This is a genomic window from Flavobacterium quisquiliarum, assembly GCF_019308285.1.
In the GTDB taxonomy this organism is placed as follows: domain Bacteria; phylum Bacteroidota; class Bacteroidia; order Flavobacteriales; family Flavobacteriaceae; genus Flavobacterium; species Flavobacterium quisquiliarum.
The window spans coordinates 57,672-115,342 of the sequence record NZ_WWEM01000019.1 but is presented as its reverse complement, the minus strand read 5'-3'; the positions used below and the strand labels follow the sequence as shown (position 1 = coordinate 115,342).

The window sequence follows — 57,671 nt, the reverse complement described above, 5'->3', positions numbered from 1 at the left end:
TTTATTATAGGATAAATAAATCTCAGTCAAAAGGTATAAATAATGAATTTTCACTAAGCTTTTTACATAATTTTACTTAATTTTGTATTCAATAAATTCTATTTTACATGATATCATCACTTTAGACTTTCTAAGGCGAAAAAATATCTCACAAAAAAAACTTACACAACTTATGAGTACAACTCAAACAAGCAAAATTGAAATCATAAAAGCTACTTCTACAAAGATCAATGAAGTAGATTTTGACAACTTAAGTTTTGGTGCTGTATTTACAGACCATTTATTCGAATGCGATTTTAAAAACGGACAATGGCAAAATCCTGTCATTAAACCTTACGCTCCTATTTTGATGGATCCATCTTCAAAAGTCTTCCATTATGGACAAGCTATTTTTGAAGGAATGAAAGCTTATAAAGATGACAATAATGATGTTTGGTTGTTTAGACCAGATGAAAACTACAAACGTTTTAACAGCTCTGCAGTAAGAATGGCTATGCCAGAAGTACCTGAAGCTATTTTTATGGATGGTTTAAACGAATTATTGAAATTGGATAAAGAATGGATTCAAAGAGGAAACGGTGCAAGTATGTACATCCGTCCTTTTATGATTGCTACAGGGCCTGGAGTTATCGCAAATCCATCTGACGAATATAAATTCATGATCTTACTTTCTCCCGCAAAAGCATATTACGGAGGTGAAGTAAAAGTAATTATTGCTGAACATTACAGTAGAGCTGCAAATGGAGGAATTGGTGCTGCAAAAGCAGCAGGAAACTATGCAGCACAGTTTTACCCAACTAACTTGGCAAACAAAGACGGTTTCCAACAAGTTATCTGGACTGATGATGCTACACACACAAAATTGGAAGAAGCGGGAACAATGAACGTTTTCTTCAGAATTAACGATACTTTATTAACAGCTCCAACAAGCGAAAGAATTTTAGATGGTGTTACCCGAAAAAGTTTGATTGCTATGGCTGAAAAAGAAGGATTAAATGTTGAAGTTCGTCCAGTAATCGTTTCAGAATTAGTTGAAGCAGCTAAAAACGGATCTTTAAAAGAAATCTTTGGTGCAGGAACTGCCGCAGTTATCAGTGTAATCAAAGGATTTTCTTATCAAGATGAATACTATGAAATGGCTCCAATCGAGAATTCATACGCTTCATTCTTAAAAGAAAAATTAACAAGTCTTCAAAACAAACTTTCTGAAGATACTTACGGATGGACAGTTAAGGTGCAATAATCCAAAACCATATAAAAAGAGAAACCCGATAAATTTGTTTTTATCGGGTTTTTTATTTTTAGAATAATTTTGAAAAATCTGGTTTAAAATAATTCGGACCTTTCATTACTTTACCATCTTCTCTGTAAATCGGTTGGCCGTCTTCGCCTAATTTACTCATATTACTGCGTTGAATTTCATCAAAAACAGCTTCGATTTTATCTTGTAATCCGTGCTCAATAATGGTACCGCATAAAATATACATCATATCACCAAGAGCATCTGCAATTTCAACTAAATCATTATTTTGAACCGCCTCATAGTATTCTTCGTTTTCTTCTTTCATTAAGTTATAACGAAGTAATTTCTTCTCAGCTCCTAAATCGGCAGTTGGAGTTGTACTGTGTCCAATTTTAAAAGCAGTGTGAAATTCTGTTACGGCGTCGAGTTGTTTTTTCATATAGTAGTTTTCTTTTTTTTTTGCTAATTTAATTCACTTAAACATAATACTAAAATAAAATTACATTAAATGAAACGGTTATTAGCTTCAAATCATATTCAATTCTCTAAATTTGCCAAAAATAATTTTTAAAGCTATGTTTAGTCAAGGACAAATACTATTTGGAGTGTGTTTTTTTATTGCGTTTGTAATCATAATGATATTTGCTTATCGAAGAGATCTGGCACTGCATAAGATCTTTTACAAAGGAAATTACAAAGTATTGCTTGTTTTTTTGCTTTTCATTGCCATTTTATTTTTAATCAAAATCTTTTTTAAGAGATAATTATTTTTTGAGCGCAAAAGAGTCTTTTCTGAATTAAAAATTCATTCAAACAAAATAAAACCTAATAATTTTTGGTTATTAGTAAGACTCATGATAAATTTATAACTTTACGAAATCAAACAACCTACCAATGAAGATTCTTAAGTATTTATTTCTTTTCGCGTTATTAAGCCTTGTTGCCCTTACTGTTTTTGTTGCTACTCAAAAAGGAATCTTTGATGTAGAAAGAAGTAAAGTAATTAACTCGCCTCGTGCAACGGTTTACAGTTATCTTAATGACTTTAGAAATTATGAAGATTTTGAATCTTGGTCAGTTGAAGATCCATCTATAAAAATGACTTTCCCTAACAAAACAAGTGGAAATGGCGCTTCTTTTTATTGGGATGGAGCTGATGGAAAAGGAAATGCAATCACTCTTAAAACAAAAGAAGGCGAAAGCATTGAACAAAAAATGCAATATGATGGCACTGAAGCCGATGTTTCTTGGACTTTAAAAGACACTTTAAACGGAAAAACTAAAGTGACCTGGAAAGCAAAAGGAACTATGAGTTTTCTATTTAAAATTTACACTGCTTTACACGGAGGTTCTAATAAAGTTATTGGAACTATTTACGAAAAAAGCTTAGCCAATATTGACAAAAACCTTGACTACGAAACCAAAACTTATGCTATCAAAGTCGATGGTTTAGTAAAAAAAACAGAGACACCTTACATTCGCCAGACTTTTACAAGTGAAATTGAAAAAGTCAGCAAAAATGCTCGAATTGTAATTCCGAAACTTATCCATTTCAGTGAAACAAATGGGTTATCTACAAGTGGAAAACCTTTTATTATTTACCACACTTACGACACTAAAACTGGTTTAGCCAAAATATCAATTTGCCTTCCAATCAATAAAGAAATTTCAATTAGTTCCGGAAGTGACATTTTATCTGGAAAACTAAATGGATTTGATGCTGTAAAAACAACACTAACTGGAGATTATTCTCACAGAAATGAAGCTATTGCCAAAACAACAGCTTTTATAAACAACGGAAAAATCACTCCACAATTAAGCTGGTCACATCTTGAAATCTTAACTTTAAGTAAATTGGATGTAAAAGGTTCTTCTAAATTGGTAACTGAAATTTACTTCCCGATTATTCCTAAAGCAGAACCTGTAGTTAGTAGCCCTGTATACTCTCCAGAAACACAAACTGAACAATCAGAACAAACGCAAACTGAGCCTGTACAGCCTAAACCAGTGCAACCTAAACCCGTACAAAAAAAGCCAGCAACTCAGACGCCAGCTACGACAACTCCAGCACAGGAAGAAGAATCTGAATTCTAAATTTTAGGATTGATTAAACCTTTTGTTTTAAATTCAGTCCAACCTATATTAAAGTTTACAAAACAAAAAGTTTGATAGACGAGAAGGAATTTATAAAACAGTTATTAAACCCTGAAACGCAGAATACCGCGTTTCAAAAACTCTTGTCTGATTATCAGAGACCTTTGTATTCTCATATTCGAAATATTGTTTTGAATCATGACGATGCAGACGATGTTTTACAGAATACTTTTGTAAAAGTCTTTCAATATCTTAAAAACTTTAAAGGTGAAAGTAAACTTTTCTCCTGGATGTATCGTATTGCCACAAACGAAGCTTTGACTTTTTTATCTCAAAAGGCAAAATTAAGCGGGATTTCATCAGAAGATTTGCAGAACAAAACCATCGACAATCTAAAAGCAGATCTTTATTTTGATGGAGATGAAATTCAAATCAAACTTCAAAAAGCAATTGTAACACTTCCGGAAAAACAGCAATTAGTTTTCAAAATGAAATATTTTGAAGAATTAAAATATGAAGAAATTGCAGAAATCTTAGGAACTTCTGTTGGAGCACTTAAGGCATCTTATCATCACGCAGTTAAAAAAATCGAATTATATGTTACATCAAATTAAACCTTTTGTAACTAAAACTATCTTATAGGTATTATGAAAACATTTAAATTAGAAAACGAACCCAAAATAAAATCTGGATTTAAAACTCCAGAACATTATTTTGATAATTTTCCAGAAAAAGTTTTACAGCAATTAAACGAAAAAGAGGTTAAAGTGATTCCGTTTTACAAACGTAAAAAAGTACTTTCTTTAACCGCAGCTGCAGTTATTGGTTTAGCATTAATGATTCCGATTGTAAATAATTACAAAGCAACATCAAATGATCTTGACGAAGCAGCTTTAGAAACTTATTTATCCTATCAGTCTAATTTGACCCAATATGACCTAATTCAGAAATTAGATAACAGCGATATTGAAAAATTAAATAATGATATTACTCTTGAAGATGAAACTATAGAAGATATTTTATCTACAAGTCCAAATATAGAACACTTAATTTCAGAACAGAACTAAACTTAGACTTAACTCCAACTTTACTTTACAATGAAAATAAAAAATATTTTACCGCTCCTGATCTTTCTGACTAGTTTTTCCTTTTTTGCTCAAAATGGAAAAATCGATGAAAAACGCGAAAAAATCAAAGCTTTTAAAGTTTCATTTTTAACAACGGAATTAGAATTAACTTCAACAGAAGCCGAAAAATTCTGGCCGATATACAATGCTTATGATGACAAACAATTTGATCTGAAGCATTTAAAAATGAAAACCTACATTCGGAAATTAAACGATGACAACATCAATAATCTATCTGAAAAAGACGCTGTAACGTTATTATCTCAAATTGAAAGCACAGATAAAGAATTGTATGTACTTCGTGAAAAATACATGGCGAGTTTGAAGAAAATACTTTCGGCAAAAAAAATATTAAAGCTTAAAAAATCTGAAGACGATTTCAATCGAAAATTACTGCAGCAATATCGAGATAAAGCCGGCAAAGATTAAATTTCAATAAAGAAACAACAGCGATAAGAACCCTATATAATAATACTTACTTTATTATTTAGGGTTCTTATTTTTTTTTATTTAAAGTTCAGTCGAACTACTTTGTTATGCCCCGCTGCAATTGCAGTGTTTCTATTTATAAAACGAATTGTAAAAAGTTTTGTATCAGTAGATAACTGCATCCAGTTTTCCCCACCATTTTGAGAATATTGTATTCCTTCAGAACCCACACAAATAATTTCTCGTCCATTTCCTCCAGGAACATATTGTACACAAGACGCATAGCCAAATCCCATATTCTGGCCAATCAATTCCCAAGTTTTACCGCCATCTTTAGTAAAGGCTTTATTGTCACTTCTGTTGTTTGGAAGATCATAATCTCCTCCTGCAATAAAACCTTGTTTGGAATCGTAAAAATCTGCCGTAAAAATACCGGTCATTTCTTTTCCCTGCACAATTGGCGTTTCTACCACTTTCCATGTTTTTGCTTTATCAGAAGAATAAAAAACACGTGCTTTTTTTCCACCAGAAACCAGCCAAGTATCATTTCCTTTTATAACAATATTAGTATTGCTTGCTGCAAAAGCTCCTTCACCAACAGAATTTGTAGGTAATTTATCTGACAATAGTTTTGTCCAAGTTTCTCCTCCGTCACGAGTTACAATAACAGAGAAAGTGTCTTCTGTTGGATCGCCAATTGCAATTCCTTCTTTATCATTCCAAAACTGCATACTATCATAAAAAACTTTTGGATTAACTTCTTTATATACTAATTTAACTTTATTGTCTTTTTTGGAAACAGCATAAAGTAAAGCGGGATTGGCTACACTAAGCAGAAAAATATCTTTAGAAGTCTGTGCGATACTTCTAAATTCCAAATTTAAAGTATCACGATAAATATGCTCTTCAAATTTTTCATTTTTAGTTAAATCATAATAACCGAAACGTGAATTATCAGCTCCATACCAAATTTTATTTTTATCAACCAAAATGGCTCTAATGCTAATTCTATCTTTAAATAAAGTATCTACTGTCATTGATGTAAAACCACTATTATAGGCAACTTTAGTTTTAGAATTAAATGTTCCAAAAGACATCAATAAAATAAAAATACTGCAAAATAAAACTAGTTTTTTCATAAGGAATTTAAATTTGGTTAACGCTAAAATACGATTATTTATAACATCTCAAATAGGTTTAGCTCATTTTCAAGAAATAATAAGTCCATACTTTTATGCAACCGATTACATTCAGAAAAGAACAAACAAAACGTAATCAACTAATATACTGTTCATTACACTCACCACATTTAGCAAATAAATTTATGGCACAGTAATTGGATATCTCCAAGTACAAACAATTTAATATGATTTAGTCATGAAAACGAAATTACTTTTAATAGCGATCACAGCGATAGTTTTTGGTTCTTGTGCGGCACAGAGTCAAACTACAGTTTACGCAAAAAATTCAGATATAAGCGATAATTTAGATTTAAGAGCCGTTGCTTCCATGTTTGGAGAATCTGCAAACCTTCAAGATTTTGAAAGAAGATTAAACGATCCAAAATATCAAATTTCAAACCTTGATCTTAATGGTGATGATGAAGTAGATTACCTTCGTGTAATCGAAAGTGTAGAAGATAGAACTCACGTGGTAATCATTCAAGCCGTTTTAGACCGTGATGTTTACCAAGACGTTGCAACTATTGATGTTGAGAGAGATAATTACAACAAAGTAAGTGTACAGATTGTAGGTAACTCTTATTTATATGGATCAAATTATATTTATGAGCCTGTTTATAGTGTTGCCCCTGTAATTTATACTTCTTTCTGGGTTACTAATTACAGACCTTACTATTCAACATGGTATTGGGGGTATTATCCAACATATTACACAGCTTGGAGACCTTACCCAGTTTACAGATACAGAAACAATGTAAATGTTTGTATCAATGTTCATAACAGCTACAACTATGTAAATGTGAGAAGAAGTTATAGAGCTCCTGTGATTTACGAAACAAGACGTACTTACGGATATGAAAGAATGAGACCAAACTACAGCTTTGCTGAAAGACATTCTAATGTAAGTAACAGATATGATTTAGATCAAAGACGTGTATCAAGTAGAGAAGCAAACAGAAACAGCTATAACACTAATAGAGGAAACACAGCAAGACCTATATCTTCTGACAACAGAACTTCAAATAGAAATTATGCTGAAAACAGAAACACAACAGGCAGAACTTCTGTAGACAGAAACAACGGAACATACAACTCTACCAACAGAACTGCGAATAGAAACACAGAAGGAACTGTAAATAGGGACTACTCCAACAGAGGAAACAATGCAGCAAGAGTTGAAAATACTCCAAGAACAGAATCGAGAAATAACAATTCAGGAATGACTTCTAGAGGGAATTCAGAAAACAGAGGAAATGTTAATCGTGAAATGTCAACTCAGAGATCAGAAAATTCTAGAAACTATTCTCAAAACAGAGTTAGCAACACACCATCTGCCCCAGTTCAAAGAGCTGAAGCACCAAGAAGCAATTCTGAAAACAGATCTAATTCTAACAGAGAATATTCGGCTAGACCCGCACAAAGCCAACAGCGTTCAGAATCTCCAAGAGTAAGCCAAGAATCTCGTGGAGGAGGACAATCTCAAAGAGAAAGTGGCTCAAACTCTAGAGGTGGTGGCGGAAGAAGAGGTTAAGAATCTTTCAATTTACATATAGATTTAAAAGCACAATTTTACGATTGTGCTTTTTTTTATCTTTTTAATTATAATAGCGGCTAATTTGTTTTAAAACAGTAAATTTGCAACCGTCTTTTATAAAAATATACATGAGCGCATCGCATAAAAACTTACATAGTAAGTTGTCTATTGGGGGTTTATTGATTACTTTAGGGATTATTTATGGAGATATTGGAACCTCTCCATTATACGTAATGAAGGCTATTTTGGGCAATCACACCATAAATGCTGATATTGTTTTAGGAGGTATTTCTTGTGTTTTTTGGACGCTGACATTACAAACTACAATTAAATATGTACTTATTACTTTAAGTGCAGACAATCATGGTGAAGGTGGAATTTTTGCACTTTACGCCTTAGTCAAGAAAACAAAAATTCAATGGCTAATCGTGCCCGCCATAATTGGAGGAAGTGCCCTGCTTGCAGACGGAATCATAACACCACCCATTTCGATTTCATCAGCAGTAGAAGGAATTAGAGCTTTCTATCCTACAATGGAGACGCAAACTATTGTATATATTGTAATTTCGATCTTGTTTGTTCTTTTCACTATTCAGCAATTCGGAACTAAACTAGTTGGTAAATTCTTTGCTCCAATGATGTTAATCTGGTTTGCTATGCTTGGAACTTTAGGAACTATTCAGGTTATTAATTACCCAGAAGTTATTAAAGCCATAAATCCTTATTACGCATACCATTTATTAACGGTACATCCTGATGGTTTCTTTGTTCTTGGATTTGTATTTTTATGTACAACAGGAGCTGAGGCTTTATATTCAGATATGGGACACTGTGGTAGAAAAAACATTAGAATAAGCTGGATGTTTGTAAAAACAACTTTGGTTTTAAACTACTTTGGACAAGCCGCTTATTTAATCCACCACGAAGGAAACACCTTACAGCAATTAGGAGGAGAAAATGGAAATCCGTTTTACTTAATTATGCCACATTGGTTTTTACCCTTTGGAATTGTAGTGGCAACTTTAGCTGCCGTGATTGCATCTCAAGCATTGATTAGCGGTTCATTTACCTTGATCAATGAAGCAATGCGTCTGAATTTCTGGCCAAAAGTAAAAATCAAATATCCAACAGAAGTAAAAGGTCAGCTATATATCCCATCAATTAACTGGTTATTGTTTTTTGGTTGTGTTGGAATTGTTTTACACTTCGAAAAATCAGGAAATATGGAACATGCTTATGGTCTTGCCATTATTCTCTGCATGATCATGACGACTATTTTGTTGAATTATTATCTAATCATGAAACGTGTAAAGCTATACTTCATGGTTCCGTTGATTACCATTTATTTGTTAATCGAATTCAGTTTCCTTTTTGCTAATATCACCAAGTTTGCCGAAGGAGGTTATGTAACATTAATCATTGCAAGCATGTTGATTTCTGTAATGACCATTTGGTATTTAGCGAAGAAAATCAATAAAAACTATACAAAAGTTGTTAAAGTTGACGATTACAAACAAGTCTTAGTAGAATTGAGCCAAGATTTATCTATTCCAAAATATGCAACGCATTTAGTTTATATGACTAATGCTAATCGTGTTGATGAATTGGAGGAAAAAATCATTTATTCTATTCTTCAAAAGCGTCCAAAAAGAGCAGATATCTATTGGTTTGTTCACGTTAACATTTTGACTGAACCTTATAAAACACAGTATAAAGTAACAGAAATCGCTAAAGATGACATTTACAGAATTGACTTTAATTTAGGTTTTAGAGAGCCAACCAAAATCAATTTAATGTTTAGAGAAGTTATCAAAGACATGGTAAAACGTGGCGAAGTTGATATTACCAGCCGTTACGAATCTTTAAACAAAAACAATATTATTGGAGACTTCAAATTTGTATTATCTGAAAAATTCTTATCGAACGACAATGATTTAAGATGGCATGAAAACATTATCATGAATTCTTATTTCTTTATCAAAAAACTGAGCTTATCTGAAGAAAGAGCTTTTGGATTAGACAGCAGTTCTGTCAAAATAGAGAAGTTCCCAATGGTGCTTCATGCTCCAGAGAATATTGGATTAACGCGTATTATTAAATAAAAAACGCTTTTCTATAATTCAAAAAAACACTCTTAACTTAGAGTGTTTTTTCTTTTAATGAGAATCAGAAACAAGATTCAGTATTAAAAATTTAACTTTCAATCAATTAATACTACCTTTGCACTTCAAATAAATAAAATGAGATTACACAGAAATTTAGTTTATACGACAATCGATTCTTTGAATGCTATTTTCAATGAAGGAGAATATGCAGACAAAGTTGTAGCTAGAGCATTAAAAAAAGACAAACGTTGGGGAAGTTCTGACCGTAAATTTGTTGCTGAAACCATATACGAGATTGTTCGATGGAAACGACTATACGCTGAAATTGCAGAAGTTAAGGAGCCTTATGACAGAGATAATTTATGGAGAATGTTTGCCGTTTGGGCTGTTCTTCGCGGTTATCCAATTCCAGATTGGAGACAATTGGAAGGAACTCCTGAAAGAAAAATAAAAGGCCGTTTTGACGAATTGTCTAAAAACAGAGCACTTAAAGAATCTATTCCAGACTGGATGGATGAATTGGGCGTAAAAGAACTAGGCGAAAAAGTCTGGGCAAAAGAAATTGCGGCACAGAATCAGCCTGCAAAAGTGATTCTTAGAACGAATACTTTAAAAGGAACTAAAGAAAGCCTTAGAAACACTTTGATGGATTTAAATATTGAAACAGAATATTTAAAAGACCAGCCAGAAGCTCTTGTCTTAAAAGAAAGAGCAAACGTATTTTTAACTGACGCTTTCAAACAAGGCCTTTTTGAAGTACAGGATGCCAACTCACAATTAGTTGCAGGATTTCTAGACGTAAAACCAGGAATGCGAGTAGTAGATACTTGTGCTGGTGCTGGAGGAAAAACATTGCACATGGCTTCTTTAATGGAAAACAAAGGACAGCTGATTGCAATGGATTTGTATGAAAGTAAATTAAAGCAATTAAAACTAAGAGCTAAAAGAAACGGCGCTTTCAATATTGAATACCGCATTATCGACAGCACTAAAGTGATAAAAAAATTACACGAAAAAGCAGATCGTGTTTTAATCGACGCGCCTTGTAGCGGATTAGGAGTTTTAAAAAGAAATCCGGATTCTAAATGGAAATTACAGCCTGAATTTATCGATAATATCCGTAAAGTTCAGAGCGAAGTTTTAGAAAGCTATTCTAAAATTGTAAAACCAGGCGGAAAATTAGTTTATGCAACTTGTTCTGTTTTACCTTCAGAAAATCAGGAGCAAGTGGAGAAATTCTTAAAAACAGAAATCGGACAACAATTTACTTTTATTGAAGATCGTAAAATGTTAGCTTCAGAATCTGGTTTTGACGGATTCTATATGGCATTGATGGAACGCAAAAAATAAATTCCAATACTCAAATTCCAAATTCTAATTTATTTTGGAATAACTCAATACTAAAAATCCAAATTCCAATTTTAAGCTTGGAATTTGGATTTTTTTATTTTTGGAATTTTACTCTTGCAGAGTTGGTTTACGAAGCAACTTTCCATTTTCGTTTTCCTTGAATTTGGAAACAAAAACTATTTCTTTTGGTTTTTCATATTTTCCTAAGACATCAAAAAAATCGGGAGCAAATTCTTGTTTTTCTCCTTCAACAACCAAAACTAATTTTTCTCCTAAAGTAGTATCCGGAAGCCCCGTCACAAAGAATCTATTATTGATTTTACCAATCAACTTAGCTTCAATCTGTTCCGGAATCAGCTTAACTCCTCCACTATTGATTACATTATCAATTCTTCCCAAAAAGATAAATTGCTGTTCATTTAATAATTCTACCAAATCATTAGTCACAATTGGTTCATCTGAAATTGTTGAAACATGAATAACTAAACATTGACGATCGTCCTGAGAAATTTTAACATTCGGCAAAATAGAAAAAACAGAATCACCTAAGCGTTTAGCTGCAATATGCGTAATTGTTTCGGTCATTCCATAAGTTTCGTAGATTTCAGTTGTTTTTAATGGTAAAAGTTTTTCTTCTAGAGAAGAATCTAGTTTTGCTCCACCAATAATCAATTTACGAACATTTGAAAGTTCCTCAATTGAATTTTGAACCTGAAGCGGTACCATCGCAACAAAATCATAAATTGTAGAGTTTAATGCTAATGGATGCAGACTTGGCGAAACAATATCTAATTCCAATCCTAAAATTAGACTTCGTACCAGCATCATTTTTCCTGCAATAAATTGCGTTGGAAGACATAATAAAGCTTTATCTCCTGGTTTTAAATCGAAAAAATCTCCTGTTGCCAAAGCAGACTGTATCATAGCCTGTTTTTCTAAACGAACCAATTTCGGAAGTCCCGTAGTTCCCGAAGTGGTCATTTCTATATAATCTTTTTTATCAAACCAATCCAAAAAGAACTCCCCTATTGACTGTTCGTAGGTATCTCCTTCTTTTATATAGCCGTATGCTATTTGACACAAATCTTTTGCGTTTAAATGATAGCCGTTTAACTTAAAATAATTATGAACTTTATGTTGCGTTAAATTTTGCATATTTTATTGTTTTACTTCGACATCTTGAATATCTCCTGTTAATCTTTCTTTCCAATTCGTCCAACCGTATTTTTTACTAAAGATAAAAAGTAAAATAGGATAAATCACTACAACTGGCAGAATAACATCTATTCCCGCTGAAGGTTCTGAAAGATCTTTAAATATAGAATGTGTTTGAAAGACAGACCAGTCCGAAGTTACCAATAATGCTCCTATGAGATTATTAGCAGCATGAAATCCGAGTGCCAGCTCCATTCCTTCATCCATTAAGGTAATCACTCCTAAGAACAAACCTGTTCCTATATAATAAATCATTATGATATTTCCCATTTTAACCACCTCCGGATTTGCCCAGTGCATCGAACCAAAAATAACCGAAGTCATTAAAAGCGGAAACCATCTGTTGCGAGCTAAATTTGCAAATCCCTGCATCAAATAACCTCTAAAAACATATTCTTCAGTACTTGTCTGAATTGGAATTAAAATAGTTCCTAAAACAACCAAAATCAAGAAAGGAACTAAATCAAAATTCAGCACAAAATTTTCAGGAGATTTAAGATATACAAACAAAAAACTCAACAACGAAAAGATTGTCCATATAAAGAAAGAAAAACTAATTCTTTTCCAGTCTACTTTTGATCTTGATGTTGTAACCGACAATAAAGTTTGATGATGAATATATTTTACTACAAAATAAATTCCAGCAAAGGCAAAAATAAAGGAAATCATTACTAGAAAAAGTGTTGTATTAGATTCAAACATTTTCATCACCCCCTCATTAGTAGTTGGAAATGTTTTTTTTTCAACGGCTGTTTTATAAAACACGGCAGCAGTAATCGGAATTTGCCCAACAAAAGAAGCCGCAATAATAAAAACAGAACCTAAAAGATATTTCCAAAACTTATTTTCAGGTTTAATTCCTTGCTCTAAAAACATAAATCTTAAATTTTAAAAAATGAGAATTCAAATTCGATAAGTTAATCTTACATTTGATATTGCTAAAATACCTCTTTTTTATTTTACGAATATTTGAACGATTAAATATAACAAAATGATACAAATTTATCACAATCCGAGATGCGGAAAATCAAGAACCTGCCTTGCTTTTATTGAACAAACCAACCAAGAATTTGAAATCATTCCTTATTTAACCCAAACACCTTCTTTTAACGAATTAAAAGTACTATTAAAACAGCTTAATATTGAACCTATTCAATTGGTTAGAACCAAAGAAAAAATCTGGATTGAAAACTTTAAAGGTAAAACTCTAAGCGATGATCAAATTATAATTACAATGACTGAAAACCCAATTTTAATCGAGCGTCCTATTGTTGTAAAAGATGGAAAAGCCATAATTGGCCGAGATCCAGATCTAGTTGCTTCTTTTTTAGATTGATTCTAAAATAGATTCTTAACATTTTTTTGTGAGTTCCTTCTTTAAACCAAAAACTACATTTGCCGTCTAAAGAAAAAAGAAACCAGAAAAAATGAAGAAAATCAAATTTGCTGTATTGCTTGTATTCTTGTTTACAAGTTTTTACAATTACTCACAACAAGGCCCCGGAGGCAAACCTAAGGTAAAAGTCACCGGAAAAGTTTTTGAAAAGGTAAGCAAACAACCATTAGAATATGCTACTATTTCGATTATGGCACCCAATGATACAAAAGTTATTGCGGGCGGAATCACAAATCCCAAAGGAGAATTTGAGGTTGCTGTTGCACCAGGAACTTACGATATTAAAGTGGAGTTTATTTCATTCAAATCGACTGAAATCAAACAAAAGAACATTAAAGAAGACACCAATCTAGGCGCAGTAAATTTATCGGAAGATGCCGCACAATTAAATGAAGTTGTGGTTCGTGCTGAAAAGTCGACTGTAGAAATTAAATTAGACAAAAAAGTTTACAACGTTGGGCAGGATATGATTGTCAAAGGCGGAAGCGTAAGCGATGTTTTAGACAATGTACCATCTGTTTCTGTTGATACAGAAGGAAATGTAAGCTTAAGAGGAAGTGATAACATTCGTATTTTAATCGACGGAAGACCTTCACAGGCCATAAACATGGCTGAAGCTCTAAGACAACTTCCTGCTGATGCTATTGATAAAGTTGAAGTTATTACAAATCCATCTGCTCGCTACGATGCTGAAGGTGGATCAGGAATTATCAATATTATTCTTAAGAAAGGTAAAAACCAAGGTTTTAACGGAACTTTAATTGCTTCAACAGGTTTACCAGAAACTTATGGCCTAAGTGCCAATGTGAACTATAAAACAGAAAAATTAAATTACTTCACAACAGCTGGATACAATTACAGAACAAATGAAGGAGCTGGAAAAACAAATTCTGAATATTTTGATAATAATCAGGTAACAAAAAGTTTCTTAGATGAAACTCGTGACACTAAACGTGTTAGAAACGGATTTAATGGAAGAGCTGGAGTTGAATGGACACTTACTCCAACAACTTTTTGGACAAACGCCATTAATTATCAAAAAAACACTGGCGACGACCGAGATTTAATTAACTATTATAATTATGATGCTGCTCATAATTTTACAGGAACAACGTATCGTTTAAACAACGCAGATACAGGAAGTGAAAATATTGAATTTACATCAAACCTGATTAAAAATTTCAACGATAAAGGGCATAAACTTACTGCTGATTTTTCTATTTCCAGAAATACAGATGACAGCAATAGTACTATTACAGATTCACCAAACTTTGATACTACATTAAACAATCAAATCCAAAAACAAATTTTACTTCAGGCAGATTATGTATTACCCTTAGGCAAAGGAAGTCAGTTTGAAGCAGGGTACAAAGGTAGTTTCGGAGATTTGAACAACATTTATGATGTTACAAATAGCGGTGTTCCAAATCCTAATTTATCCAATACTTTAGAGTACAAAGAAAACATTAATGCCCTTTACACGCAGTATGGTTTTAAAGTAAATAAATTCTCTTATTTATTTGGTTTAAGATGGGAAGACACGAATATCGAAGTTAATTTATTAGACAACAGCAATTTCAATACTAAAAAATACAACAACTTATTTCCAAGCGCTTTTATTAGTTACGAAATTTCAGATCAGAGCAACTTCTCTGCAAGTTACAGTAAACGTTTGTCAAGACCAAGAGGACGTTTTATGAATCCTGCTGTTAACTATGCAAGCAACATTAATATCTTTCAGGGAAATCCAGATTTAGATCCTTCTTTGACAGACAAATACGACATTGGTTACATCAAAAGATGGGACAAAGTAACTTTTAACACTTCTGCATATTTTGAAAACACAAAAGATGTTTTCAGCTTTGTAAGATCTCCTACTGGTGACGTTGTAACTCCAGATGGTGAAGTAGTAACTCCTGCACCAGGTGAGACCGTTGAAGGAACTCCTGTAATCAAAAGTTCTCCTATCAACCTAGGAAGAGAACAAAAATTTGGCTTTGAATTTACTTTCAATTACACACCATACAAATGGTGGAAATTAAACAGTAACTTCAACTTTTTTAATGTAAAAACTACTGGAGAAAACAGCTACACAGACACACAAGGAAAGGTGATTGTTCAAGATTTAGACAATCAGGCTAATTCTTGGTTTGCAAGAATAAACTCTAAAGTTACTTTGCCTTATAAAATTGATTGGCAATTGACAGCAATGTACAACGGAGAGCAAAAAACAGCTCAGGGAAAAAACTTAGGTCAATTTGGAATGAATACCGCATTAAGTAAAGATGTAATGAAAGACAAAGCAACTATTGCCTTCAACATTAGCGACGTATTTAATTCCAGAAAAATGAGATCTTACACGTATTTAGATAATGTAAGCTCATATAGTGAATTCCAATTCCGTAAACGTCAGTTCAATTTATCATTCACATACCGTTTCAACAAACCTAAAGGAGAAAGAGACAAGAACGCACAGCCAAGAAATGATGGTGGCGGAGATGGCGGTGGAGATTTCCCTGGATAACAATAGTTAAACTCCAATATTAAAAATTCCAAATTCCAATCTGGATAAAAAATAAAAAAAATCCAAATTCCAACTTTACAATTGGAGTTTGGATTTTTTCTTTTAAACCTTCTTAATCAGCTTTAGAACTTTGACAAAGTTCTAAACGCAAAGTATTGGTATTTGGAATTTCAAATATTGGAATTTCTCTTTTTTGGAACAAAAAAAAGAACCCAAAAGGGTTCTTTTTTTATGACATCAATCTAAAATTAAATAGATTGTTCTTCTTGTCTTCTTTTAGCTCTCTTTTCTTTGAAAAGTTCCCAGCTAGCACCCGTAACCCAGTAAGATACGAAACCAACTAAGAAAAACATTAACCAAAACCCTATAGTTAGAATGGTTAAGAAAAGTAAAAAGCCTAAATACTGTGAAAATTCAAACATGTTTTCCGGAATTTTTGAATGTTACGACAAATGTAGCGTATATATTTTTTCTCAGCAATAAAATCTAAATCAATTTTCGTTAAATAACATTTATACGTATATTTATACTCATTTTAAATAAGCTCTTTTATGAGTTGCGAAACCTTTGAAATCAAGAGTTATTTAAAATCATAAAAATTTTCAGGAGCTGATTCCTGCTGTCCGCTGTATTCCCGATAAACAAAAACTACGGCTAAAAAGCCTTGTTTTTCTAAATCGGGAGATGTCGCTTCCATCAGGGCTAGAGTACTCACTTTCAAATGAAGTTTTACATTAATATAGAATACATTTTACAAACAACATATTTACAACAAAATGAAATACAGAATAGAAAAAGACACCATGGGCGAAGTTCAAGTCCCTGCCGATAAATATTGGGGTGCACAGACAGAACGTTCTAGAAACAATTTTAAAATCGGACCATCGGCTTCGATGCCAAAAGAAATTATAGAAGGTTTTGCTTATCTGAAAAAAGCAGCTGCTTATGCCAATTATGATTTAGGTGTTCTGCCAATCGAAAAAAGAGATGCCATTGGAGCAGTTTGCGACGAAATTCTGGAAGGAAAACTAGACGATCAGTTTCCATTAGTTATTTGGCAGACTGGTTCTGGAACCCAAAGCAACATGAATGTGAATGAAGTAATTGCTAACCGCGCACAAGTTTTAAAAGGTTTTGAAATTGGAGAAGATGAACAATTCATCAAAGCCAATGATGATGTAAACAAATCACAATCATCCAACGATACTTTCCCAACTGGAATGCATATTGCTGCTTATAAAATGGTGGTTGAAACTACCATTCCAGGTGTAGAAAAACTACACGCTACTTTAGCAAAAAAAGCTTTAGAATATAAGGATGTTGTAAAAATAGGTCGTACACATTTAATGGATGCAACGCCGCTAACACTTGGGCAAGAAATTTCAGGTTACGCAGCACAGTTAGCTTTCGGATTAAAAGCATTAAAAAACACTTTAGCCCATTTAGCTGAAATTGCTTTAGGTGGAACTGCAGTTGGAACAGGATTAAACACACCAAAAGGTTACGATGTAAAAGTAGCTCAATATATTGCAGAATTCACTAAACACCCTTTTATAACTGCCGAAAATAAATTTGAAGCTTTAGCCGCTCACGATGCAATTGTGGAAACTCATGGTGCTTTAAAACAATTAGCCGTTTCTCTAAACAAAATTGCAAATGATGTTAGAATGCTTGCTTCAGGACCTCGTTCTGGAATTGGAGAAATTCATATTCCCGAAAACGAACCCGGTTCTTCTATCATGCCAGGAAAAGTAAATCCGACGCAATGTGAAGCTTTAACGATGGTTTGCGCACAAGTAATTGGAAACGATATGGCAATTGCTGTTGGTGGGATGCAGGGACATTATGAACTAAATGTTTTTAAACCTGTAATGGCGGCTAACTTTTTACAATCGGCACAATTATTAGGTGATGCTTGTGTTTCTTTTGACGAGCACTGTGCCCAAGGAATCGAACCAAATCATAAACGAATCAAAGAATTGGTTGATAATTCGCTAATGCTGGTTACAGCTTTAAACACTAAAATCGGGTATTACAAAGCGGCAGAAATTGCACAAACTGCACATAAAAACGGAACTACTCTAAAAGAAGAGGCCGTTCGTTTAGGTTACGTAACTCCAGAAGATTTTGATGCCTGGGTGAAACCAGAGGATATGGTTTAGTTTTTTGTTTCAAGTTTCAAGTTTCAAGTTGAAATACTGAACGTATAAAAATGAACTGATTAATTAAAAAAGGGAAAAACTTTGAAAAGTTTTTCCCTTTTTTAATAACTTCAGACCTGAAACTTGAAACAAAAAATCTATTTCCCATCCACATAATCCTGCAAATAGCTGAATCGTTCTGTTAGTTTTCCATTTTCTGTTATTTTGGCGCGTTTTAGAATTCCATCTTTATCTCCATTGAAGAAAGCTGGAATTACATATTCCATAAATTGTTCTCCGAAACCTTCGCTGGCATCTTTTGGGATTTCGCAAGGCAGATTATCTACCGCCATTACAGCAACGGCTGCAGGATGAAAAAAGTCTACTTCCCTATCTTCTAACGGAAAATATCCATACAAAGGTTCCGCAATTGTTGAAGAACGTACAGTTGACGCAATCGGGCCATTTACATCGCACGAAATATCAGCTACAACTTTTAATTTGCAGTCACTGGCATTCAACATTTCTTTCGTCAGAATCATTGGTGCATTGCTGGCATAAAAATGTCCGGCAAAATAAATATCAGAAACTTTAGTGAATCGCTCAAAATCAGATTCGTAATATTCTGGATTTTGTACAAAATCATTAAAATCTAAAACCTTTCCATCTTTTCTTCTGTTGTATTCTAAAACATCAAGTTGTACATAAACTGCCTGCGCATAGGTTTTAGTTAAATAATTATCTACTGTAATTTCTTTTACTTTAATGGCATCTAAAATTTCTTTTGCGCCGCTCCCCACCTTTCCAGTTCCCGTGATCACAAATTTCAAAGCCGGCATCGTAATGCGTTTTAAATGCTTTATCAGATCCTCTTTTCCTGAAAGTGTTTCTGCTTTTGGCAGTTTAAACAATTCAAATTTAATTCCGAAAGCACGAATTCCGTTATAAACACCAACCATTCCGGCATATCTTCCAAAACCAATTAATCTGCGATCATGCTCATCCACAATAGTTTCATGATCGTACAAATCGATTTTTTTCTCTAAAATCGCTTGAAGCAGTTTTCTATTGTGAGGCTGTTTTTTAATAGTATGAGAAAAAAAGAAATACGCTTTGTTTGGAATCAGATTCTCTACAGGAACTTCTTTTACACCAAATAAAACATCGCAATCAGAGACATCATCAGTAACCGTAATTCCCATATTTTTATAATCATCATCAGAAAAAATTCTAATATCAGAACTTTCTACTTTTACAGCTGCTTCATGATAAAGCTGCTTTAATTTTGTTAATTCATTTGGAGAAAATACTACTCTTCTATCCGGCGGATTTTTTCTTTCTTTTATGATTCCAAATTTCATTTAAAACTGATTTTAGGTATTTAATAATATAACTTTTTACAACGTATTTGTTTCAAATATAACAAATTTAGTTAAAATTTTGTTTTTAAAATTCTGTTTAAAATGTTTTAAAACCGTTAAAAGCTGAAAAACAAACAACTGTATTTTATGATTCTTAAAAAAAAGTTAAAAAACACAAATTAAAGCCTCAGAATTGAGAAAACAACAAAATTGAATTCGATATATTTGTTTTTAAAGAACGATGCAAATGATTTTCCTTAAAAAAACAAAGATACCACAAATACTTTTCTCCGTACTAGTTTTAAGTTCATGTGGTCAAAACAAAAAAACAACAACAGATACTACTCAGACAGTCGAAGATACCTTACCCAAAATGAAGCCGTTAGGCGCAGAACCAAAAGTTTCTCAAGCCTATAAAAACTCGGTTATTGGAAGAATAAATCACTTTTACAATAAAAACTGGCCTAATAACAACATGAACGGGAGCTTCTTAGTTGCCAAAAATGGTCAGATACTTTTTGAACGCTATAATGGTTTTGCTAATAAAAATGAAGGTACTAAAATAACACCCGAAACACCTGTACAGATTGCTTCAGTAAGTAAAGTCCTGACAGCAACGGCTATTTTAAAACTGGTTAATGCAGGTAAAATTGAGTTAGATCAAAAAGTCAATACTATTTTAAAAACATTCCCATACGAAGAATGTACAATTAGAATGCTTTTAAGCCATCGTACTGGAATGCGTAATTATGCTTATTTTACAGATAGAGATAAATCTATTTGGGATCGCCATAACCAATTGACGAATAAAGATATTTTGAATATTTTGGCGACAAAAGATATTGGACTGGAATCTAGAACTGGGACACGTTTCAGCTATTGCAATACCAACTATGCGATGCTGGCTCTTATTATCGAAAAAATCACTGGTTTAAGTTATAAAGAAGCCATGTCTGAAATGATTTTCAAACCTTTGGGAATGAAAAATACTTATGTTTTTGACGATGATAAAGACCGAAAAAAAATTGTTCCTTCTTATAAAGGTAATGGTGTAGAAATTGGTTTTGATTATCTAGACAATGTTTATGGTGATAAAAATGTTTTTTCTACCGCAAGAGATCTTTTAAAATTTGACCGTGCAAGACAATCGCCAGATTTCTTAAAACCAGAATTGTTGAAACAAGTTTATACGGGTTACAGCAACGAAAGAAAAGGAACCAAAAATTACGGTCTTGGAATCCGAATGATCAATTGGGAAACAGGGCAGAATTTCTATTTTCATAACGGCTGGTGGCACGGAAATACTTCATCTTATATCACTTTAATGAATGAAGGCGTTACGATAATTGCACTTTCGAACAAGATGACTAGAAACACTTACGCGGTTCGTAAACTGGCTCCAATCTTTGGAGATTATCCTTTTAATTTTAAAGACGAGGAATAACAAAATTTTTCTGAAAATTTTAGCAGAAAGTAATTTCAAATACTCTAAATTTGCAGACTTATTTTTTGGGGTCGACTGGTTTTGACAGCAAGTCGAATTGAACAGTAAGCACGTCGAGCATTGAGACCTTGCTCGTAAATATAAGATCTCAAACTTTTACACGGCGAAAATAATTACGCTTTAGCTGCATAATCCGAATCATAGTAAGATTGCGCCACGTCTCTACAAGGTAGAGAAGCTGGATTCTCCTGGAAAGCCTTGGTTTGTGGCGTTCCGTTCAGGGGAACCGTAAAAATAAACCTAGATATCCATGAGCTTCGGGTGGATTTTGAAATTTAAGAAGATAAGTGTTGGGTGGTTGTTTCTGGCCTAGCTCAACATCGAAAATTCAATCAGGAAATAAGCGTGTAGAAAGCTCTTTAGTTGCTTGTTTGGACCCGGGTTCGATTCCCGGCGACTCCACAAAAAAGCCTGTAAACTCTTTGTTTACAGGCTTTTTTTATTAAACAACCTTATAATATAAGAAACTCGCAAATGTTTTATTTTTGTAATTTATAAAAGCGAAACAAATGAAGATTCACATTTTTGGTGCTTCAGGAAGCGGAGTAACAACAACTGGGAAAGAAATAGCTCAAAAACTAAATCTGGATTATTTTGACAGTGATGATTATTTTTGGAAAAATACTGAAGTTCCTTTCACTCAAAGAAATAGCCCAGAAGAAAGGAACTCTAAAATAAAAAGTGATCTTAATAGTTCTAAAAACTGGGTATTAGGAGGTTCTATTTTTCAATGGGGAGAAGCTATTTTTCCTTCATTTGATCTCGTAATTTTTTTATGGATTCCTGCCGATATTAGAATTGAAAGACTAAAAGCAAGAGAGCTTGAACGTTATGGAGACATAATCTTTACTGATCCACAACGGATAAAGCAATTTGAAGATTTTTTAATATGGTCCGCTGATTATGATCTAAATACAGGAATTGCAAACAGAACTCGTCAATCTCATGAAGAGTGGCTGCTCTCTTTAGATTTTCCAATCCTAAGAATAATAGGTGATACTACAATTGAAGAACGCATAGAAATTATTCTTCAAAAAATCAGTTCTCTTAACTTATATATAGATAATTAAACAAACGTTGATTGTGACTTTTTCAATATATAAGTTAAGAGAACAATAATACAGAAACTCATCGCTCGATTGTAAACAAGTCAAGTTTATAAAAAAAGCCTGTAGAGATAGAATTACAGGCTTTTTTAATACAAAACATATCACGGGAGATAATATTTCATTTTGTCATATTTTTTTACATGGAACCAGCTTTTATAAAAGTCTGCCATCCACGCATGGTTTCGATAAAACGCTCGCTTAATCCTCCTTGTCTCAGATAATCTGCCATTACAGGCAATTGCGGACTTTCATACATTGGATTTGCTCTTACCTGAAGCGGGAAATCTCTTTGAAGAATTGCTGCACGAGCAATTAGTACAAAATCACAGCCTTCATCCAGAAGTTGTCCCGCACGCTGCGCACTCATTATTTTTCCTGCAGCGCCCAAGCGCACACCTTTGCGCGGAAGTTCGGTAAAAACGCTGAGCATGGTTTTTCCTTTAAAAGTTCCATCGCGGACTATTTGAGCCGAATCCCATAAAGCAAGATCTAAATAATCAATTAATTCACGATCGAATATATCGGCGGTAACTTCTCTCAATTCTTCCAAAAGCAGTCCGTAACGCTCAATCGATAATCTCCATCCGATCTGGAAATTAGGACCACAGGCTTTACGAATTCCTTCAATAACTTCAAGAGTAAAACGGGCTCGATTTTCTAAATTTCCACCATATTTATCGGTACGATCGTTTAAATTTGGTGACATAAATTCAGAAAGAATCCATCCGAAAGCTCCGTGAACAGAAATTCCGTCAAAACCTGCCTGCTGAGCCCTTTTGGCAGCTGTAATAAAACTGTCTCGGATTCGTTCTACTTCTTCTGTTGTGATTGCTTTTATTCCTTCTAATGTTTTACCTGATGCTGGAGCTGGTATTCCTCCAATCGATGGTTTAGCGCGATGTCCTGCATGATGAAGCTGCACTGCCGACAATCCTCCGCCTTCACGAATAGCTGATGCTATTTTTGCCAATCCCGGCAAATGATCATCACTATGAATACCTAACTGCCTTTCAAATGCTATACCTCCTGCTTCTACAGTCGACGCACTGGTTTGAATTAATCCGTATCCGCCTTGAGCTAGCTGTTCCATCCAATATTGATCGTATTCAGAAGCCGTGCCGTCAAAATCACTTTGCTGGCTGGTTAAAGGTGCCAGCATAAAACGATTTCTCATTGCTGGACCATGCAGCAATGTAAGGGGTTTAAATAAATCAGAAACAGACATATTGTTTATTTTTTAAAGTTGTACTTATTTGAATTATTATTTGAATGCAAAATTGCCCCTATAATCATTCTTGAAAAATGGATGATTTTTACTTTATAATGGACGTTTTAAACTCAATGTCTTCAGTTTTTTTGATGAGAAAAAATTCTCCATCATAAAGTAAATTTCCTCCATTCTTTAGCAGGCATTGTTGTTAGATCTTTGCCTTGTTAATAAAATTTATTAAAAATGAAAAAAACAGCAATTATTATTCTTTCTGATCCAAAAGCAGGTTCAGAAGAAGCTTTAGGACGTGTATTCAATGCTTTAGCATCAGCTTATGAATTCAAACACGAAGGTGAAGACGTAAAAATTATTTTTCAGGGCGCTGGTATCAGATGGCCGGAACATCTTGAAAAACCAGAACATCCGGTTAATGCTCTTTATAAAGAAGTAAAAGATCATGTTCACGGCCTTTCTAAAGGATGTGTTGCCGTATTTGGTACTGAAGTATCTGGATATGAATTATTAAATGACAACGAAGTACCTGGGACTCCTGGTCTTCCAAGTTTTGTTAATCTTAAAAAAGAAGGTTACGATATTTTAATTTTTTAAACCAACCTTCTAGCTGCTCTCTTTTCCATTAGAGAGCAGTTTTTAACAATTCTAAGTATTTGATGGAATAAGAAGAGTAACAAAAGCCGTTACTTTTTTGAGTAATTTAGCATAGCTGGATAATTCCATGAATTAATATTTAAGTAATAAATTATGCAGGAAGATTTTGAATATTATATGAATCAATGTCTGAATCTGGCCAAAAGTGCTTTAAAAGCCGGTAATCCGCCAGTTGGTGCCTTGATTGTACTAGATGGAAAAATAATTGGCACAGGCATCGAATCTGGAAGATCAACAGGCGATATTACCAATCATGCAGAAATATTATCTATTAAAAATGCCATAAAAAATGGATATGCCGATAAATTGCATCTAGCATCTATGTACACCACTCACGAACCTTGCATTATGTGTTCGTATATGATTCGACATCATAAAATACATAAAATTATTTATGGTACGTCTGTTCCCTATATCGGTGGTTGTACATCAAAGTTCAATATTTTAGAAACAGAAGATGTGCCGAAATGGGGAAATAAACCCAAAGTAACTGGTGATGTATGCGTAGATAAATGTGACGAACTCAATGCACAGTTTTTAGATTTTTTAAACAAAAGATAAGTTTTCTATGTTATCTCAATCCGTATATACACTTGTTAACCAGCTAAACGGCAACTTATCATTCAAAGTTTTTGAGTTTGATAACGGCAGTTATTTTGATCACATTCAGCGAAATAATTTTTTTACTATAATAATCATCACTGCTGGAGAAGGATTAGCCAAAGTTGACCTCTCAGAATATTCGTTTAAAGAAAATACCTTATTTGCTTTTTATCCTTATCAGCCTTTTATGCTGGCTTCAGAAGGATTTCTCACAGGTATCGCTATTCAGTTTCATCATGATTTCTTTTGCATATACCGGCATCATAAAGAAATTGCGGCTAATGGAATTTTATTTAATAATGTCTATCAACAGCCTTTTATTCTTTTAGATCAAAATAGCAAACAGACATTGTTGAATATTGTCAGAGAGATTGTGAATGAATTGAAAATGGAAGCTTTACGAAAAGACGAAGTTTTGGTCTCTTACCTGAAAATATTTCTAGTTTTTGCAACCCGAATAAAGCTGGAACAACAGTCTATCAAAGAAATAAATGGCAATGACAAGCAGCTTTTTATCATTCAGAATTTAAGAAATGCCATTGAAGATAATTTCAAGACAAAACATTCTGCCAGCGAATATGCCGATATGCTGCATGTAACACCAGTTGTACTGGCAAGAGCTGTAAAGAATCATTTCAATATGACACTTTCCGATTTGATAACCGAAAGGATTATTGTTGAAGCAAAAAGAGAATTATATCTCACCGATAAAACCGTGAAAGAAATTGCCTATGAACTCGGTTATGATGATGAATATTATTTCAGCAGAGTTTTTAAAGGCAAGACAGATATATCACCTCAGTCTTACAGAGATACAATTGGTTTTAATAAAGGCGCATCTTAAAGTAAATGTGGCTATCAATTCATAATTATTATAACTGAGGTCATTTCAACTTCCTGAACCATCTTAATTAATCCATTAGAAATAATTTCGAATCAGTAATTCGAATACAACTTACCGTAATCTGCAAACCTCTTCTCATTTCCTTTCTTTCGAAATTTGTATGCAACAAAAATTAGAAAAGATGAAACAGATTAAATTAGGCAATCAGGGATTAATTATTCCTCCAATAGGTTTAGGATGTATGGGAATGACGGGTTTTGAAGAAGGAAATATGTATGGTCCAGCAGATGAAAAAGAAGCAATCCACACCATTCACCGTTCGCTTGAACTCGGTGGTAATTTTCTGGATACTGCAGATTTATACGGCCCTCTAAAAAACGAACAGCTTATAGCAAAAGCTATCGGGAAAGAACGCGATAAATATATTCTGGCTACAAAATTTGGCTGGGAAATCGACGACAGTGGAAAAGTAACTTGGGCTATAAACGGAAGTAAAAAATATATTAAAAAAGCGGTAGATCGTTCGCTAAAAAACCTGAATACCGATTACATTGATCTTTACTATATGCACCGTCTGGACAAAAATACCCCTATCGAAGAAACGGTTGATGCTATGAGCGATCTTGTGAAAGAAGGCAAAGTGAAATATATCGGACTTTCGGAAGTATCTTCTGAAACTATTAAAAAAGCGCACCTCGTTCATCCAATCACAGCTGTTCAAAGCGAATATTCCCTATTTGAAAGGACTGTTGAAGAAAGAGGCGTACTGAAAACATTGGAAGAACTAGGAATTGGTTTCGTGGCCTATTCTCCGCTAGGACGTGGTTTTTTATCAGGGCAAATCCGCTCTATTGATGATCTTCCAGAAAATGATTTCCGCAGAGCCATTCCACGTTTTCAGGAAAATTATTTCCATAAAAATATTGATCTAGTAAAAGCAATTGAAATAATGGCTGAAGAAAAAAATGTAACTTCTTCCCAACTTGCTTTGGCATGGATTATCAGCAAAGGAATTGTACCTATTCCAGGAACTAAACGCAGAAAATATCTGGAACAGAACATCGCCTCCGTAAACATAGAATTGAGCCAAAATGAACTTTTAAAACTGGAAAGTATTGTACCTTTAGGCACAGATACCGGAGCTCCATATGATGAATTCAGTATGGGGTTATTAGACTAACGAAAAAATACGCTGTTATGAACACGATTGCATCTGTATCTGCTTTTCACCGCTTACTTTCGCTTCCAGAGCCTAAACATCCAATGGTGAGTGTAATTAATTTATCTGAAAGTATTTTTCTGGAAGATGAAATTTGGAAAGGTTTTGTCAATAAATTTTATTGTGTCGCTTTAAAAAGAGAGGCGAAAGGGAAAATTAGGTATGGTCAGGGACATTATGATTATGACAAAGGCGTACTCAGTTTTACTGCACCCAATCAGGTACAGTATCTGGATTTTCATACTATGGAATGCGGAGCAGGTTATTTGTTGATATTTCATGAAGATTTTCTTTTAAAACATCCGTTGGCAGAGAGAATCTTTGATTTTGGTTTTTTCTCTTATGCCGTAAATGAAGCCTTGCATTTATCTGAACAGGAAGAAAAATATCTCATCGAAATTATGGATAGAATTGATAAAGAATGTCAGCATATTGACCGTCATACTCAGGAAATCATCCTATCACAGATTGATTTACTTCTAAATTATTCAAGCAGATTCTACGAAAGACAATTTCTAACGCGAAAAAACAACAGTCATACACTGCTTACAAAATTTGAAAGATTTATCAATGATTATTACAATAACGAAACGGTAGAAAAAAGTCTGTTAAGCGTCAGTTTAATTGCCGAAGCCCTGAATCTTTCTCCCAATTATCTCAGCGATTTCCTTAAAATTCATACTGGCCGAAATACTAAAGAGCATATTTACGAAAAGCTAACTAACAAGGCCAAAGAGAAATTATCAGCAACTACTTTGTCCGTAAGTGAAATTGCTTATGATCTAGGTTTTGAACATCCGCAATCCTTCAGCACGTTTTTTAAAAAAAGAACGCACATGGCTCCTCTTGAATTTCGTGAAAAAATTAAAAATAATTAGATTTCAAATAACAGAACACTTCGCTATAAGTGAGTGTTCTGTTACTTTTATTTATAAATAATTCAGTTGAAAATTGATATCAAACTAATTTTTATATAATTTTGTATCAATTATTACAAAAATAAAACAAATGAGAGGAAGACCTACCATTTATGAAGATTCTAATATCATAAAAAAAGCGCAGGAAGTTTTTTGGCAGAAAGGGTATAGTGCAACCTCATTAAGTGATTTACAAAAGGCAACCGGTGCGGGCGCCGGAAGCTTTTATAATACTTTTAAAGGAGGAAAAAAAGAAGTCTTTCAGAAAGCTGTTCAGGAACGTCGGCTGGCTTTCACTTCATTTCAAAATGAATTAAGCAATAGCGAATCTCCATTAGAATTAATAAAAGATTTTTTCAGAAGTATTGCAAAAGCGGATCAAAACGAACATTTAAAAGGATGTATAATTGCCAATACTGTTGTCGAAATGACTTTTATCGATGAAGATCTCGAATCCAGCGCTGTTCAGATTTTAAAAGAGGTTGAACAAATGTTTACCGAAGTGATAAAATCGGAACAACTAAAAGGAACTATAAAAACAAAAACTGCTCCCGAAATTCTGGGAAAATACCTCATCACATTTTGGTGCGGACTCAATACACTCCGAAGAATGTATCCCGACGAAAATGTCCTAAAAGATCAAATCGAAATGCAATTAGCTGTTATCAGCTAATTTTTTTGATTATTTATGTATCAATCATTACAAAAATAAATATAACAAAGATGAATTTAAAATTAGAAGGAAAAAGAGCTTTTATCAGCGGTTCAACACAAGGAATTGGGTACGCGATTGCACAGCAATTAGTAGCTGAAAAAGCTGAAGTAATTATCAATGGCAGAAATGAAGAAAAAACAAAACTAGCAGTTCAAAAATTACAATCTGAATTTCCTGATGCAAAAATCTCAGGCATTAAAGCTGATTTTGGAAAGAAAGATGAAGTAACCAATTTATTAAACCAATTAAATGATATTGATATCTTAATTAATAACGTTGGAATTTTCGATTTAAAAAATTTTGAAGACATCGAAGAGGAAGATTGGTACAAAATATTTGAAATTAACGTATTGAGCAGTATTCGTCTTTCAAAAAAACTTTTACCACAAATGCTTGAGAAAAAAACAGGAAGAATTATTTTTATCAGCAGTGAATCCGGAGTCAACATCCCGGGAAATATGATTCATTACGGAATGACAAAAGCAGCAATGACAGCAGTGAGCAATGGTTTATCTAAACTCACAATTGGAACTGAGGTTACCGTAAATACAATTCTAGGCGGACCAACTTATTCTGATGGCGTAGCGTCAACCATAGAACAAATTGCATCTATGCAAAACATTGAAACCGAACAAATGAAGAACATCATCATGCAGCAGACCAATCCGCATTCTTTATTACAGCGTTTTATAAATCCAAATGAGATTGCTTCGCTCGCAGTTTATCTTTCAAGTCCTTTAGCTGTGGCAACTAATGGTTCATCATTAAGAGCTGATGGAGGTGTTTTAAAAACGATTTAATACCAATTAAAAAGCCAGAAAAATACTTTCTGGCTTTTTAAATTCTTGTAGAAGAATTTATCATTTATTTTTTCTCATCAACAAAAACATACAACTTCTGCACTTTCCCGTTTTCAATTACAAACAAATCCATTCCGGAAACCACAGCTGGTTTTGCTTTTGAGCCAAACTGCCAATACAAACGCACTATATTATGATTTGTTTCTACTGATTTATCAGTAAATCTGAAATCCGGATTTTTTTGCTGAAGCTCTACAATAAATTTGCTAATTTCCTTCTGCCCTATTGCTATGAAATGACGGTCTACCATCTCAATATCTGAAGCATAAAATTGATTCAATAAAGAAGTTCTTTTAGTTTCATCTTTTTCATTCCAGATTTTAAGATGATTTTTGATTATTTCAGTATTTTTTTCAGAATCAAAATCAGCAACAGTTGCTTTGTTAGCGATAGTATTTTTAGGTGACCATAAAATTGTTTTAGGATTAGATTTTTCATATCCTTTTCCATCTGGATACGAAACCAGTTCCATTTTAGATCCCCAAGGCGTTTCAAAATATACCCATGATTCACCTGCAGTGTCTCCTGACGGTGTCAAAAATGGTTCTCCTAATACTTTTACGCCTTTACTTTTTAGATATTTTACTGATTCATTTATATCCGATGTATAAAAAGCAATATGTGAAGCTCCTATATCATCAGAATTAGGGTGAACTTTACTGCCTTTGTTATCGGCGTAACTAAATACTTCAATGCTTGCACCAGTTCCGGCATTTATCATTTTTATGGTTACCGCTCCTGTATTCGGATTGATATGATTTGCTTCTTTCCAATTGGTGTCCAATGGTATTGGACCAAGTTGTGTTACGGGTGTAAAACCCAAAACGTCACTAAAAAATGGTATTGCCTGATTTAAATCCGGAACATTAATTCCAACATGATCGATTCCTAAAATTCCTGCATTATTTTGAGCGGTTGCTTTATCTGAAGCTGAAAAGAAAAAAAAGAGATTCAATAAAGCAATCGCGGAAGTTTGTACTTTTTGATGTGATTTATAATGTGTTTTCATGATTTACTATTTTATGTGTTTTTTAATGAATAAAAAATTAATTACTGTAAGCTGCTAACCATTTTGCTTTAATAGCCGCACGTGCTTCTATAAATTCTTTATCGGTTCCTTGTGCAATGGCATCAAGCGGAAAACGAAGTGGTCTCTCTCCTTTTTTCATATTAACCAATTCCAGAATTCCATCGGCAATAGTCTGCGGATTCATGTCAAACTGCGCCATTTTTCCAAATAAAGCCGTACCTAAAGCATTAAATTTATCTGTTGCCACAGTGCCATATTGATCAATAATTTCTTGTTTATCAGCATTGATTCCTGCTTTTGAACCGTTGTTCATCTCTGTTGGATAAACACCTGGCTGAATGCTCACATTTTCAATTCCGTAATCTGCTAACTCATCTTGTAATCCTTCAGTAAAACTTTCTACTACTAATTTTGACGAGATATAAGGAATCATAAAAGGAAGTGTATGTCCGCTTGCTCCAGTAGTGATGTTTATAATAAGTCCGTTTTTTTCTTTTCTCATAGAAGGAAGAACTGCTTGATAAGTGCGAAGAACACTGTAAACATTTACTTCAAACATTTTACGCACCTGATCGATTGAATAGCCTTCAAGTAAACCAAAACCGCTTACTGCCGCATTATTAATAAGTACATCTATTTTTCCGTATTTGATCAATATTCTTTCAAAGGCTTCTTTTACAGAAACATCATCTGTAATATCGATATCTACTACTTCAATATTTGGAAGCTTTGAAAGTTCGTTTGCTGCTGCTGCATTTTTACCTGTTGTATTGCGCATTCCTGCGATTACTGAATGTCCTGCATTTGCCAATGTTATAACTGTAAGTTTTCCGAATCCTGAACTTGTACCTGTAATGAAAATTGTTTTTGACATGATTTCTAATTTTTAAATGTTATAAAATTTGTTTCTTTTGAACATTACAAAGTTGCGTTGAATACAAAACCTGCACATTGATTAGAAATAAGTAAAAACTTGATCTAGATCAAGTGTTTTGGAATAAGGCATAAAAAAGGAGCTTAAAAGCTCCCTGATTATTTTTTTGCGGTTTGTTTCCGTATACGACTTAAAGTTTCTGGTGTCATTCCGAGATACGATGCAATCATCGTTTGCGGTATTCGCGAAGCAAATCCTGGGTATTTTGTTATAAAGTTTAAATACTTTTCTTCTGCAGTAAAACTCAGCGAAGCTTGGATTCGGTTTTGAGCTGCTATAAAACTTTTTTGCAGTATGCCATTTACCATATTATTAAAAGCTGGAATTTCATGACAAAGCATTTCAAAATTCTCGTGCGTAAACAATACCAGTTCACTGTCTTCGATAGCATCGATATTAAAACGCGACGGCTGCTGCAATAACAGACTCTCTCTGTCTCCTGTCCACCAATTCTCGATACTGAAACTATTTACATGTTCGCTTCCTTTTTCATCTACAGAATAAGTTCGCAGACAGCCTTTTGTGATAAAAGCATCGTATTTCCAAATATCACCTTCCTGTAGCAGATATTGTCTTTTACGAAGTTTTTTAATAATAGCAAAGGATTGAATATAATCAGATTCTGACTGGGTCAGTGTTACTTTATCATCTAGATATTTTTGGAATATTTCATACATAGACTGTAAAATTATATAAAAGTTCCAACAATAAAGAATTAAAGAAGGAAAAGCATTTGAAAACAATTTCCAAAAATCTCAATTCTCATTAAATGAAAATTTCACAACGCAGTGCGAAAATTGTATAAAATAATTCGCCTTTTAAAAGTCTAATTTTAGAATAAGCTAAAAAACTAGACATTATTAATTTTAAATTGATTGACATGAGATATGAAAACTACTTACCCGAAGAATTTGCAAACGAAATGAATTCGTACGAAGAACAATTACTACTAAATTATGATGATTATTTAGAAGGTGATTATACCAATAGATTATCTGCTTCTAATCATTACAATCTGGAACTTGGGGAATTGGAAGATAACCTTGAATATGATTTTGAATCTGAGTACGATAAAAATGACTGGGAAGAAGAAGATTCCAATGAAAATCTTGCTGGTGAATATGACAAAAACGAAGAAAGACCTGGTACTTTTGAAATTATAGGATAAAATACTTTTATGAAAAACATACTGCTTCTTTTAATCTCCATTTCTATTTTGTCCTGCCAGCAAAGGAAAGACAGTACCAAAACTGTTGAATCCGCAGCACCCGTTGTTGTCAGAAAAGAAAATAAAAATGAGAACAAACAAATAGGTGATACTGTTTTCATGAATTTTGAAAACAAAGAAAACCTGTTTATCGCAGAAAGTGCTTTAGATTCTATAAACTCAAAAGTGTATATCAAATTTAAAGCTGAAGGTTCAGGCGAATTAAAAGCAGAAATTGTTCCGGCAACAGGCAAAGGAAATATCCGTTTCAATCAAATCATTTTACCTGATAAAACTTCAGATGGCCCGTTTGGAATGGACTTAAAAATACCGCTAAAACAAAAAGGAAGTTATATATTGGTAATTGGACATTCCTTAATGGCCGAAAATCCCTATTATGGTAAATTTAAAATACAGCTAGGAGTAAAAAAAGATTAATTTTTTTTTACTGATTTCCCTCGCAGATAAAAATATGATCTGGGTCACTTTCTTTCACATTAATTAAAGTCTCTCTTAAATCCGTTCCCAGATTAGAGGTAATTACCCGCAGCAATTGTTTTAAACCATTAAAACTATTTGGCTTAACCAAATAACAAATAGATCCCAATTGGGAAGCCATTTCTATATCATTTTTATGAGAAGAAGTCGAAATCATAATTACGGGAATGTCTTTATAAACAGGTTCATTTTTAACCAATTTAAGACAATCCCAGCCATTCATAACCGGCATGTTAAGATCTAGAAAAATAAGTTGTGGTTTTTCGGTAATTTCATTAAGTATCTTCCACGCTTCATTTCCATTTTCTGCACAGTGGCAGGTAATATTTTCATTTATTTCTTCTAGTGCCTCACAAAACATTTCGGTGTCATCCGTATCGTCGTCAGCCAGTAAAATTATTTTTTTGCTCATACTTAAATTCCATTATCTTGTTGCTTTAAAGGAAGCTTTATTGTAAACACCGCTCCTGCATAAGGTCTCCCAACCGCTGTAATACTTCCTCCGTGCCGCTCCACTATTTTTTTACAAAGTGACAATCCTAAACCTGTTCCTTCGTAAACATCTTTAGAGTTAAGCCTTGTAAAAGTTTCAAAAATTTGTGCAGACTGCTCATTTTCAAAACCAATTCCATTATCCTCAACCGTCATTAGGGCAATCACTTTTTGATTCTCCATTATTATTTTTGAGGATATTATAATCTTAGGCGGTACTCCATTTTTAGCAAATTTAATAGAATTATTAATCAAATTATAAAAAAGCTGGTACAGCAATACCAAAGCTCCTTCCAGTTTTGGCAAGTCATTATAATGAATCTCTCCTTTTGTATTCTGTAAAGAGACTTCTAAATCACTCTCTATATTTTTTAAAACATCATTAAGATCCACCAATGTAGCCTTTTGTAAATTGGCATTAATCTTAGAATACATTAAAACCCCATCGATCATGTTAAACATACGATCTGCTGCAACATGAATTCTTCCAATAAATCTCGCTGCAGGTTCATCTAGCTTACCTTCAAGATGTTCTTCGAGTCTACTTGTAAACGTTTTTATCTTTCGTACCGGTTCTTTTAAATCATGAGAAGCTACATGGGCAAACTGTTGCAAATCTTCATTAGATCGCTGTAATTCTTTGGTTCTATCGGCAACGAGACTTTCTAATTTTTCGGTAATTGTTTTTTGTTCGTGTATGTCTGTACAAGTTCCAAACCATCTGACAATAACTCCCGTTTTATCTCGTATTGGAACTGCTTTACTTAAAAACCAGCGATATAAGCCTGTATTTTTATTTTCTAATCGAAATTCTAACTGATAACTGCTGCCACCTTGTACGCTTATATACCACGCTTCGAGTACTGGTAATACATCATCGCGATGCAACATTGGAACCCAGCTTTCATCTCCAAATTTTTCTTCATCCAATCCAGTATATTCATACCAGCGCTTATTGTAATAATCAACATATCCGTCTGGTTTTGCAGTCCAAATTACTTGTGGCACCAAATCTGCCAGCTGGCGGAATTTCTCTTCGCTGTCTTTAATAATTTGCTGTACCTCTTTTTGAGAAGAAATATCGCCCGCAGCACCAAACCACTCAATAATATTATTTTGATCGTCTAATATTGGTATTGCTCTCGAAAATGTCCAGCCCAAAGTTCCATCTGGTTTTAAAGCCCGATGTTCCATCTCAAATATTTTTTTATTTGCAATGGCATCAGCAATAAGACTTAACGCTTTTTTCTGATCTTCTACATAGATAAATTTATCAATCCAGTTCAATACAACATCGCCTTCATCAGAGAGTAAATCAATTCCTTCTAGATTGCGCATTACCGTCCAATCAGCATTCATTCGAAAAACAAAATCCGAGGAAGCATTTACCAAAACACGGAAACGGTTTTCACTTTCTTCCATTTTTTTACGCGCCACAACCTGCTCGGTAACATCAACGGCCACTTGAATCATTCCTGTTATTTTTCCATCTTCGATCAATGGACGATAAGCCAGATTATAATAATAGTCGCGCATTACTCCTGTTCTGTTATGCTGTACCAGAACTTCACTTTGATCAAAAGGAGTTCCTTCATTATACACATTTTGAACCTGAGTCCAAACATACTGTCCTTTCAATTCAGGCAAAACATCGATCAAGGGCATTCCGATAATTTCTTCTCCACGCCCAATCATGGCGAGCATGTGTTTATTGATTTGTTTTATAACCAAATCATCGCCCATTAAAATTAAGGTTGGCGAAGGAGTTTGATCGATCATTGATTTTAAAGTCGCTTCGCTTTCTTCTACTTTTTTGCTTGCCAAAAGCTGTTTTTCTTCTGCCTGTTTTATTTCTGTAATATCACGAGTAGTTCCGGCAATTGCTTCTACTTCACCTTCTTCGTTAAAAACAGGGGCAAAAATATAATCGTAAACTCTCTTTCCTAGTTCAGCATGTGGAAAAGACACCGTTCCTCTGATTATTTTTTTAGAAGCGACTACTTCATCGATTTCTCTTTCATGCATTGCTGCATGCCATTCTTCATATCCGTTATCTCTCAAACCTTTTCCAATAGCATCTTCAGCAGATTTCCCCCACATGGAGAGTAAAGCCTTGTTTGCATAAGTAAATTTATAAGAAAGGTCAAAAACATATACCAAATCTGGAGTTGTATTGGCAATGGAATGATAAAATCGAGTTTGTTTTTCAGCGGTTTCCAAAGCACTTTTCAGCGCTATCTCTGTCTTTTTTCTTTTGGTTAAATTTTCTGTAGTAACAATCAATAATTCTCCTTGTTTTACAAGTGTAAATCTGTACCAATATTTTAAACCGTTGATGGTGTATCTGCATTCAAAATCTGATGCGATACCGGTTGAGGCTGTATGAATAAATTTTTCCAGAATTCCATTTTCTTTTATCCCTGGGAAAACTTCACTATAAAGTCTGCCTTTATAATTTAAATCGTTTACCTGCTTTGATGCTGCAGCATTTAAAAACAATATTGAAAAATCTGTAATCTTTAGGTCATCATATACAGATTGAATTACGGCAATGCCATTGGCTGTTGAGTCAAAAATAGTCTGAAATAAATTTTGATTCTCTGTTAACTCCATTGTTCCGCTTACTGTATAAAAAAAGTACCGTTAGTTTTTAAATTGCCCGGTCAAACACCACTAAATTTGATTTTGAATTGTCTTTTCAGCTAATGAAAAAGAGATGCTCACTGCCTTTTGTAAAAGCTAATATAATTAATTTTATTACATGTAATAAATTATTTGCAAACGTATTCAATGCCACTTTTGGATTCTATTTCTAAGTAAGAATTAATGAAGATTAAATCTGTCATTTTTTAGGAAGTAAATCATCTAAATCTGACAAAGTATAAAATTTAAGATCATTAAGCTTCATATAACGGCAAACGAATTCTAAAGTTTCAATTTTTGTTTGATAATTTTCAGTTACTTCTTTAACTGGTTTATGACTGCATAGAATTAAAATTTTGTTGTGTTTTTTAGCATAATCCAGTAATTCTAAAAGATACGGAATACTAAAATGAATATGACTGTTATCAATATCAAAAGCAAAGACAATTTTTGAATTATTAAAATAACTGTCTTGCTTTTCTGGAAGTTCGCCTCCAAAAGCTCTTCCTCTAATAATTTTAAAATCTGGAGACAGCGCTTTATCCAGTTCATCAGATCTTTCTCCGTAAGGATAAGCAAAAGAAGTTACATTGAAACCTTTCTTTTTCATTGAAACAATCATAGGATCTATTTCTTGTTGCATGTAGGCATCTATTCCGTTTTGCTGCACAAATTTTACGGCATTGTAATGATGATAACCATGGCCCGCAATTTCGTGCCCGTACTTTTGCATTTCAAGAAGCTTTTTAATTTCAGGAGCTCCAATAGAATCGATTCTGCAGACATTAAAAGTGGCTCTCCAATTATACTTTTTCAAAACATTATCGGCTTCGGCCCATTCATCGACATAAGCATCATCAAAAGATAAAATCACACCTGCTTTATATGGTTTTGGTTCCGGTTTTTGCTTTTTGGTATCACAGGAAAAAAAAGTCAAAAACATTAAAAACAACATTGCTCTCATAAAAAATATCTTCATAAAGTGCTTGAATTAAAATGAAACTTCGATTGTGCTTTTATAGAATAGTATTTCTCAAATATAAAACTTTTTGAACTCTTTTACTTACTCTTTTTCAATTATCAAAAACAAATATTACTGCTATTTTTATACTCCAAAATTCTATACTTTTAATTACTTTTATAGTATTATAATTCTTTACTCATCCAATGATTATCAAGAAAAAAACGAATTGGTTCAAAATGCTTTTTGAGTGGAACGGTTCCGTTTTACCACAATTACTTCCAAGACTTCTTTTATTGCTGCTGTTTTCTCTTACAGTAGTTTATTTTAAATCTTTTTTATTAGAGCATAATCTGCATATCAATCCGGCCGCTTTTACTTTATTTGGAATAACACTTGCCATATTTCTTGGTTTTAGAAACAATGTAAGTTATGATCGCTTTTGGGAAGGAAGAAAACTCTGGGGCGCACTTCTCAATGATACCCGTTCCCTTGCTAGACAAAGCATTTCTCTTATTAATGACAAAGAACACGAAACGAAACGTGATGAATTTATCAACCTTCTAATCGCTTTTGTTTACAGCCTAAAACATCAATTGAGACATACCGATTCTGAGGAAGATTTAAAACGTCTTTTGAGAAACGAATTTGCCGAAAGTTTAAAAGAAGTCCGTTATAAACCTATCATCATTTTAAGAGAACTCGGAAATTGGATTAAAAAAGCAAAAGCAGACGGTAAAATTGACAGTGTTACCCAATTGGCTTTTGAAGAAAATCTGAACAAACTTTCGGATATTGTAGGCGGATGCGAGCGAATTGCCAGCACCCCTATTCCTTATACTTATAGTGTATTATTGCACCGCACCGTTTACATTTATTGTTTTATGCTTCCATTTGGATTTGTTGAAACATTAGGCTGGATTACACCATTTATAATTGTATTTATAGCCTACACTTTTGTTGCGCTCGAAGCCATTGCAGATGAATTAGAAGATCCCTTTGGCATGCAACCCAATGACCTTGCTTTAGATACGATGTCTGAAATGATCGAAAATACACTACTAGAATTAAATGGTAAAAAAATTAATCCGGTAAAAACAAATAGTGATTATTATATTACCTAAAATTGCACTATATATATTGAGCAACACTATTCATCCATGAATAAAGTACTATTAGTTGAAGATGATCCGAGAGTGGCTTCTTTTATTTTAAGAGGTTTGGAAGAACATCTTTATCAGGTTAAAACCGTTTCTAAAGGATACGACGCAATTGCTGCGGTTACAGAAAATGATTTTGATATCATTATTCTCGATATCATGCTTCCTGATATTACAGGTTTTGAGGTTTGTGAGATTTTACGAAAAAGAAAAATAATTGTCCCAATCCTTATTCTTAGTGCTCTAGATACGCCTCAAGAAAAAATTAAAGGATTACAGGCTGGAGCCGATGATTATTTGGCTAAACCTTTTTTATTTGAAGAGCTTTTGGCTCGAATCAACGCACAGCTGCGCCGAGCCGAATTTAGTGCGGGAATTTTAGATTTTCAATCTTATGCGGGAATTGAAATCAATATGAAAGAGCAGAGTGCTTCAAGAGATGGGAAAGAATTGAATCTTTCGTCAAGAGAGCTGAAACTTTTAATTTTCTTTATGAAAAACAGAGAAAAAGCACTTTCGAGAATTGCAATTGCTGAGGCGGTCTGGAATCTGGACTTAGACATGAATACCAATACTGTTGATGTCTATATAAACTACTTAAGAAATAAAGTAGACAAGAACTTTTCAGAACCACTGATTCATACTGTAAAAGGAACTGGGTATATGCTAAAAAAGAAGTCCCATGAATCTCAAAAATAAGTTAGCATTAAATTCTACAATATTGTTTGCTTTTATTGTCGGACTTCTTCTGATTGGATCATTTTTGCTTTTTAAAAGCCATCGTAAAGATCTTTATTATGAAAGATTAGAAGACAGCGCCTTAATAACTGCCTTTTTCTATTTTGAAAAAGATGAGATTACTAAAATGGATAGCGTTAGTTATGAAGAAATAGAAACTCAGTATAATAGAATAACGAATCAATCTATCAGAATCTACAACGCAAAAAGCAAAAAAGTATATTTGCATGATGATGTGCCAGTTAAATTAAGTGACCATGAATTAAAAGCTATTTCAAAAGATCGAATATTACATTTCACTATAGATAACCGTCAATTTACAGGGCTTTATTACAAAGACAACCAAGGTGATTTCATTATTGTTGTCTCTGGAATTGATGATGTAGGAAATCAGCAGCTCGAAATGCTGGCAATTGTATTTATAATCTTTTATTTGGTTGGAATTGCGCTTAATTATCTTTTGGGAAGATTTTTGTCCAGGCAGACTTTTAGGCCTTTTGAAGATGTCATTTCAAAAGTAAACACGATTACAACAGAAAACCTGCATTCGAGATTAGAGATGCCAGCTGTTAGTGGAAAAGATGAAATAAAAGAATTGATCACTACTTTTAATTATCTTTTGGAAAGATTAGAAAGTGGTGTGAGCATACAGAAAAATTTCCTTAAAAATGCCTCTCACGAACTCAAAACACCGCTTACTATTATTATAGGTGATATTGAAGTTGCTTTACAGCATAGCAGAACGAACGAACAATATGAGGAAGTACTAAAATCTCTTAGAAAAGATACACTTCATTTAAAATATACTTTAGACGGATTATTGATTCTTTCAGGACTGGAACTTTCAGAACCGCATCAAATGGAAAATATTCGCATTGATGAAATTTTATGGAGTATACTGGAAAAGAAAGCTATAGAATATCCGACAGTTAAAATAGCACTTAATCTGGATGCAATTATAAATAATGAAGATTTATTAACTGTGCATGCCAACAGACACATGATTTTTATTGCACTTTATAATATTATAGACAATGCTATTAAGTTTTCATTTCCCTTACCAGTAAACGTAATTGCATTAGAAGACAATGGAAAACTTCTTTTAAAAATTATAGATCAGGGTTCTGGAATTGACAAGAAAGATATCGAATCTATTTTTGATTTATTTTTTAGAAGTGACCGCACAAGACATATTCAAGGTCAAGGATTAGGGCTTTTTATTACGATGCAGATTTTGAAGCGTCATGACATTACTTTAACCGTAGATTCTGAACTGGAAAAAGGCACTGTTTTTTCTCTACTGTTTCCCTAAATTTCTACATAAATTTTATTGCTTTTTATTCTTCTAAAATTCTATTTTTTAAGTTTGGTAACATTTGCATAATACTCTAATCTATCTCTAATCTACTTTAAATCTAAGTCTAATCCCTTATTTAACGGGCTTTAACACAAACCTGTTGATTTTAAAGGGATATACGTATTTTTCATCCAATAACATCTTGGTTATCTTAATTTAACAAAGAATTGTTTTTTGATTTTTCGTTAACATTAGCCTTAAATCGAATCGAATTAAAGAGATTTTATTTGTCGTGAAATAAAAACTAATAAACAACATGACAAAACTAAGACTCTTTTTTACGGCTTTAATGCTCCTAACTATAGGAAACATTTTTGCCCAAATTACAACCTCTTCTTTATCCGCCAGAGTAAATGATGGTACAAGCCCTCTTACAGGTGCTGAAGTAACATTGACACATTTACCTACAAATGCCGTTTACAAAGCTACAACAGACAAACAAGGACGCTTTAGCTTCGAAAACTTAAATGCAGGCGGGCCTTACGAATTAGAAATTAAAAGTTCTGGAACCAAAGATTATTCTAATGCTCAAATTCATTTAGCTTTAGGAGACAATGATTTACCAACTATTGTAGTTGGAAAAGCTGACAATAATGTTTTGGAAGAAGTAGTTATAACAGGTTCTAAGCCTTCTTCTAAAAATAACGGTACTAATATTAGTGAAAAACAAGTTAACGGACTTCCTTTAATCAACAGAGGAATTCAAGATGTTACCAAACTTGTTCCACAAAGTTCTAATAACTCTTTTGCAGGAACTAATTTTAGATACAATAACGTAACGATTGACGGTTCTATTAATAATGATGCTATTGGTTTCAGCCCATCTTTGGGTGGTCAGTCTGGAACTTCTGGAATGCCAGGAAGCAGTACTCGTTCTAACTCTATCAGTTTAGATGCTATTCAAGATATTCAAGTTTACATTGCCCCTTACGATATTAAATTAGGAAACTTTTTAGGAGGAAGTGTTAATGCTGTAACAAGAAGCGGTACAAACACTGTAACAGGATCTATTTACAGCTACGGAAGAAGTGCAGCAATTACTGGCCCTAACAATGCTGGTGACGGATCAAAAATGCCAAGTGCTTTTGGCGATTACCAAGTTGGTTTTAGAGTAGGACTTCCAATTGTAAAAGACAAATTATTCTTTTTTACCAATATGGAATATGCAGAAAGAACAGATCCAATTTTTTATAATGCAGGACAAACTAATTCAGATGGAAAATTAACTTCATTATTGGATAATGCTACTGCTGAACAGATCTCAAACTTTGTTAAAACAAACTACGGTTTCGATCCAGGAACTTATGGTGCTTACAATAACTTTTCTAAAAGCCAGAAATTCTTCAATAAATTAGATTGGAAAATTAATGACAAACACTCTATTTCATTACGAAACAATACTGTTATTTCTCAAGCAACAAACTTAGAGCGCGACGCGGCAAACTTTAGATTCTCAGGAATGGATTTTACTCAAAAAAACCAAGCGATCAGTACGGTTTTAGAATTAAAAAGCCATTTCAACAGCCAGTGGTCTAACTCATTCATAGCAAGTTATTCTGCAATTAAAGATTATCGTGATCCGAAATCAAGCAATATTATGTTTCCACAAACAGAAATTGGTTATAATGGAGGAACTATTTTCTTAGGGAACGATCGTGAAGCTACTGTTTTCAATATGAAACAAAACACAACTGAAATTACAGATAACCTTACTTACAAAACAGGAAATCATACTTTATTATTTGGTACTCACAACGAATTCTACGATATCAACTACGGATTTGTAAATGCGCTTAACGGAAGAATTTCATATAAATCTCTTGCTGATTTCTATAATAAATTACCAACTCGTGTACGTGGAACTTATCCATTTGACGGTTCTACAAGAGATGAGATTTTCAATAATCCTTATGCACAATTTAATGTAAACCTTTACAGTGCTTATATTCAGGATGAAATTAGAATTGGAAGCAAATTAAAAGTGACTCCAGGTGTGAGAGTAGATTACACTGATATGCCAACTAAACCAAAATTAAGCGCGCAGGTTCAAAACTCTCCAGCTGATCCAAATTATGGAACAACTTATACTTACACGCCTTTAAGCCAAATCAAAAACAATTTCTTTGGTTCAGCTTTAGTTTCTCCAAGAATCGGATTTACGTATAATGTTGACGAAGACAAAACATTAGTTTTAAGAGGTGGATCTGGAGTATTTACAGGTAGAGTTCCTTTTGCATGGTTAGGATATGCTTATTATAATGATGGTGTAGGTTATGGAAGCTACGACAAAAATAACCTAACTGCTGCTCAGGTTGCTGCAGCTGGCGATCCTTTAACTCCAAACGGATTAAATGGATACCACGATGCAACTCCAAAAGTTCAGGCAGATTTAATTGACAATAAATTTAAAATGCCGGCTGTTTTAAGAAACTCTCTAGCAATAGACAAAATCATCAACGGATATAAATTTACTACTGAAGGAATGTACACTAAAGTAATCCGTGATTTAGAATTCCAGCAAGTAAATAAGACAGATAATCCAACTTATTTCTCTTACGACACCAATCATCAGATGCCGATTTATGCTGCTAATATTAATTCAGCTTTTTCAAATGCTTATTTGTTGTCTAATACGAATAAAGGATACCGTTACAGCATCACAGAAATGATTTCTAAAACATACGACTTTGGTTTAAACTTTATGGTAGCTTACACTTACGGAGATTCTAAAGACGTAACTAACGGAATTCGTAACTCTATGGAAAGTAACTTCCAAATGAACCAATCGTTAACTCCAAATGATCCTCAATTGGCAACTTCAAACTTCAACATCAAACACAGAATTGTTTCTAATGTTGGATATGCTGTAAAATTAGCTGACAATAACACTTTCTCTGCTAACGTATATTTTAATGCACAATCTGGAAATCCATTCTCTTGGGGATTTGTAAACTCTACAATTGCAGGAACAGGACAAGCAGCAGGATTAGCTTATATCTTTAAAGATGCGGCAGAAGCAGCTAAATATATTGGTGTAAGCGCAGCAGGAGTTCCTTCAGCTACAGCAGCACAGCAAGTAGCAGATTACGAAGCATTCATTAATGGAAATGATTATTTAAAAAGCAGAAGAGGAACATTCACTCAAAGAAATGGTGATACAACTCCATGGAACATTCAAGCTGACTTAAAATTAATGGACGAAATTAAAGTGACTAAAGTAGGAACTTTCCAAATTTCATTCAGCATGGCAAATATCGGAAACCTTATCAACAAAGATTGGGGAAGAAGCTATTTCGTTCCTAACACTTATAATTCAACAGCAAGTATTGGTTTAACTAAATCTGGAAACTTAGGTGGTGTTGCGACAGGCGATCCAACTTATACCTTCCAAAAACCAACTTCTACACCTTATACAATAGATCAGTTAGCTTCAAGATTCCAAGGACAGCTTGGCTTAAGATACTCGTTCTAAAGATAGTTTGTGTTTATTTTTTGATTATCTCCCAGTTATCCTTTAAATAGCTGGGAGATTTTTCTTTATTCTACTTTCTTTAATCTTTTCTCTATATTCTTTTCTCTTCCATCTTCTTTGCATCCAATAAAACAGCTAATTGAATACAAGGAGAATCAGACCGATTACTCCAAGCATGATTGGTGCCACGTTGAATTACAATATCACCCGCCTGTAATAAAGTTTCCTCCTCCTCTACAATGAGATAAATTTCTCCAGCTAGAATCACAATATAATCTAAAGTATCGGTTTGATGCATTAGCGGATGTGGCTGTCCTTCGGGTGCTACAATTCCTAAATCTTTGTCTGGCGGAATTTGTACGTAACGAAAGTAACTTCCATTTTTGGGCGTATTTGGAAAAGCAGTATTTTCGATTTCCTTTTCATCAAATTTTGCAGGTGTACTATCTGTTGACCAAATATCCGAAATAATCAATCCCGGAAAATGTTCCGAAACATTGGTTACGATTTGGTCTTGTTCTATTATTGATTTTCCATTTCGTAAACCTGTTACGACTCTTCTTGGAATTGTTTTCATATTTTAATTTATTTTTTAAACACATAGAAACATAGTTTTTTTGTGTTCAAAAGGCATTTCATTCATTTAAAATAAACATAGTTGTTGTGTTTATAAATCCTTCGTAAACATGTAACTATGTGTCAAAAACTAGTTTCTTTTGATTACCTCTTTTAATAACAAAAAATCTATGTTTCTATGTGTTTATTAAATTTTAATAAAAACCTAACAGGTTTTAAAAACCTGTTAGGTTAAAAAAAAACTAACTAATCTAACTTAAACCAATCTTTTACTTCATTTGTTATTGAATCTTTTATTTGAGGATTTTCAAATTCATTCGACGCAGGATTATATTCATAATCTTTCTGCCATTTTTTATAATTCGAAGCTACTTTCTCAATCGCATCACAGATATAAAAAAGTTCTTCATTTGTAGTAATCGGATGTAAGGATAAACGAACCCATCCCGGTTTATTAATCTGATTTCGCTGTAATAATTCATTTGTAATTTCTGCCGATTTCTTTTCATTAATGTTGAATAAATAATGAGCATAAGTACTCGCACACGACCAGCCACCGCGAACCTGAATTCCGAAACGGTCATTCAAAAGTCTTACAATCAAATTGTAATGAATATCTTCAATCACAAAAGAAACACAGCCAATTCTTTCTGTTGTCAAATCTCCCAGAATAGATAAACCTTGAATTTTTTGAAGTCTCGAGAAACAAAGATCAAGCAGTTCTTTTTCTCTTTTTTTGATATTCTCAACTCCCATCTGCTCTTTTAATTCTAAAGCCAATGCCGCTCTAATAACTTGCAGAAAACCTGGAGTTCCTCCGTCTTCGCGAACTTCAATCACATCACTGTAACAGTATTTCCCTAACGGATTAGTCCATTTTACATTTCCGCCGCCCGGATTATCTGGAAATTCAGATTGGTATAGTTTTTCATTAAAAACCAAAACACCGCTCGTTCCAGGCCCACCTAAGAATTTATGAGGCGAAAAGAAAATCGCATCTAATTGCTGTTCTGGATCTTTAGGATGCATATCGATTTTGACGTAAGGCGCAGAAGCAGCAAAATCAACAAAACAAAGTCCGCCGTTTTGATGCATGATTTTAGCCAGTTCATGATAAGGTGTAATGATTCCTGTAACATTGGAACAAGCTGTAAACGAACCTATTTTTAGACTTCTGTCTGCATATTTTTTAAGTGCTTCTAAAAGTGCTTTTGGATCAACCAAATTGTTTTCGTCGGGCGGTAAAATTACCACTTCGGCATTGGTTTCATACCACGGAACTTGATTCGAATGATGTTCCATGTGCGTGATGAAAACTACAGGTCTATCTTCTTCATAAGCAGTTCTCAAACCCATAATACGCTGTAATTTTGATAACGCGGCGGTCATTCCAGTTCCAGTTGTTACCAAAACATCAGATGCATTGGCATTTACCGATTTTTTAATAATTTCTCTGGCATGTTGATAAGCATAAGTGGAAGCTTTTCCAGTCTGACTGGAAAAGGAATGTGTATTGGCAATCATTGGTCCCATTTTGTTGAGCATAATATCCTCTATCGGAACATATAATCTTCCGCTGGCAACCCAGTCGGCATAAACTAGATTTTGTTCTCCATAAACCGATTCAAAAGTATGATCGATTCCTACTGTATTTTCTCTAAATTTAGAGAAGTAACACTCTAACTCAATTGGTTCTTTTGTTGTCTCAATAGCATTCATTTCCTTATCATTTTTAATTAAATTTTTATTATTTTATTCTTTGGCTATAACTATGTTAAACACATAGAAACATAGTTTCTAAAACTGCTTAAAGGCATTTCATTTGCATAAATACACATAGTAAACTATGTGTTAGAAACTAGTTTCTTTTTGTTTCCTTTTTAGATAAAAAAATAACTATGTTTCTATGTGTTTAATTTTATAAAGCCAGAAGCGATTTTAACGTAGCCTGTAATTCTTCTCCCTGAAGATTTTTTGCTACAATTATTCCGTTTGAATCCACTAAATAATTGCCTGGAATAGCTCTAATTCCGTATAGTTTTGCCACAGCACTATTCCAGAAAAGCAAATCTGAAACATGCAACCAAGTCAAATTATCATCCTGAATTCCTTTAATCCAGTTTTCTTTCTTTTTGTCTAAAGAAATCCCAACAATGTTGAATCCTTTATCATGAAATTCTTTGTAAGCCTTTACAATATTTGGATTTTCTCTTCGGCAAGGGCCACACCATGAAGCCCAGAAATCAACTAAAGTGTAACCTTTTAAATTTTCATAAAAACGAATTGGCTTTCCATTGGGATCATTGGCTGTAAAATCAGGCGCTTTTTTTCCCACTGCCAAACCGTCTAAAACAAGAGCTAAATCTTTTAATTCTTTAACATAAGTAGTAGATTGAAGGCTTTTATCCAGCAAAACAATATTTTCTCTGATTTTTTCTGGTGATAATCTGTAAGACCAGTTTCTGTACAACACATAAGCCGAAACTATTGATTTAGGATTCTCTGTAATGAATTTGCTGATCTCTACATCTTTCGATTTTTTATAAGTCTCAAATAAATCCTGAGAAACAGAACCTTCTACAACCGAACTACTGTAATATTTCTTCGGATTTAATTTTACTGTAATTGGCCCTTTTTCAAGAAAAACATACAGTGGACTACTTTCTGTGTTTACACTTAACCCATATAATTCGGGCGTTTTTACTTTAGTTTTAAAACTAAAACTGCCATCTTTTACTTTTACCGAATCAATTGTGGTAAACATTTTATTGTGGAATTTTTGCAGATAAACATATTGCGCCACAGTATCGACAACAGTTCCTTTTAATTGTAAATTACTTTCTTGCGCCTGAGTTTGATGAGCTCCAAAAAACAGAGTGAAACCTAGAATTATTTTTTTCATTTTATTTTGATTTTAGTTTAAGATTGGACAAAAGAATTCCTGAGACCTATTTTAAAATGGTCTTTAGAAAATGTTATTTTAAAAATATTAGGGGAATTTTACTTGCTGCGCATTCGAAAAAAGGCAAGACTATTTTGTTCGAACATTACGTTCAAAAGTTCGTAACCAGCGTATAAAGTTGAATCTGTTTTCATTTTAAAAAATAAAAAGTTTTACAAAGATGATCTTATTCAGATTTTGAGGAAATCTTTTCTTATCTGTCTCGCAAAGCGGGAAGGATTTAGCACCTTATTCGGCAACAGGTTGCTAAGACGTCAATGGGCCTATTCCCTCGGTCTTTCTGGATAAGTATCATTCAGAACTTTTCTGTGATACAAATATATATATTAATTCTATCAAATTAGTAGTATTTAATAATATTTTTTCAAAAACCTTTTAAAAATTATTTAACCACAATAAAAACAATACTTTAGAAACTAAATTTTTATAGCATAAAAAAACTCATTCCGTTTTTTGAAATGAGTTTTGAGCATGTCTTGGCAATAAATATTATTTGTTTTTTCTTTTTTTCGCACTTTCTGTCTGCAGTTTTATACTGTCTTTCTGTATTCCTTTTGAAGGCGTATAAGTAGAGCCATCAGTCACACTTTCTCCTGGCCCTGTTCCTGTGCCCGTTGTACTTTCAACTCCTTCTTTTTCCATATTTGTAATTTGAATACTTTTTGCTGCAGGTGAAGTCCCGCCAGAACTAGTCCCAGTAACTTCTGCTGTGTCTTTTGTCTTTTGCACCGTATCAACAGGTGTTGCATTTGTGTCTATTTTATCACTGTAGCCATCATTTTTTTTACAAGAAGAAAATAATCCGACCATAATTACCAAAAAAAAGGCTTTCCATTTCAATAAAGCTTTCATAATAAATGTTTTAAATATTTATAAATGCTAAGTAACTACTTATAAAACGGCTTATTTTACAGTATTTCTGATAAATTTTATATAACAGCAATAGATGTATAATGGAATAGAATGAACCTTTACGAGCTTTTCAATTTCATTTCGCAGGAATGTTTCATTGGTAACAAAAAAAGCCCGTAAATCGAAATTTACAGGCTTTTCTAACTAATAAAGTGATTTAAAATGTAACTAATTTCACTCCTAAAGTAAACCATCTCGAAGGCAGAGGCACCGCTCCTACTTCATAATAAGTCGCGTTGAATATATTCTGCGCATCTAAAAAGATGGTGAATTTATTGATCGACTGACTTACTCTAAAATCATTTACCCAATAAGATGGCCCAGTGATCCTTTCGTTAAAACGAGTTGCAAACAAAACAGAGAAATTCTTAAACTGATAATCTATCGTATTAGTGATTTGATGTTTTAAAGATGAAATAAGATATTTTGAGTAGATTTCTGTACGGGAACTTTTAAACTCAGAATCCAAATAAGTGTAGGCTAAAAGAATATTCAATCTAGAATCTTTAGAAAAATCAAATCGGTAAGTCCCACGTAAATTGATTCCGTTTGTGTTTAAATCTCCAGTGTTCTGACTTTGCCATGGCTGGGTCGTTAGATTACGCATCCAGTCGATATAATTGTCAATTTTTCTGTAGAAATAATTCGCATTAAAACTCAAGGCTTTTTTGTTGTATTTGAAACCAATTTCACTTTGAAAAGCATTTTCTGAATCTAAATCAGTATTTCCAATATTTCCAGTTTGTTTCAAATATAAATCTGTAAAAGATGGAATTCTCTGACTTGTACCGACATTACCAATAATTTTAAAAGCATCAGTAATCGCATAACTTGCATCAATCCCTGGATAAATCTGCCATTTGTAATCTGAATTGTAATTTAAATAAGTTCCAATGTTTACATCAAATTTCTCCGTAAAACTCGTTCTGTATTCAGCATAAACGCCTACGTTTTCGCGATCGTGATCTCCAATATTGGAAGAATGAATGTTTTCATTTCTAAATTCTGCCCCAAAACCAATTTCTCCTTTAGACAATTTAACTGTAGAGTTTAATTCTCCTGCAATCGAATTGGTATAATGCTGGCTTCTTCCAACAGCTAAATTTGAGTTTCCTAAATAACGATAATCATCATAGTTATAACGATAGGTTACTCTTGGCATAATTTTCCAGTTTTCTGTAATAGCATGTTTCGATTGAATGTTGGCAAAAGTAGTCTGTACAATTTCAGTAGAATTGATATCACCCGGTGCTGCATAGAATCCGTTAGCACCAAAACCATTATTGATGTAACCCGCAGATCCTAAAATTTCATTAGAATCATTGATTTGTACATTTCCCTGATAGAAAATTTTATTGTTTTCGAATGCCGTGTTATAGCGGTAACCGTTGCTTTTATCGTGCGAAGCAAAAATCAAATGCTGTTGTTTTTCTTTACCCAAAACGGCTCCGGCTTGAACTCCTGTTCCGTAAAAAGTATCTCCGGTATCTCGAGTATCTTTTTCAAAATTTGAACCTGCATAAGTACTTACCAAAAATCCAGAATCAGTTGGTTTTTTAGTAATAATATTAATTGCTCCAGTTAAACTGTTGATTCCGTAAATTCTTGCAGCCGGTCCGCGAACTACCTCAATTCTTTCAATAACTTCAACCGGAAGAGGAAGATTCAGCATATTGTGAGCCGTTTGAGAGTCGATTACTTTAGCTCCGTTCAGCAAAACTACAGTCTGCTCAAAACTTCCGCCGTCAACGCTAATGTCAGCCTGAGTTCCAAATGGGCCTCTTTGTCTAATATCAACTCCATTGGCATATTGTAATACTTCCTGAAGTGTTCTCCCCGGAAGTTTCTTTATAGTTTCACTGCTAATTACATATACATTTCTATTTTGTTTAGAAATAGGCGTATTAAAACGGTTTTCATTAATGATTACCTCGTTCATTTCATTGATGGAATCCTTTTTGGTCTGCGCATAAATGTTAGAACAAATTACTGCCAAAGCAGCAAAGTAGATTTTTTTCATTTGGTCAATTTTTTTTGGCAAAAGTAGTATCTTGCCGTACTAATCAAGTATGCCAGTTTTATAATTATGAGTAGTCCGGTTGAAATTCCTTTTAAAAGCTTTATTCAGCTTAAGCCTGAAGAAAATACTGCCCTTTATCTTCAGATTGTTTTTGAGTTTATAAAAGCGATTCAGACTGGTTTTCTGCCTGAAGGAACAAAGCTTCCCGGAACGCGTATTCTCTGCAAAGTTCTGGAAGTAAACCGAAATACATTGATTAAAGCCTTTCAGGATTTAGAATCGCAGGGATGGATTGAAACGCTTCCCAATAAAGGAACTTTTATCTTATCGCAGCAAAAAAACAAAGCTGAATTTACGACTTTAAAAGAACAAAATCCATCACAATTTGATATAGGATTTCCTTTTCAGCGTTCTACGATTTTGGAAAATCCGATAGAAATCAGTAATCTTCCCTATCAATTTAATGATGGAATGCCCGATTTAAGATTGGTGCAAACTGATGTTTTGGCGCGATTATATGTTTCAAAATTAAAAAGACATAAAACCACCAAAACCTACGAGCAGATTCAGCTTCGTTCGCATTCTAATTTTAAAACGCAGTTTTCGAATTATCTGAATCTTACCAGAGGAATCCGTATTTCTACTTCCAATCTTTTGACCACAAGCAGTCATGAAATTGGATTATATTTGGTTACAAAAGTCTTAATAAATCCAGGAGATAGAGTAGTCGTAGCTTCTCCAGGATATTATATGTCCAATATGACCTTGACCAATACAGGAGCACAGATTATTTCTATTCCCGTAAATGAAGATGGAATTGATACTAAACGTTTGAAGGAAATATGTGAAAAATCTCAAATTCGACTGTTATATCTTACTTCCAATTATCATTATCCAACCACAATTTTGCTCAGCGCTAAAAAGAGAATTGAAGTGCTGGAATTAGCCAACCAATACGGATTTGTTATTCTGGAAGACGATTATGATTTTGATTTTCATTACGATAATAATCCTGTTCTGCCTTTAGCTGCTTTCGATTCTAATCAGCGTGTCGTTTATATTGGTTCTTTTGGAAAATCACTACCATCTGGATTCAGCTACGGATTTGTAGCCGCTCCGGCTGAGTTTATTAAAGAATTGGAAAAACATCAAAACATTCTAGAACCTAGTATTGATGTCATGAAAGAACAGGTTTTAACAGAATGGATTTCTGAAGGTGAAGCACATCGGCTTTCGAAAAAAAATAAAAAAATCTACAAAGAGCGAAGAGATTGTTTCGTTTCATTGCTGAACGAAAATTTAAAAGGTAAAATTAAATTTAAAGTTCCACCGAGAGGATTAGCGATTTGGGTGGAATGGCTGGATGATTTTAATTTGATTAAATTTCAAAAGGAATGTGCTGCAAATAAGCTGTTTTTGCCCAAAACCATTTTATATCAGACAAAAGATTTAAGAGCTACTCGTTTAGGATTTGGTCATTTAGAAAAAGAAGAAATGGAAAAAGCAATTTCTCTTTTGAGCAAGAGTCTAGAAAGTATTCTTTCGACAGATTAAAAAAAAGCATCAAAATCCCCTGTCAGAAGGACTTTGATACTTTTGGTTAAATAGTTATATTTTATTTCGTTTTCCCTGATTTTCCCGACTTTGATTCTTTAGAATCGGCAAGATTATAAGTTACTTTTTCGATTTTACCTGTAAATTCAAAAGGAAGTTTATAGTTAAAATCAACAGGAGAACCAACATCCATTCCGACATCTAAGCCTTCATTTAATGAAATCTGGATCGGAATTGTTCTATCCAAATGTTCTTCTGCCACTTTTTTTCCGTTGACAGACATCGTTACAGTGGCACCTTTTCCTAATTCTTTTTCTTTTCCTTCATATTTAAAATCAACAACCAATTTTACTTTTCCTTTTGGCAGGACATCTTTTCCTGTAATAGTCGGACGCTCTAAAGCTAAGTTGTTATAAACAAAACTTGGCTTTCCGTTTTGCACATATAAACCATAACCGCCTACTAAACCACCATGTGTAACAATCATCCCTTCTGCTCCATTTTCAGGAATATTTAGATCTGCCGTAACAGACCATGATTTATTTAAAATACGAGGAGAAGCTTCATTTGGCAATCCAACTTGTCCAGGATAATAAGTAAAAGTATTAGTATCTCCGCCAAGTGTTGGTCTTCCCATTAATTCACCATTAAGTCTTTCCACCGCGCGCCAGTCTAGCGGGAGCACATTGTATTTAGAAGCTTCGACCCACCACAAATCTTGCATTTCTCTTAATTTCGTAGGATTACTTGCCGCTACATCATTGGACTGCGTAAAATCTTCATCAACTTTATACAACTCCCATTTTTGTTTATCTGGATCAAACGTACCACGATTTGGATTCCAAGGAGCAAATGACAACGCCGATGCCATCCAGCCATTATAATAAATTCCTCTGTTAACCCCCAATTCAAAATATTGCGTAGTGTGTTTTTCTTTGGCTTTAGCATCGTTAAATGTATAAGCAAAACTTACTCCTTCAATAGGTTTTTGGGTAATTCCGTTTATCGTTTCTGGAGGCGTAATTCCAATAATTTCATACAGTGTTGGCACAATATCTATGGTATGTGTAAACTGGCTTCTTAAACTGCCTTTATCTTTAATTTTTGAAGGCCATGAAATAATCATCGGATTTCGTGTTCCTCCAAAATGACTTGCGACTTGTTTTGTCCATTGGAAAGGTGCACACATAGCCCATGCCCATTCGGCTGTAAAATGGTTAAAATGTTTCGGTCCTCCCAATTCATCAATCGCCTTAATATTATCCTGCCATTTTTCTGAAATTCCATTAAAAAATAGATTTTCGTTTACAGATCCTTCAATACCGCCTTCTGCACTTGCACCATTATCCCCGGCTATGTAAATAATTATAGTATTATCTGCATCGGGTAGTTGTTTTACAGCCTCCACTACTCTTCCCATTTCATAATCACAGTGAGAAGCATATCCCGCAAATACCTCCATCATTTTAGCATACAATCTTTTCTGATCTGCATTAAGCGAATTCCAAGCTGGAAGGCTTTCTGGTCTTGCAGTTAATTTGGCATTGGCAGGAATAACGCCTAATTTCTTTTGTCTTTCAAATGTTTGTTCTCTGTAGGCATCCCAGCCCATATCAAATTTTCCTTTGTATTTATCAATCCATTCCTGTGGTGCATGATGAGGAGAATGCGCTGCGCCGGGAGCTAAATACAAGAAATAAGGTTTGTCAGGCGCTATCGATTTTACTTTTCTAACCCAAGAAATAGCATGGTCTGCAAGATCAACTGTCATATGATAATTGGGATCTTTTGAAGCAGGAACTAGATTTCTGTTTTCATACAATACAGGATTCCAATGGTTCATATCACCAGCATTAAATCCGTAAAAATATTCAAACCCCAGTCCGTTTGCCCAGCGGTCAAAAGGTCCGGCATCACTTGTTTCCCATGGAGGCGTATTATGATTTTTACCAATCCAGGCTGTCATATAACCATTTTGTTTCAGCACTTCTCCAATCGTTCCACAGCTTCTTGGAAGCACGCAAGTGTAACCATCGTAGCCAGTTGCAGTTTCAGAAATAACACCAAAAGTAGCAGAATGATGATTTCTCCCCGTTATTAAAGCCGAACGAGTTGGACTGCAAAGCGCCGTTGTATGAAATTTATTGTAACGGATTCCTTCTGCTGCCAATCGATCCATTGTTGGTGAAGGAACGCCTCCGCCAAAAGTACTGAACTGGCCAAATCCTGAATCGTCCAATAAAATCAGAACAACATTCGGAGCCCCTTTTGGCGCTTTTATTGGCTGCGGAAACTGTGGCGGATCTGAATCTAAATAAGTTCTTCCTATGTAACCCGGAAAATGAAAATCAGGCTGAGGCAGGACTTTTGGAGTTCCTAATTTACTGTTCTCTTGGCTCAATCCTGTCTGGAGGCAAAAAATGACAAACATGAACCAAACTCTGTTTTGTATAAAAACCAAAACAGCTTTAAAAGTGATATTTCTTTTCATAGTCTGTTGCTTTTATTTATATGGCAGACTAAATTACAACTTACTATAAATCAAAATCTTGTGAAGATGTTTCATTTTACAAAATGAAACCAGTTTTTACTCCTAAAACAATGAAAATTATATAAACACAAATTATAATGATATAACGAAAAATATTATTTTAAAATTAACTTTGAATAAAGTTATGATCTAAATAAGGATTTTATGGATATTTATGTGATTATAGAACTACTTTTAATTTCAATTGGCGCGACATCTGCCATGACTTGGTTTAGTTATGCAATGTCAGGGAGCTTTAGAGAATTGTACAAAGAACCAGTCCTTTTAAGCTTTGCTTTAGAAAGAACACATGTTAGTCATTCACAACGTTTTGAAGAAACCTGGGGATGGCTGATGCATTATGTTATTGGATTCCTATTTGTAATGGGATACCACATTATATGGGTAGAGAATATTTTGCCTCTTACGCTGTTAAGTACTCTTATACTAGGAGTTACAAGCGGTGCAATTGGTATATTCAGCTGGATATTTATATTTAAAATAACCAGATATCGAGCCCCAATTGATTTTAATGGTTGTTATATTCAGCTGTTCTTTGCCCATATTTTTTTCGCTCTTGTAGTAGCTTCCTTTAATTCTATTTCGCAGATTCTTTCAATTGTTGTAAATAATACTATTATTTTGTAAAAACCACTATAAAAAATTACAATATCAATGTCCTTTCCAGACAAAAAAGAGGGCTGTTTCTTTTTGAAACAGCCCTCTTTTTTTATTTAAATATTCTAAAAATTACCAGCCTTTTACCGCTCCGCCTTTAAATTCTTGTTCAGCAGCTTTCTCTACTTCTGGAGATTGAAAAGCCTGTAAAAACTGTTTTACCTTTTCATCATTTTTATTGTCTTCACGACTTACAACCAAATTCACATAAGGAGATTCTTTATCTTCAACGAATAAAGCATCGCGAGAAGGAACCAATCCCGCTGCAGAAGCAAAAGTATTATTGATAATTGCAATAGAAACATTTTCATCATCCAAAGCTCTAGGCAATTGAGGCGCTTCTAATTCTAAAATTTTTAAATTCTTAGGATTACTAACAATATCGGTTACTTTTGGAAGCAATCCAACACCATCTTTCAATTTCAATAAACCATTTTTCTGTAAAAGCAGTAAAGAACGTCCGCCGTTTGTTGGATCATTCGGAATAATGATGGTACTTTCGTTTTTCAGTTCAGAAAGATTTTTGATTTTTTTAGAATAAGCTGCAATCGGATATACAAATGTTTTTCCGATAATAGCCAGTTTGTAACCACGTTGCTTCGATTGTTCATCCATGTATGGTTTGTGCTGAAAAGCATTAGCATCAATATCTCCCTGACTCAAAGCTTCATTTGGAATCACATAATCGTTGAAAGAAACCAATTCTACTTCTAAACCAAATTTTTCTTTCGCTACTTTTTTTGCAGCTTCAGCGACTTTTAATTCTGGACCAGAAGCCACTCCTACTTTTATAAAATGCGGATCATTGTTTTTACTTTTTCCACAGTTTGACAACACAAGAGCCAAAGCCAAAACTCCAGCAGTTTTCCAAATATTTAATTTCATAATTGTTATTTTTTAATTCTAAATTTTTAATTGATTATCGGTGGTCAAATCGTTTTGACAATCGGTCTCCCACAAACTGAATCAGGAATACTAAAAGCACTAATAAAGCCAATACCGAGTTCATCGTCACGGCATCATAACCAATATATCCATATTGATATCCTACTTGTCCAAGTCCGCCCGCTCCAACTGCTCCACCCATTGCAGAATAACCTACAAGAGTAATTAAAGTAATCGATGCTGCATTGATTAACGAAGGCAGTGCTTCTGGCAATAATACTTTATATACAATTTGAAAAGGTGTTGCTCCTAAAGCTCTTGCTGCTTCTATTAATCCTGATGGAAGACCTAACAAACTATTTTCGACCAAACGAGCAATAAATGGCGCTGCACCAATACTCAACGGAACTAAAGCGGCACTTACTCCAATTGAAGTTCCTACAATGGCACGGGTAAATGGAATCATCCAGACAATTAAAATAATGAATGGAATTGAACGAAAAACATTTACCAAAACCGATAAAGTCCTATTCAAAAAAGGCTGTTCTAAAATTTGATTTTTTCGGGTAAGGAATAATAAAATCCCTGTTGGAAGACCAATTAAAAAACCAAAAAAGCCCGATACAAAAGTCATTACAATGGTTTCCCATGTTCCTTTTAACAATAAATCTATAAGAGAATCAGACATAACCTAAAATTTCTGTTTTTATGTGTTTTGAATTAAAATAGTGAATTGCAGCATCGTAGTTTTCGCGTTTTCCTGATAACTCGATCAGCATCACACCAAAATTCACTTCGCCTGCCTGATCCATTTGTGCACTTACGATTTTGAAATCGGTATCGAAAAGTCTTGATACTTCTGAAATTACGGGTTCGTTAACTGATTTTCCCGTCATTTCCAGTTTCAATAACGGATTAAGGTTTCCGTTATCTTCTTTCTGTAATTTTTCCTGATAAACAGACGGAATTTCAATATGAAGTGAAGATGAAATAAATTCTCTAGTCAATTCATGTTTTGGATCTGCAAAGATTTCGCCCACACTTCCCTGCTCAATTAATTTTCCATGACTGATAACGGCCACTTCATCACAAATTGATTTTACCACTTCCATTTGGTGCGTAATCAACAAAATGGTAATATTAAGTCGTTTGTTAATGTCTTTCAGTAAATTCAAAATCGATCTTGTGGTTGCAGGATCTAGCGCACTTGTCGCTTCATCGCACAAAAGCACTTTTGGATTATTGGCTAAAGTTCTGGCAATTGCAACACGTTGTTTTTGTCCACCAGAAAGACTAGCTGGATAGTCATTTGCTTTTTCTGCCAAACCAACCAATTGAAGCAATTCTAAAACTCTAGTTTTAATTTCGGATTTTGAAGTCCCTGCTAATTCTAATGGAAATGCCACATTTTCGAAAACCGTTCTAGAAGAAAGCAGATTAAAATGCTGAAAAATCATTCCGATTTGCCTTCTTTCAATTGCCAATTCGGAATTTGATAATTGCATTAAAGCTTTTCCATCTACAATAATTTCGCCCGATGTAGGTCTTTCCAATAAATTCACACAGCGAATTAAAGTACTTTTTCCAGCACCTGAAGTCCCAATCACACCAAAAATTTTCCCTGCTGGAACGCTGAGTGAAACATCAGATAAAGCAGCAACAATTCGGTCTTTTTGATGAAACGTTTTGGTTACATTTTTTAATTCAATCAT

At 33.8% G+C, this 57,671-nt stretch carries 51 protein-coding genes, 1 other RNA gene and 1 riboswitch; of the genes, 29 read left to right on the top strand and 23 right to left on the bottom strand.

Annotated elements, in window-relative coordinates; all coding sequences use genetic code 11:
• Positions 1-172 precede the first annotated feature (172 nt).
• Positions 173-1,243, top strand: a complete 1,071-nt coding sequence (locus tag GSY47_RS08000) for a branched-chain amino acid aminotransferase (protein ID WP_179002764.1) — start codon at positions 173-175, stop codon at positions 1,241-1,243.
• A gap of 58 nt (positions 1,244-1,301) precedes the next feature.
• Here the strand turns inward: GSY47_RS08000 and GSY47_RS07995 are convergent, their stop codons facing one another.
• Positions 1,302-1,682 (bottom strand): pyrophosphohydrolase domain-containing protein, encoded by a 381-nt coding sequence (locus GSY47_RS07995; protein ID WP_091491839.1) that lies wholly within the window; start codon positions 1,680-1,682, stop codon positions 1,302-1,304.
• Between the two features lie 455 nt (positions 1,683-2,137).
• Between GSY47_RS07995 and GSY47_RS07990 the strand changes: the two genes are divergently transcribed.
• From GSY47_RS07990 to GSY47_RS07975, 4 genes are all read left to right on the top strand, one after another.
• On the top strand, positions 2,138-3,337 hold the full coding sequence (locus GSY47_RS07990; RefSeq protein ID WP_179002763.1) for an SRPBCC family protein: 1,200 nt from the start codon (positions 2,138-2,140) through the stop codon (positions 3,335-3,337).
• Between the two features lie 71 nt (positions 3,338-3,408).
• Positions 3,409-3,951, top strand: coding sequence for an RNA polymerase sigma factor (locus GSY47_RS07985; RefSeq protein WP_091491843.1), 543 nt, complete (start codon positions 3,409-3,411; stop codon positions 3,949-3,951).
• Between the two features lie 33 nt (positions 3,952-3,984).
• A complete protein-coding gene (locus tag GSY47_RS07980) occupies positions 3,985-4,404 on the top strand; it encodes a hypothetical protein (RefSeq protein WP_179002762.1) in 420 nt (139 codons plus the stop codon).
• A 30-nt stretch (positions 4,405-4,434) separates the two neighbouring features.
• On the top strand, positions 4,435-4,893 hold the full coding sequence (locus GSY47_RS07975) for a sensor of ECF-type sigma factor (protein WP_179002761.1): 459 nt from the start codon (positions 4,435-4,437) through the stop codon (positions 4,891-4,893).
• Between the two features lie 77 nt (positions 4,894-4,970).
• On the opposite strand, the gene GSY47_RS07970 is transcribed toward GSY47_RS07975, so the two are convergent.
• The gene (locus GSY47_RS07970; protein ID WP_179002760.1) at positions 4,971-6,032 is read right to left on the bottom strand and encodes a WD40/YVTN/BNR-like repeat-containing protein; all 1,062 of its coding nucleotides are present in this window, start codon (positions 6,030-6,032) and stop codon (positions 4,971-4,973) included.
• 238 nt (positions 6,033-6,270) lie between these two features.
• On the opposite strand from GSY47_RS07970, the gene GSY47_RS07965 reads away from it, so the two are divergent.
• The 3 genes from GSY47_RS07965 to GSY47_RS07955 all read left to right on the top strand — a co-directional run bounded on the left by GSY47_RS07965 (position 6,271) and on the right by GSY47_RS07955 (position 11,063).
• Complete coding sequence (locus tag GSY47_RS07965; RefSeq protein ID WP_179002759.1) at positions 6,271-7,605, top strand: hypothetical protein; 1,335 nt, start codon at positions 6,271-6,273, stop codon at positions 7,603-7,605.
• A 131-nt stretch (positions 7,606-7,736) separates the two neighbouring features.
• Complete coding sequence (locus GSY47_RS07960; RefSeq protein ID WP_179002758.1) at positions 7,737-9,710, top strand: KUP/HAK/KT family potassium transporter; 1,974 nt, start codon at positions 7,737-7,739, stop codon at positions 9,708-9,710.
• A gap of 138 nt (positions 9,711-9,848) precedes the next feature.
• Positions 9,849-11,063: an RsmB/NOP family class I SAM-dependent RNA methyltransferase gene (locus GSY47_RS07955; protein ID WP_179002757.1), complete on the top strand. Its 1,215-nt coding sequence runs from the start codon at positions 9,849-9,851 to the stop codon at positions 11,061-11,063.
• A 108-nt stretch (positions 11,064-11,171) separates the two neighbouring features.
• Here GSY47_RS07955 and GSY47_RS07950 read toward each other — a convergent pair whose 3' ends face one another.
• Positions 11,172-12,218, bottom strand: a complete 1,047-nt coding sequence (locus GSY47_RS07950) for an AMP-binding protein (RefSeq protein WP_179002756.1) — start codon at positions 12,216-12,218, stop codon at positions 11,172-11,174.
• Positions 12,219-12,221: 3 nt separating this feature from the next.
• Positions 12,222-13,154, bottom strand: coding sequence for a CPBP family intramembrane glutamic endopeptidase (locus GSY47_RS07945; RefSeq protein ID WP_179002755.1), 933 nt, complete (start codon positions 13,152-13,154; stop codon positions 12,222-12,224).
• Between the two features lie 115 nt (positions 13,155-13,269).
• On the opposite strand from GSY47_RS07945, the gene GSY47_RS07940 reads away from it, so the two are divergent.
• Together GSY47_RS07940 and GSY47_RS07935 are read left to right on the top strand one after the other, a co-directional pair.
• Positions 13,270-13,614, top strand: a complete 345-nt coding sequence (locus GSY47_RS07940) for an arsenate reductase family protein (protein ID WP_179002754.1) — start codon at positions 13,270-13,272, stop codon at positions 13,612-13,614.
• Between the two features lie 91 nt (positions 13,615-13,705).
• Positions 13,706-16,198 carry a TonB-dependent receptor domain-containing protein gene (locus GSY47_RS07935; RefSeq protein ID WP_179002753.1) on the top strand — a complete coding sequence of 831 codons (2,493 nt, stop codon included), beginning with the start codon at positions 13,706-13,708 and terminating at the stop codon, positions 16,196-16,198.
• A 248-nt stretch (positions 16,199-16,446) separates the two neighbouring features.
• Here GSY47_RS07935 and GSY47_RS07930 read toward each other — a convergent pair whose 3' ends face one another.
• Together GSY47_RS07930 and GSY47_RS26280 are read right to left on the bottom strand one after the other, a co-directional pair.
• Complete coding sequence (locus GSY47_RS07930; RefSeq protein ID WP_144218730.1) at positions 16,447-16,620, bottom strand: hypothetical protein; 174 nt, start codon at positions 16,618-16,620, stop codon at positions 16,447-16,449.
• A 158-nt stretch (positions 16,621-16,778) separates the two neighbouring features.
• Positions 16,779-16,913, bottom strand: a complete 135-nt coding sequence (locus tag GSY47_RS26280; RefSeq protein ID WP_256871058.1) for a hypothetical protein — start codon at positions 16,911-16,913, stop codon at positions 16,779-16,781.
• Between the two features lie 61 nt (positions 16,914-16,974).
• Between GSY47_RS26280 and fumC the strand changes: the two genes are divergently transcribed.
• Entirely contained in the window at positions 16,975-18,360 is a 1,386-nt protein-coding gene (fumC, locus tag GSY47_RS07925) for a class II fumarate hydratase (RefSeq protein WP_179002752.1), read from the top strand.
• A 137-nt stretch (positions 18,361-18,497) separates the two neighbouring features.
• On the opposite strand, the gene GSY47_RS07920 is transcribed toward fumC, so the two are convergent.
• Positions 18,498-19,700 carry an NAD(P)-dependent oxidoreductase gene (locus GSY47_RS07920; RefSeq protein ID WP_179002751.1) on the bottom strand — a complete coding sequence of 401 codons (1,203 nt, stop codon included), beginning with the start codon at positions 19,698-19,700 and terminating at the stop codon, positions 18,498-18,500.
• Between the two features lie 241 nt (positions 19,701-19,941).
• Here GSY47_RS07920 and GSY47_RS07915 point away from each other — a divergent pair, with 241 nt between their 5' ends.
• The 3 genes from GSY47_RS07915 to GSY47_RS07905 all read left to right on the top strand — a co-directional run bounded on the left by GSY47_RS07915 (position 19,942) and on the right by GSY47_RS07905 (position 22,274).
• Entirely contained in the window at positions 19,942-21,144 is a 1,203-nt protein-coding gene (locus GSY47_RS07915; protein ID WP_219071228.1) for a serine hydrolase domain-containing protein, read from the top strand.
• Positions 21,145-21,211: 67 nt separating this feature from the next.
• Positions 21,212-21,609, top strand: a transfer-messenger RNA (tmRNA) gene (gene ssrA, locus GSY47_RS07910).
• Positions 21,610-21,713: 104 nt separating this feature from the next.
• Positions 21,714-22,274 (top strand): shikimate kinase, encoded by a 561-nt coding sequence (locus GSY47_RS07905; protein ID WP_179002749.1) that lies wholly within the window; start codon positions 21,714-21,716, stop codon positions 22,272-22,274.
• 175 nt (positions 22,275-22,449) lie between these two features.
• On the opposite strand, the gene GSY47_RS07900 is transcribed toward GSY47_RS07905, so the two are convergent.
• Complete coding sequence (locus tag GSY47_RS07900; RefSeq protein ID WP_179002748.1) at positions 22,450-23,538, bottom strand: NADH:flavin oxidoreductase; 1,089 nt, start codon at positions 23,536-23,538, stop codon at positions 22,450-22,452.
• Positions 23,539-23,766: 228 nt separating this feature from the next.
• Between GSY47_RS07900 and GSY47_RS07895 the strand changes: the two genes are divergently transcribed.
• The 7 genes from GSY47_RS07895 to GSY47_RS07865 all read left to right on the top strand — a co-directional run bounded on the left by GSY47_RS07895 (position 23,767) and on the right by GSY47_RS07865 (position 29,290).
• Positions 23,767-24,132 carry a DsrE family protein gene (locus GSY47_RS07895; protein ID WP_179002747.1) on the top strand — a complete coding sequence of 122 codons (366 nt, stop codon included), beginning with the start codon at positions 23,767-23,769 and terminating at the stop codon, positions 24,130-24,132.
• Between the two features lie 153 nt (positions 24,133-24,285).
• Positions 24,286-24,753 carry a nucleoside deaminase gene (locus GSY47_RS07890; protein WP_179002746.1) on the top strand — a complete coding sequence of 156 codons (468 nt, stop codon included), beginning with the start codon at positions 24,286-24,288 and terminating at the stop codon, positions 24,751-24,753.
• Positions 24,754-24,760: 7 nt separating this feature from the next.
• Positions 24,761-25,639, top strand: coding sequence for a helix-turn-helix domain-containing protein (locus GSY47_RS07885; RefSeq protein WP_179002745.1), 879 nt, complete (start codon positions 24,761-24,763; stop codon positions 25,637-25,639).
• Between the two features lie 181 nt (positions 25,640-25,820).
• Positions 25,821-26,819 carry an aldo/keto reductase gene (locus GSY47_RS07880; RefSeq protein WP_179002744.1) on the top strand — a complete coding sequence of 333 codons (999 nt, stop codon included), beginning with the start codon at positions 25,821-25,823 and terminating at the stop codon, positions 26,817-26,819.
• 17 nt (positions 26,820-26,836) lie between these two features.
• Entirely contained in the window at positions 26,837-27,736 is a 900-nt protein-coding gene (locus GSY47_RS07875) for a helix-turn-helix domain-containing protein (protein ID WP_179002743.1), read from the top strand.
• A 130-nt stretch (positions 27,737-27,866) separates the two neighbouring features.
• Entirely contained in the window at positions 27,867-28,448 is a 582-nt protein-coding gene (locus GSY47_RS07870; protein ID WP_179002742.1) for a TetR/AcrR family transcriptional regulator, read from the top strand.
• Positions 28,449-28,498: 50 nt separating this feature from the next.
• Positions 28,499-29,290, top strand: a complete 792-nt coding sequence (locus tag GSY47_RS07865) for an SDR family NAD(P)-dependent oxidoreductase (protein ID WP_179002741.1) — start codon at positions 28,499-28,501, stop codon at positions 29,288-29,290.
• A gap of 64 nt (positions 29,291-29,354) precedes the next feature.
• On the opposite strand, the gene GSY47_RS07860 is transcribed toward GSY47_RS07865, so the two are convergent.
• From GSY47_RS07860 to GSY47_RS07850, 3 genes are all read right to left on the bottom strand, one after another.
• Positions 29,355-30,359 (bottom strand): VOC family protein, encoded by a 1,005-nt coding sequence (locus GSY47_RS07860; RefSeq protein WP_179002740.1) that lies wholly within the window; start codon positions 30,357-30,359, stop codon positions 29,355-29,357.
• 37 nt (positions 30,360-30,396) lie between these two features.
• On the bottom strand, positions 30,397-31,254 hold the full coding sequence (locus GSY47_RS07855; RefSeq protein ID WP_179002739.1) for an SDR family oxidoreductase: 858 nt from the start codon (positions 31,252-31,254) through the stop codon (positions 30,397-30,399).
• Positions 31,255-31,412: 158 nt separating this feature from the next.
• On the bottom strand, positions 31,413-31,991 hold the full coding sequence (locus GSY47_RS07850; protein ID WP_179002738.1) for a Crp/Fnr family transcriptional regulator: 579 nt from the start codon (positions 31,989-31,991) through the stop codon (positions 31,413-31,415).
• A 203-nt stretch (positions 31,992-32,194) separates the two neighbouring features.
• On the opposite strand from GSY47_RS07850, the gene GSY47_RS07845 reads away from it, so the two are divergent.
• Both GSY47_RS07845 and GSY47_RS07840 read left to right on the top strand, forming a co-directional pair.
• Positions 32,195-32,482: a hypothetical protein gene (locus GSY47_RS07845; RefSeq protein WP_179002737.1), complete on the top strand. Its 288-nt coding sequence runs from the start codon at positions 32,195-32,197 to the stop codon at positions 32,480-32,482.
• A gap of 9 nt (positions 32,483-32,491) precedes the next feature.
• Entirely contained in the window at positions 32,492-32,959 is a 468-nt protein-coding gene (locus GSY47_RS07840; RefSeq protein ID WP_179002736.1) for a hypothetical protein, read from the top strand.
• A 7-nt stretch (positions 32,960-32,966) separates the two neighbouring features.
• On the opposite strand, the gene GSY47_RS07835 is transcribed toward GSY47_RS07840, so the two are convergent.
• From GSY47_RS07835 to GSY47_RS07825, 3 genes are all read right to left on the bottom strand, one after another.
• Complete coding sequence (locus tag GSY47_RS07835; RefSeq protein ID WP_219071227.1) at positions 32,967-33,431, bottom strand: response regulator; 465 nt, start codon at positions 33,429-33,431, stop codon at positions 32,967-32,969.
• 2 nt (positions 33,432-33,433) lie between these two features.
• On the bottom strand, positions 33,434-36,124 hold the full coding sequence (locus tag GSY47_RS07830; protein WP_179002734.1) for a PAS domain-containing sensor histidine kinase: 2,691 nt from the start codon (positions 36,122-36,124) through the stop codon (positions 33,434-33,436).
• A 229-nt stretch (positions 36,125-36,353) separates the two neighbouring features.
• Positions 36,354-37,133, bottom strand: coding sequence for a polysaccharide deacetylase family protein (locus GSY47_RS07825; protein WP_179002733.1), 780 nt, complete (start codon positions 37,131-37,133; stop codon positions 36,354-36,356).
• Between the two features lie 188 nt (positions 37,134-37,321).
• Here GSY47_RS07825 and GSY47_RS07820 point away from each other — a divergent pair, with 188 nt between their 5' ends.
• The 4 genes from GSY47_RS07820 (at position 37,322) to GSY47_RS07805 (ending at position 43,842) form a co-directional block, all read left to right on the top strand.
• On the top strand, positions 37,322-38,239 hold the full coding sequence (locus GSY47_RS07820; RefSeq protein ID WP_179002732.1) for a bestrophin family protein: 918 nt from the start codon (positions 37,322-37,324) through the stop codon (positions 38,237-38,239).
• Positions 38,240-38,275: 36 nt separating this feature from the next.
• Complete coding sequence (locus tag GSY47_RS07815; RefSeq protein ID WP_179002731.1) at positions 38,276-38,974, top strand: response regulator transcription factor; 699 nt, start codon at positions 38,276-38,278, stop codon at positions 38,972-38,974.
• Positions 38,958-40,325 carry a sensor histidine kinase gene (locus tag GSY47_RS07810; RefSeq protein ID WP_179002730.1) on the top strand — a complete coding sequence of 456 codons (1,368 nt, stop codon included), beginning with the start codon at positions 38,958-38,960 and terminating at the stop codon, positions 40,323-40,325. The genes GSY47_RS07815 and GSY47_RS07810 overlap by 17 nt, the downstream gene beginning before the upstream one ends.
• 301 nt (positions 40,326-40,626) lie before the next feature.
• Positions 40,627-43,842, top strand: coding sequence for a TonB-dependent receptor (locus GSY47_RS07805; RefSeq protein WP_179002729.1), 3,216 nt, complete (start codon positions 40,627-40,629; stop codon positions 43,840-43,842).
• Positions 43,843-43,933: 91 nt separating this feature from the next.
• Here GSY47_RS07805 and GSY47_RS07800 read toward each other — a convergent pair whose 3' ends face one another.
• The 5 genes from GSY47_RS07800 to GSY47_RS07780 all read right to left on the bottom strand — a co-directional run bounded on the left by GSY47_RS07800 (position 43,934) and on the right by GSY47_RS07780 (position 50,312).
• Complete coding sequence (locus GSY47_RS07800; protein ID WP_179002728.1) at positions 43,934-44,419, bottom strand: cupin domain-containing protein; 486 nt, start codon at positions 44,417-44,419, stop codon at positions 43,934-43,936.
• 245 nt (positions 44,420-44,664) lie between these two features.
• On the bottom strand, positions 44,665-46,137 hold the full coding sequence (locus GSY47_RS07795; RefSeq protein ID WP_179002727.1) for an aminotransferase class V-fold PLP-dependent enzyme: 1,473 nt from the start codon (positions 46,135-46,137) through the stop codon (positions 44,665-44,667).
• Positions 46,138-46,336: 199 nt separating this feature from the next.
• On the bottom strand, positions 46,337-47,320 hold the full coding sequence (locus tag GSY47_RS07790) for a TlpA disulfide reductase family protein (protein ID WP_179002726.1): 984 nt from the start codon (positions 47,318-47,320) through the stop codon (positions 46,337-46,339).
• 250 nt (positions 47,321-47,570) lie between these two features.
• Positions 47,571-47,671: riboswitch (SAM riboswitch) on the bottom strand.
• A 198-nt stretch (positions 47,672-47,869) separates the two neighbouring features.
• Positions 47,870-48,232 (bottom strand): hypothetical protein, encoded by a 363-nt coding sequence (locus tag GSY47_RS07785; protein ID WP_179002725.1) that lies wholly within the window; start codon positions 48,230-48,232, stop codon positions 47,870-47,872.
• 217 nt (positions 48,233-48,449) lie between these two features.
• Positions 48,450-50,312 carry a TonB-dependent receptor plug domain-containing protein gene (locus tag GSY47_RS07780; RefSeq protein ID WP_219071226.1) on the bottom strand — a complete coding sequence of 621 codons (1,863 nt, stop codon included), beginning with the start codon at positions 50,310-50,312 and terminating at the stop codon, positions 48,450-48,452.
• A 66-nt stretch (positions 50,313-50,378) separates the two neighbouring features.
• Here GSY47_RS07780 and GSY47_RS07775 point away from each other — a divergent pair, with 66 nt between their 5' ends.
• A complete protein-coding gene (locus tag GSY47_RS07775) occupies positions 50,379-51,866 on the top strand; it encodes an aminotransferase-like domain-containing protein (protein ID WP_179002723.1) in 1,488 nt (495 codons plus the stop codon).
• Positions 51,867-51,927: 61 nt separating this feature from the next.
• On the opposite strand, the gene GSY47_RS07770 is transcribed toward GSY47_RS07775, so the two are convergent.
• Positions 51,928-54,357 (bottom strand): arylsulfatase, encoded by a 2,430-nt coding sequence (locus GSY47_RS07770; RefSeq protein WP_219071225.1) that lies wholly within the window; start codon positions 54,355-54,357, stop codon positions 51,928-51,930.
• Positions 54,358-54,561: 204 nt separating this feature from the next.
• Between GSY47_RS07770 and GSY47_RS07765 the strand changes: the two genes are divergently transcribed.
• Positions 54,562-55,044: a hypothetical protein gene (locus GSY47_RS07765; protein WP_179002721.1), complete on the top strand. Its 483-nt coding sequence runs from the start codon at positions 54,562-54,564 to the stop codon at positions 55,042-55,044.
• A gap of 102 nt (positions 55,045-55,146) precedes the next feature.
• On the opposite strand, the gene metQ is transcribed toward GSY47_RS07765, so the two are convergent.
• From metQ to metN, 3 genes are read right to left on the bottom strand one after another with little or no spacing between them, the layout of a single operon-like run.
• Entirely contained in the window at positions 55,147-55,959 is an 813-nt protein-coding gene (gene metQ, locus GSY47_RS07760) for a methionine ABC transporter substrate-binding lipoprotein MetQ (RefSeq protein WP_179002720.1), read from the bottom strand.
• A 34-nt stretch (positions 55,960-55,993) separates the two neighbouring features.
• Positions 55,994-56,647, bottom strand: coding sequence for a methionine ABC transporter permease MetI (locus GSY47_RS07755; RefSeq protein WP_179002719.1), 654 nt, complete (start codon positions 56,645-56,647; stop codon positions 55,994-55,996).
• The gene (gene metN, locus GSY47_RS07750; protein WP_179002718.1) at positions 56,640-57,671 is read right to left on the bottom strand and encodes a methionine ABC transporter ATP-binding protein MetN; all 1,032 of its coding nucleotides are present in this window, start codon (positions 57,669-57,671) and stop codon (positions 56,640-56,642) included. Before metN ends, GSY47_RS07755 begins: the two co-directional genes overlap by 8 nt.

Bases quoted from the DNA above. Each gene is read 5' to 3' on its own strand.
- GSY47_RS08000 (WP_179002764.1), top strand. From the start codon at position 173: ATGAGTACAACTCAAACAAGCAAAATTGAAATCATAAAAGCTACTTCT.
- GSY47_RS07995 (WP_091491839.1), bottom strand. From the start codon at position 1,682: ATGAAAAAACAACTCGACGCCGTAACAGAATTTCACACTGCTTTTAAA.
- GSY47_RS07990 (WP_179002763.1), top strand. From the start codon at position 2,138: ATGAAGATTCTTAAGTATTTATTTCTTTTCGCGTTATTAAGCCTTGTT.
- GSY47_RS07980 (WP_179002762.1), top strand. From the start codon at position 3,985: ATGAAAACATTTAAATTAGAAAACGAACCCAAAATAAAATCTGGATTT.
- GSY47_RS07975 (WP_179002761.1), top strand. From the start codon at position 4,435: ATGAAAATAAAAAATATTTTACCGCTCCTGATCTTTCTGACTAGTTTT.
- GSY47_RS07970 (WP_179002760.1), bottom strand. From the start codon at position 6,032: ATGAAAAAACTAGTTTTATTTTGCAGTATTTTTATTTTATTGATGTCT.
- GSY47_RS07965 (WP_179002759.1), top strand. From the start codon at position 6,271: ATGAAAACGAAATTACTTTTAATAGCGATCACAGCGATAGTTTTTGGT.
- GSY47_RS07960 (WP_179002758.1), top strand. From the start codon at position 7,737: ATGAGCGCATCGCATAAAAACTTACATAGTAAGTTGTCTATTGGGGGT.
- GSY47_RS07955 (WP_179002757.1), top strand. From the start codon at position 9,849: ATGAGATTACACAGAAATTTAGTTTATACGACAATCGATTCTTTGAAT.
- GSY47_RS07950 (WP_179002756.1), bottom strand. From the start codon at position 12,218: ATGCAAAATTTAACGCAACATAAAGTTCATAATTATTTTAAGTTAAAC.
- GSY47_RS07945 (WP_179002755.1), bottom strand. From the start codon at position 13,154: ATGTTTTTAGAGCAAGGAATTAAACCTGAAAATAAGTTTTGGAAATAT.
- GSY47_RS07940 (WP_179002754.1), top strand. From the start codon at position 13,270: ATGATACAAATTTATCACAATCCGAGATGCGGAAAATCAAGAACCTGC.
- GSY47_RS07935 (WP_179002753.1), top strand. From the start codon at position 13,706: ATGAAGAAAATCAAATTTGCTGTATTGCTTGTATTCTTGTTTACAAGT.
- GSY47_RS07930 (WP_144218730.1), bottom strand. From the start codon at position 16,620: ATGTTTGAATTTTCACAGTATTTAGGCTTTTTACTTTTCTTAACCATT.
- fumC (WP_179002752.1), top strand. From the start codon at position 16,975: ATGAAATACAGAATAGAAAAAGACACCATGGGCGAAGTTCAAGTCCCT.
- GSY47_RS07920 (WP_179002751.1), bottom strand. From the start codon at position 19,700: ATGAAATTTGGAATCATAAAAGAAAGAAAAAATCCGCCGGATAGAAGA.
- GSY47_RS07915 (WP_219071228.1), top strand. From the start codon at position 19,942: ATGCAAATGATTTTCCTTAAAAAAACAAAGATACCACAAATACTTTTC.
- GSY47_RS07905 (WP_179002749.1), top strand. From the start codon at position 21,714: ATGAAGATTCACATTTTTGGTGCTTCAGGAAGCGGAGTAACAACAACT.
- GSY47_RS07900 (WP_179002748.1), bottom strand. From the start codon at position 23,538: ATGTCTGTTTCTGATTTATTTAAACCCCTTACATTGCTGCATGGTCCA.
- GSY47_RS07895 (WP_179002747.1), top strand. From the start codon at position 23,767: ATGAAAAAAACAGCAATTATTATTCTTTCTGATCCAAAAGCAGGTTCA.
- GSY47_RS07890 (WP_179002746.1), top strand. From the start codon at position 24,286: ATGCAGGAAGATTTTGAATATTATATGAATCAATGTCTGAATCTGGCC.
- GSY47_RS07885 (WP_179002745.1), top strand. From the start codon at position 24,761: ATGTTATCTCAATCCGTATATACACTTGTTAACCAGCTAAACGGCAAC.
- GSY47_RS07880 (WP_179002744.1), top strand. From the start codon at position 25,821: ATGAAACAGATTAAATTAGGCAATCAGGGATTAATTATTCCTCCAATA.
- GSY47_RS07875 (WP_179002743.1), top strand. From the start codon at position 26,837: ATGAACACGATTGCATCTGTATCTGCTTTTCACCGCTTACTTTCGCTT.
- GSY47_RS07870 (WP_179002742.1), top strand. From the start codon at position 27,867: ATGAGAGGAAGACCTACCATTTATGAAGATTCTAATATCATAAAAAAA.
- GSY47_RS07865 (WP_179002741.1), top strand. From the start codon at position 28,499: ATGAATTTAAAATTAGAAGGAAAAAGAGCTTTTATCAGCGGTTCAACA.
- GSY47_RS07860 (WP_179002740.1), bottom strand. From the start codon at position 30,359: ATGAAAACACATTATAAATCACATCAAAAAGTACAAACTTCCGCGATT.
- GSY47_RS07855 (WP_179002739.1), bottom strand. From the start codon at position 31,254: ATGTCAAAAACAATTTTCATTACAGGTACAAGTTCAGGATTCGGAAAA.
- GSY47_RS07850 (WP_179002738.1), bottom strand. From the start codon at position 31,991: ATGTATGAAATATTCCAAAAATATCTAGATGATAAAGTAACACTGACC.
- GSY47_RS07845 (WP_179002737.1), top strand. From the start codon at position 32,195: ATGAGATATGAAAACTACTTACCCGAAGAATTTGCAAACGAAATGAAT.
- GSY47_RS07840 (WP_179002736.1), top strand. From the start codon at position 32,492: ATGAAAAACATACTGCTTCTTTTAATCTCCATTTCTATTTTGTCCTGC.
- GSY47_RS07835 (WP_219071227.1), bottom strand. From the start codon at position 33,431: ATGAGCAAAAAAATAATTTTACTGGCTGACGACGATACGGATGACACC.
- GSY47_RS07830 (WP_179002734.1), bottom strand. From the start codon at position 36,124: ATGGAGTTAACAGAGAATCAAAATTTATTTCAGACTATTTTTGACTCA.
- GSY47_RS07825 (WP_179002733.1), bottom strand. From the start codon at position 37,133: ATGAAGATATTTTTTATGAGAGCAATGTTGTTTTTAATGTTTTTGACT.
- GSY47_RS07820 (WP_179002732.1), top strand. From the start codon at position 37,322: ATGATTATCAAGAAAAAAACGAATTGGTTCAAAATGCTTTTTGAGTGG.
- GSY47_RS07815 (WP_179002731.1), top strand. From the start codon at position 38,276: ATGAATAAAGTACTATTAGTTGAAGATGATCCGAGAGTGGCTTCTTTT.
- GSY47_RS07810 (WP_179002730.1), top strand. From the start codon at position 38,958: ATGAATCTCAAAAATAAGTTAGCATTAAATTCTACAATATTGTTTGCT.
- GSY47_RS07805 (WP_179002729.1), top strand. From the start codon at position 40,627: ATGACAAAACTAAGACTCTTTTTTACGGCTTTAATGCTCCTAACTATA.
- GSY47_RS07800 (WP_179002728.1), bottom strand. From the start codon at position 44,419: ATGAAAACAATTCCAAGAAGAGTCGTAACAGGTTTACGAAATGGAAAA.
- GSY47_RS07795 (WP_179002727.1), bottom strand. From the start codon at position 46,137: ATGAATGCTATTGAGACAACAAAAGAACCAATTGAGTTAGAGTGTTAC.
- GSY47_RS07790 (WP_179002726.1), bottom strand. From the start codon at position 47,320: ATGAAAAAAATAATTCTAGGTTTCACTCTGTTTTTTGGAGCTCATCAA.
- GSY47_RS07785 (WP_179002725.1), bottom strand. From the start codon at position 48,232: ATGAAAGCTTTATTGAAATGGAAAGCCTTTTTTTTGGTAATTATGGTC.
- GSY47_RS07780 (WP_219071226.1), bottom strand. From the start codon at position 50,312: ATGAAAAAAATCTACTTTGCTGCTTTGGCAGTAATTTGTTCTAACATT.
- GSY47_RS07775 (WP_179002723.1), top strand. From the start codon at position 50,379: ATGAGTAGTCCGGTTGAAATTCCTTTTAAAAGCTTTATTCAGCTTAAG.
- GSY47_RS07770 (WP_219071225.1), bottom strand. From the start codon at position 54,357: ATGAAAAGAAATATCACTTTTAAAGCTGTTTTGGTTTTTATACAAAAC.
- GSY47_RS07765 (WP_179002721.1), top strand. From the start codon at position 54,562: ATGGATATTTATGTGATTATAGAACTACTTTTAATTTCAATTGGCGCG.
- metQ (WP_179002720.1), bottom strand. From the start codon at position 55,959: ATGAAATTAAATATTTGGAAAACTGCTGGAGTTTTGGCTTTGGCTCTT.
- GSY47_RS07755 (WP_179002719.1), bottom strand. From the start codon at position 56,647: ATGTCTGATTCTCTTATAGATTTATTGTTAAAAGGAACATGGGAAACC.
- metN (WP_179002718.1), bottom strand. From the start codon at position 57,671: ATGATTGAATTAAAAAATGTAACCAAAACGTTTCATCAAAAAGACCGA.